General features: G+C 71.7%; 66 protein-coding genes and 2 pseudogenes (1 of these 68 cut by a window edge). 45 read left to right on the top strand and 23 right to left on the bottom strand.

Annotated features, from left to right (window positions below; genetic code table 11):
* Window positions 1-100 precede the first annotated feature (100 nt).
* From ACLJQM_RS17395 to ACLJQM_RS17375, 5 genes and pseudogenes are all read left to right on the top strand, one after another.
* A complete protein-coding gene (locus ACLJQM_RS17395; RefSeq protein ID WP_086865364.1) occupies window positions 101-466 on the top strand; it encodes a F0F1 ATP synthase subunit epsilon in 366 nt (121 codons plus the stop codon).
* Window positions 467-491: 25 nt separating this feature from the next.
* Window positions 492-926 (top strand): DUF2550 domain-containing protein, encoded by a 435-nt coding sequence (locus tag ACLJQM_RS17390; protein ID WP_125312947.1) that lies wholly within the window; start codon window positions 492-494, stop codon window positions 924-926.
* A gap of 60 nt (window positions 927-986) precedes the next feature.
* Entirely contained in the window at window positions 987-1307 is a 321-nt protein-coding gene (locus tag ACLJQM_RS17385; RefSeq protein ID WP_360765449.1) for a putative quinol monooxygenase, read from the top strand.
* Window positions 1308-1317: 10 nt separating this feature from the next.
* Window positions 1318-2556 (top strand): 3-phosphoshikimate 1-carboxyvinyltransferase, encoded by a 1239-nt coding sequence (gene aroA, locus ACLJQM_RS17380; protein ID WP_410632026.1) that lies wholly within the window; start codon window positions 1318-1320, stop codon window positions 2554-2556.
* A 97-nt stretch (window positions 2557-2653) separates the two neighbouring features.
* Window positions 2654-2743 (top strand): annotated as a pseudogene (locus tag ACLJQM_RS17375) (CPCC family cysteine-rich protein); the annotation flags it as partial.
* Window positions 2744-2917: 174 nt separating this feature from the next.
* On the opposite strand, the gene ACLJQM_RS17370 reads toward ACLJQM_RS17375, so the two are convergent.
* Window positions 2918-3490: a cob(I)yrinic acid a,c-diamide adenosyltransferase gene (locus tag ACLJQM_RS17370; RefSeq protein ID WP_360765453.1), complete on the bottom strand. Its 573-nt coding sequence runs from the start codon at window positions 3488-3490 to the stop codon at window positions 2918-2920.
* 61 nt (window positions 3491-3551) lie between these two features.
* On the opposite strand from ACLJQM_RS17370, the gene murA reads away from it, so the two are divergent.
* Together murA and ACLJQM_RS17360 are read left to right on the top strand one after the other, a co-directional pair.
* Window positions 3552-4826, top strand: coding sequence for a UDP-N-acetylglucosamine 1-carboxyvinyltransferase (gene murA / locus ACLJQM_RS17365; protein WP_247019154.1), 1275 nt, complete (start codon window positions 3552-3554; stop codon window positions 4824-4826).
* A gap of 50 nt (window positions 4827-4876) precedes the next feature.
* Window positions 4877-5452: a Uma2 family endonuclease gene (locus ACLJQM_RS17360; RefSeq protein ID WP_247019155.1), complete on the top strand. Its 576-nt coding sequence runs from the start codon at window positions 4877-4879 to the stop codon at window positions 5450-5452.
* A gap of 1 nt (window position 5453) precedes the next feature.
* On the opposite strand, the gene ACLJQM_RS17355 is transcribed toward ACLJQM_RS17360, so the two are convergent.
* Window positions 5454-6047, bottom strand: a complete 594-nt coding sequence (locus ACLJQM_RS17355; RefSeq protein ID WP_247019156.1) for a TetR/AcrR family transcriptional regulator — start codon at window positions 6045-6047, stop codon at window positions 5454-5456.
* Between the two features lie 91 nt (window positions 6048-6138).
* Here ACLJQM_RS17355 and ACLJQM_RS17350 point away from each other — a divergent pair, with 91 nt between their 5' ends.
* The 3 genes from ACLJQM_RS17350 to ACLJQM_RS17340 are packed head-to-tail and all read left to right on the top strand — an operon-like array spanning window position 6139 to window position 8568.
* Entirely contained in the window at window positions 6139-6570 is a 432-nt protein-coding gene (locus ACLJQM_RS17350) for a nuclear transport factor 2 family protein (RefSeq protein ID WP_410632025.1), read from the top strand.
* Window positions 6563-7381, top strand: coding sequence for an NmrA family NAD(P)-binding protein (locus ACLJQM_RS17345; RefSeq protein WP_360765461.1), 819 nt, complete (start codon window positions 6563-6565; stop codon window positions 7379-7381). Before ACLJQM_RS17350 ends, ACLJQM_RS17345 begins: the two co-directional genes overlap by 8 nt.
* Window positions 7378-8568, top strand: a complete 1191-nt coding sequence (locus ACLJQM_RS17340) for an alpha/beta hydrolase family protein (protein WP_410632024.1) — start codon at window positions 7378-7380, stop codon at window positions 8566-8568. Before ACLJQM_RS17345 ends, ACLJQM_RS17340 begins: the two co-directional genes overlap by 4 nt.
* Window positions 8569-8878: 310 nt before the next feature.
* On the opposite strand, the gene ACLJQM_RS17335 is transcribed toward ACLJQM_RS17340, so the two are convergent.
* Both ACLJQM_RS17335 and ACLJQM_RS17330 read right to left on the bottom strand, forming a co-directional pair.
* The gene (locus ACLJQM_RS17335; RefSeq protein WP_410632023.1) at window positions 8879-9502 is read right to left on the bottom strand and encodes a LysE family translocator; all 624 of its coding nucleotides are present in this window, start codon (window positions 9500-9502) and stop codon (window positions 8879-8881) included.
* Window positions 9502-10127 (bottom strand): annotated as a pseudogene (locus tag ACLJQM_RS17330) (LysE family translocator). Before ACLJQM_RS17330 ends, ACLJQM_RS17335 begins: the two are co-directional and overlap by 1 nt.
* Before the next feature lie 132 nt (window positions 10128-10259).
* Here ACLJQM_RS17330 and ACLJQM_RS17325 point away from each other — a divergent pair.
* Window positions 10260-10781, top strand: a complete 522-nt coding sequence (locus tag ACLJQM_RS17325) for a PH domain-containing protein (RefSeq protein WP_410632022.1) — start codon at window positions 10260-10262, stop codon at window positions 10779-10781.
* A 249-nt stretch (window positions 10782-11030) separates the two neighbouring features.
* Complete coding sequence (locus ACLJQM_RS17320) at window positions 11031-13046, top strand: protein meaA (RefSeq protein ID WP_410632021.1); 2016 nt, start codon at window positions 11031-11033, stop codon at window positions 13044-13046.
* Here the strand turns inward: ACLJQM_RS17320 and ACLJQM_RS17315 are convergent.
* Window positions 13039-13581 (bottom strand): cysteine hydrolase family protein, encoded by a 543-nt coding sequence (locus ACLJQM_RS17315; RefSeq protein ID WP_360765475.1) that lies wholly within the window; start codon window positions 13579-13581, stop codon window positions 13039-13041. The two genes, ACLJQM_RS17320 and ACLJQM_RS17315, sit on opposite strands and share 8 nt — an antisense overlap.
* 71 nt (window positions 13582-13652) lie before the next feature.
* On the opposite strand from ACLJQM_RS17315, the gene ACLJQM_RS17310 reads away from it, so the two are divergent.
* From ACLJQM_RS17310 to ACLJQM_RS17295, 4 genes are all read left to right on the top strand, one after another.
* Window positions 13653-14669 (top strand): GlxA family transcriptional regulator, encoded by a 1017-nt coding sequence (locus tag ACLJQM_RS17310; RefSeq protein ID WP_410632020.1) that lies wholly within the window; start codon window positions 13653-13655, stop codon window positions 14667-14669.
* The gene (locus tag ACLJQM_RS17305) at window positions 14666-15439 is read left to right on the top strand and encodes an enoyl-CoA hydratase-related protein (RefSeq protein ID WP_410632019.1); all 774 of its coding nucleotides are present in this window, start codon (window positions 14666-14668) and stop codon (window positions 15437-15439) included. Before ACLJQM_RS17310 ends, ACLJQM_RS17305 begins: the two co-directional genes overlap by 4 nt.
* Window positions 15440-15514: 75 nt before the next feature.
* Window positions 15515-16015: a TetR/AcrR family transcriptional regulator gene (locus ACLJQM_RS17300; protein ID WP_360765482.1), complete on the top strand. Its 501-nt coding sequence runs from the start codon at window positions 15515-15517 to the stop codon at window positions 16013-16015.
* On the top strand, window positions 16012-16476 hold the full coding sequence (locus ACLJQM_RS17295; protein WP_360765484.1) for a DUF2867 domain-containing protein: 465 nt from the start codon (window positions 16012-16014) through the stop codon (window positions 16474-16476). The genes ACLJQM_RS17300 and ACLJQM_RS17295 overlap by 4 nt, the downstream gene beginning before the upstream one ends.
* Here the strand turns inward: ACLJQM_RS17295 and ACLJQM_RS17290 are convergent.
* Entirely contained in the window at window positions 16448-16993 is a 546-nt protein-coding gene (locus ACLJQM_RS17290; protein WP_410632018.1) for an NUDIX domain-containing protein, read from the bottom strand. The two genes, ACLJQM_RS17295 and ACLJQM_RS17290, sit on opposite strands and share 29 nt — an antisense overlap.
* Window positions 16994-17030: 37 nt before the next feature.
* Between ACLJQM_RS17290 and nucS the strand changes: the two genes are divergently transcribed.
* The gene (gene nucS / locus ACLJQM_RS17285) at window positions 17031-17690 is read left to right on the top strand and encodes an endonuclease NucS (protein WP_247019181.1); all 660 of its coding nucleotides are present in this window, start codon (window positions 17031-17033) and stop codon (window positions 17688-17690) included.
* A 1-nt stretch (window position 17691) separates the two neighbouring features.
* Window positions 17692-17898, top strand: a complete 207-nt coding sequence (locus ACLJQM_RS17280) for a DUF1653 domain-containing protein (RefSeq protein ID WP_410632017.1) — start codon at window positions 17692-17694, stop codon at window positions 17896-17898.
* Window positions 17899-17907: 9 nt separating this feature from the next.
* On the opposite strand, the gene ACLJQM_RS17275 is transcribed toward ACLJQM_RS17280, so the two are convergent.
* Window positions 17908-18600, bottom strand: a complete 693-nt coding sequence (locus ACLJQM_RS17275) for a ribosomal protein L7/L12 (RefSeq protein WP_410632016.1) — start codon at window positions 18598-18600, stop codon at window positions 17908-17910.
* A gap of 412 nt (window positions 18601-19012) precedes the next feature.
* Here ACLJQM_RS17275 and ACLJQM_RS17270 point away from each other — a divergent pair, with 412 nt between their 5' ends.
* The 8 genes from ACLJQM_RS17270 to ACLJQM_RS17235 all read left to right on the top strand — a co-directional run bounded on the left by ACLJQM_RS17270 (window position 19013) and on the right by ACLJQM_RS17235 (window position 27274).
* On the top strand, window positions 19013-19789 hold the full coding sequence (locus ACLJQM_RS17270) for a hypothetical protein (protein WP_410632015.1): 777 nt from the start codon (window positions 19013-19015) through the stop codon (window positions 19787-19789).
* A 189-nt stretch (window positions 19790-19978) separates the two neighbouring features.
* A complete protein-coding gene (locus ACLJQM_RS17265; protein ID WP_360765496.1) occupies window positions 19979-21676 on the top strand; it encodes a sodium:solute symporter family protein in 1698 nt (565 codons plus the stop codon).
* A 10-nt stretch (window positions 21677-21686) separates the two neighbouring features.
* Complete coding sequence (locus ACLJQM_RS17260; protein WP_360765499.1) at window positions 21687-21971, top strand: hypothetical protein; 285 nt, start codon at window positions 21687-21689, stop codon at window positions 21969-21971.
* 47 nt (window positions 21972-22018) lie between these two features.
* Window positions 22019-23023 (top strand): DUF3558 domain-containing protein, encoded by a 1005-nt coding sequence (locus tag ACLJQM_RS17255; protein WP_360765501.1) that lies wholly within the window; start codon window positions 22019-22021, stop codon window positions 23021-23023.
* A 67-nt stretch (window positions 23024-23090) separates the two neighbouring features.
* Window positions 23091-24092 (top strand): dihydroxyacetone kinase subunit DhaK, encoded by a 1002-nt coding sequence (gene dhaK, locus ACLJQM_RS17250; protein ID WP_360765503.1) that lies wholly within the window; start codon window positions 23091-23093, stop codon window positions 24090-24092.
* A complete protein-coding gene (gene dhaL / locus ACLJQM_RS17245) occupies window positions 24092-24721 on the top strand; it encodes a dihydroxyacetone kinase subunit DhaL (protein ID WP_410632014.1) in 630 nt (209 codons plus the stop codon). Before dhaK ends, dhaL begins: the two co-directional genes overlap by 1 nt.
* Complete coding sequence (gene dhaM, locus ACLJQM_RS17240) at window positions 24718-25389, top strand: dihydroxyacetone kinase phosphoryl donor subunit DhaM (RefSeq protein ID WP_360765509.1); 672 nt, start codon at window positions 24718-24720, stop codon at window positions 25387-25389. The genes dhaL and dhaM overlap by 4 nt, the downstream gene beginning before the upstream one ends.
* Before the next feature lie 118 nt (window positions 25390-25507).
* Window positions 25508-27274, top strand: coding sequence for a 3-hydroxyacyl-CoA dehydrogenase family protein (locus ACLJQM_RS17235; protein WP_410632013.1), 1767 nt, complete (start codon window positions 25508-25510; stop codon window positions 27272-27274).
* Here the strand turns inward: ACLJQM_RS17235 and tsaA are convergent, their stop codons facing one another.
* Genes tsaA through ACLJQM_RS17220 form a run of 3 tightly spaced genes read right to left on the bottom strand, consistent with a single transcriptional unit; the run spans window position 27275 to window position 28943 of the window.
* The gene (gene tsaA / locus ACLJQM_RS17230; RefSeq protein WP_410632012.1) at window positions 27275-27685 is read right to left on the bottom strand and encodes a tRNA (N6-threonylcarbamoyladenosine(37)-N6)-methyltransferase TrmO; all 411 of its coding nucleotides are present in this window, start codon (window positions 27683-27685) and stop codon (window positions 27275-27277) included. It lies immediately after the preceding gene.
* A complete protein-coding gene (locus tag ACLJQM_RS17225; protein WP_360765518.1) occupies window positions 27682-28107 on the bottom strand; it encodes a nucleoside deaminase in 426 nt (141 codons plus the stop codon). The genes tsaA and ACLJQM_RS17225 overlap by 4 nt, the downstream gene beginning before the upstream one ends.
* Window positions 28104-28943 carry an LLM class flavin-dependent oxidoreductase gene (locus ACLJQM_RS17220; RefSeq protein WP_360765521.1) on the bottom strand — a complete coding sequence of 280 codons (840 nt, stop codon included), beginning with the start codon at window positions 28941-28943 and terminating at the stop codon, window positions 28104-28106. Before ACLJQM_RS17220 ends, ACLJQM_RS17225 begins: the two co-directional genes overlap by 4 nt.
* Before the next feature lie 93 nt (window positions 28944-29036).
* Between ACLJQM_RS17220 and ACLJQM_RS17215 the strand changes: the two genes are divergently transcribed.
* Together ACLJQM_RS17215 and ACLJQM_RS17210 are read left to right on the top strand one after the other, a co-directional pair.
* Window positions 29037-29501, top strand: a complete 465-nt coding sequence (locus tag ACLJQM_RS17215) for an Lrp/AsnC family transcriptional regulator (protein WP_410632011.1) — start codon at window positions 29037-29039, stop codon at window positions 29499-29501.
* Complete coding sequence (locus tag ACLJQM_RS17210; RefSeq protein ID WP_410632010.1) at window positions 29485-30009, top strand: adenylate kinase; 525 nt, start codon at window positions 29485-29487, stop codon at window positions 30007-30009. The genes ACLJQM_RS17215 and ACLJQM_RS17210 overlap by 17 nt, the downstream gene beginning before the upstream one ends.
* 2 nt (window positions 30010-30011) lie before the next feature.
* Here ACLJQM_RS17210 and ACLJQM_RS17205 read toward each other — a convergent pair whose 3' ends face one another.
* Window positions 30012-30488, bottom strand: coding sequence for an Lrp/AsnC family transcriptional regulator (locus ACLJQM_RS17205; protein WP_247019213.1), 477 nt, complete (start codon window positions 30486-30488; stop codon window positions 30012-30014).
* Window positions 30489-30546: 58 nt separating this feature from the next.
* Between ACLJQM_RS17205 and ACLJQM_RS17200 the strand changes: the two genes are divergently transcribed.
* Window positions 30547-31665, top strand: a complete 1119-nt coding sequence (locus ACLJQM_RS17200; protein WP_410632008.1) for a trans-sulfuration enzyme family protein — start codon at window positions 30547-30549, stop codon at window positions 31663-31665.
* On the opposite strand, the gene ACLJQM_RS17195 is transcribed toward ACLJQM_RS17200, so the two are convergent.
* A complete protein-coding gene (locus ACLJQM_RS17195) occupies window positions 31662-31868 on the bottom strand; it encodes an FmdB family zinc ribbon protein (protein WP_247019217.1) in 207 nt (68 codons plus the stop codon). The two genes, ACLJQM_RS17200 and ACLJQM_RS17195, sit on opposite strands and share 4 nt — an antisense overlap.
* Window positions 31869-32173: 305 nt before the next feature.
* Between ACLJQM_RS17195 and ACLJQM_RS17190 the strand changes: the two genes are divergently transcribed.
* The 3 genes from ACLJQM_RS17190 to ACLJQM_RS17180 all read left to right on the top strand — a co-directional run bounded on the left by ACLJQM_RS17190 (window position 32174) and on the right by ACLJQM_RS17180 (window position 35642).
* A complete protein-coding gene (locus ACLJQM_RS17190) occupies window positions 32174-33298 on the top strand; it encodes an alkaline phosphatase family protein (protein WP_410632007.1) in 1125 nt (374 codons plus the stop codon).
* A gap of 95 nt (window positions 33299-33393) precedes the next feature.
* Complete coding sequence (locus ACLJQM_RS17185; protein ID WP_410632006.1) at window positions 33394-34494, top strand: NAD/NADP octopine/nopaline dehydrogenase family protein; 1101 nt, start codon at window positions 33394-33396, stop codon at window positions 34492-34494.
* Between the two features lie 839 nt (window positions 34495-35333).
* On the top strand, window positions 35334-35642 hold the full coding sequence (locus ACLJQM_RS17180; RefSeq protein WP_360765538.1) for a hypothetical protein: 309 nt from the start codon (window positions 35334-35336) through the stop codon (window positions 35640-35642).
* 36 nt (window positions 35643-35678) lie between these two features.
* Here ACLJQM_RS17180 and ACLJQM_RS17175 read toward each other — a convergent pair whose 3' ends face one another.
* On the bottom strand, window positions 35679-36218 hold the full coding sequence (locus ACLJQM_RS17175) for a GNAT family N-acetyltransferase (protein ID WP_410632005.1): 540 nt from the start codon (window positions 36216-36218) through the stop codon (window positions 35679-35681).
* Here ACLJQM_RS17175 and ACLJQM_RS17170 point away from each other — a divergent pair.
* Window positions 36217-37002 (top strand): alpha/beta fold hydrolase, encoded by a 786-nt coding sequence (locus ACLJQM_RS17170; protein ID WP_410632004.1) that lies wholly within the window; start codon window positions 36217-36219, stop codon window positions 37000-37002. The genes ACLJQM_RS17175 and ACLJQM_RS17170 overlap by 2 nt on opposite strands.
* Here the strand turns inward: ACLJQM_RS17170 and ACLJQM_RS17165 are convergent.
* Complete coding sequence (locus ACLJQM_RS17165) at window positions 36990-37820, bottom strand: phosphotransferase (protein ID WP_410632003.1); 831 nt, start codon at window positions 37818-37820, stop codon at window positions 36990-36992. The genes ACLJQM_RS17170 and ACLJQM_RS17165 overlap by 13 nt on opposite strands.
* 135 nt (window positions 37821-37955) lie before the next feature.
* Between ACLJQM_RS17165 and ctaD the strand changes: the two genes are divergently transcribed.
* The 4 genes from ctaD (at window position 37956) to ACLJQM_RS17145 (ending at window position 42283) form a co-directional block, all read left to right on the top strand.
* Window positions 37956-39743 (top strand): cytochrome c oxidase subunit I, encoded by a 1788-nt coding sequence (gene ctaD, locus ACLJQM_RS17160; protein ID WP_247019225.1) that lies wholly within the window; start codon window positions 37956-37958, stop codon window positions 39741-39743.
* A gap of 116 nt (window positions 39744-39859) precedes the next feature.
* Complete coding sequence (gene serB / locus ACLJQM_RS17155) at window positions 39860-41089, top strand: phosphoserine phosphatase SerB (protein WP_247019227.1); 1230 nt, start codon at window positions 39860-39862, stop codon at window positions 41087-41089.
* On the top strand, window positions 41086-41865 hold the full coding sequence (locus ACLJQM_RS17150) for a peptidyl-tRNA hydrolase (protein ID WP_410632002.1): 780 nt from the start codon (window positions 41086-41088) through the stop codon (window positions 41863-41865). The genes serB and ACLJQM_RS17150 overlap by 4 nt, the downstream gene beginning before the upstream one ends.
* 16 nt (window positions 41866-41881) lie before the next feature.
* On the top strand, window positions 41882-42283 hold the full coding sequence (locus ACLJQM_RS17145) for an OsmC family protein (protein ID WP_247019230.1): 402 nt from the start codon (window positions 41882-41884) through the stop codon (window positions 42281-42283).
* Between the two features lie 3 nt (window positions 42284-42286).
* Here the strand turns inward: ACLJQM_RS17145 and ACLJQM_RS17140 are convergent, their stop codons facing one another.
* A complete protein-coding gene (locus ACLJQM_RS17140; protein WP_410632001.1) occupies window positions 42287-42472 on the bottom strand; it encodes a hypothetical protein in 186 nt (61 codons plus the stop codon).
* Window positions 42473-42871 (bottom strand): hypothetical protein, encoded by a 399-nt coding sequence (locus ACLJQM_RS17135; protein WP_410632000.1) that lies wholly within the window; start codon window positions 42869-42871, stop codon window positions 42473-42475.
* 182 nt (window positions 42872-43053) lie between these two features.
* On the opposite strand from ACLJQM_RS17135, the gene ACLJQM_RS17130 reads away from it, so the two are divergent.
* Complete coding sequence (locus ACLJQM_RS17130; RefSeq protein WP_410631999.1) at window positions 43054-43188, top strand: hypothetical protein; 135 nt, start codon at window positions 43054-43056, stop codon at window positions 43186-43188.
* A gap of 50 nt (window positions 43189-43238) precedes the next feature.
* Here the strand turns inward: ACLJQM_RS17130 and ACLJQM_RS17125 are convergent, their stop codons facing one another.
* From ACLJQM_RS17125 to ACLJQM_RS17115, 3 genes are all read right to left on the bottom strand, one after another.
* A complete protein-coding gene (locus ACLJQM_RS17125; protein WP_247019234.1) occupies window positions 43239-43580 on the bottom strand; it encodes a hypothetical protein in 342 nt (113 codons plus the stop codon).
* A 161-nt stretch (window positions 43581-43741) separates the two neighbouring features.
* The gene (locus tag ACLJQM_RS17120) at window positions 43742-45793 is read right to left on the bottom strand and encodes an ATP-dependent DNA helicase (RefSeq protein WP_410631998.1); all 2052 of its coding nucleotides are present in this window, start codon (window positions 45791-45793) and stop codon (window positions 43742-43744) included.
* Between the two features lie 81 nt (window positions 45794-45874).
* Window positions 45875-46462 carry a biotin transporter BioY gene (locus tag ACLJQM_RS17115; RefSeq protein ID WP_247019239.1) on the bottom strand — a complete coding sequence of 196 codons (588 nt, stop codon included), beginning with the start codon at window positions 46460-46462 and terminating at the stop codon, window positions 45875-45877.
* Between the two features lie 207 nt (window positions 46463-46669).
* On the opposite strand from ACLJQM_RS17115, the gene ACLJQM_RS17110 reads away from it, so the two are divergent.
* On the top strand, window positions 46670-47287 hold the full coding sequence (locus tag ACLJQM_RS17110; protein ID WP_410632185.1) for a choice-of-anchor P family protein: 618 nt from the start codon (window positions 46670-46672) through the stop codon (window positions 47285-47287).
* A 66-nt stretch (window positions 47288-47353) separates the two neighbouring features.
* Here the strand turns inward: ACLJQM_RS17110 and ACLJQM_RS17105 are convergent, their stop codons facing one another.
* Genes ACLJQM_RS17105 through ACLJQM_RS17095 form a run of 3 tightly spaced genes read right to left on the bottom strand, consistent with a single transcriptional unit; the run spans window position 47354 to window position 49904 of the window.
* Window positions 47354-47998, bottom strand: coding sequence for a bifunctional 4-hydroxy-2-oxoglutarate aldolase/2-dehydro-3-deoxy-phosphogluconate aldolase (locus tag ACLJQM_RS17105; RefSeq protein WP_410631997.1), 645 nt, complete (start codon window positions 47996-47998; stop codon window positions 47354-47356).
* Window positions 47995-48573 carry an isochorismatase family protein gene (locus tag ACLJQM_RS17100; protein ID WP_247019244.1) on the bottom strand — a complete coding sequence of 193 codons (579 nt, stop codon included), beginning with the start codon at window positions 48571-48573 and terminating at the stop codon, window positions 47995-47997. Before ACLJQM_RS17100 ends, ACLJQM_RS17105 begins: the two co-directional genes overlap by 4 nt.
* A 29-nt stretch (window positions 48574-48602) precedes the next feature.
* On the bottom strand, window positions 48603-49904 hold the full coding sequence (locus tag ACLJQM_RS17095; RefSeq protein WP_410631996.1) for a nicotinate phosphoribosyltransferase: 1302 nt from the start codon (window positions 49902-49904) through the stop codon (window positions 48603-48605).
* 74 nt (window positions 49905-49978) lie between these two features.
* Here ACLJQM_RS17095 and clpS point away from each other — a divergent pair, with 74 nt between their 5' ends.
* From clpS to ACLJQM_RS17080, 3 genes are read left to right on the top strand one after another with little or no spacing between them, the layout of a single operon-like run.
* On the top strand, window positions 49979-50278 hold the full coding sequence (gene clpS, locus ACLJQM_RS17090; protein ID WP_360765569.1) for an ATP-dependent Clp protease adapter ClpS: 300 nt from the start codon (window positions 49979-49981) through the stop codon (window positions 50276-50278).
* On the top strand, window positions 50275-50832 hold the full coding sequence (locus tag ACLJQM_RS17085; protein ID WP_360765571.1) for a DUF2017 domain-containing protein: 558 nt from the start codon (window positions 50275-50277) through the stop codon (window positions 50830-50832). Before clpS ends, ACLJQM_RS17085 begins: the two co-directional genes overlap by 4 nt.
* The gene (locus ACLJQM_RS17080; protein WP_360765574.1) at window positions 50829-51809 is read left to right on the top strand and encodes a P1 family peptidase; all 981 of its coding nucleotides are present in this window, start codon (window positions 50829-50831) and stop codon (window positions 51807-51809) included. Before ACLJQM_RS17085 ends, ACLJQM_RS17080 begins: the two co-directional genes overlap by 4 nt.
* 1 nt (window position 51810) lies before the next feature.
* Here ACLJQM_RS17080 and ACLJQM_RS17075 read toward each other — a convergent pair whose 3' ends face one another.
* Window positions 51811-51954 (bottom strand): hypothetical protein, encoded by a 144-nt coding sequence (locus ACLJQM_RS17075; RefSeq protein ID WP_410631995.1) that lies wholly within the window; start codon window positions 51952-51954, stop codon window positions 51811-51813.
* Between the two features lie 304 nt (window positions 51955-52258).
* On the opposite strand from ACLJQM_RS17075, the gene ACLJQM_RS17070 reads away from it, so the two are divergent.
* From ACLJQM_RS17070 to ACLJQM_RS17060, 3 genes are all read left to right on the top strand, one after another.
* A complete protein-coding gene (locus ACLJQM_RS17070; RefSeq protein ID WP_247019256.1) occupies window positions 52259-52666 on the top strand; it encodes a Mov34/MPN/PAD-1 family protein in 408 nt (135 codons plus the stop codon).
* 65 nt (window positions 52667-52731) lie between these two features.
* A complete protein-coding gene (locus ACLJQM_RS17065) occupies window positions 52732-53004 on the top strand; it encodes a MoaD/ThiS family protein (protein WP_020640924.1) in 273 nt (90 codons plus the stop codon).
* 3 nt (window positions 53005-53007) lie between these two features.
* Window positions 53008-53330, top strand: the start of a protein-coding gene (locus tag ACLJQM_RS17060; protein WP_360765580.1) for a PLP-dependent cysteine synthase family protein. The gene runs 628 nt beyond the window's last position; only the first 323 of its 951 coding nucleotides appear in the window; the start codon lies at window positions 53008-53010; its stop codon lies off the right edge, out of view.

The following is a 53330-nucleotide window of genomic DNA, read 5'->3' as shown; positions in this document are numbered from 1 at the left end:
CGGGGGCTGTGTCCACTGTGGACACGGGCCCCCGCCGTTCTCGTAACTCAGGACCGACCTATTACACTCGGTGGTAACACCCCGAGCGAAGGAGTGCTACGTGGCTGAGATGTCCGTGGAGCTGGTGGCCGTCGAGCGCCGTCTCTGGTCGGGTACCGCCACTTTCGTGGTGGCCCAGACCACCGAGGGCGAGATCGGCATCATGGCCGGCCACGAACCCGTGCTCGGGCAGCTCGTCGAAGGTGGCGTCGTCAAGGTGACGACGACCGACGGCGAGACGGTCTGCGCGGCCGTGCACGGCGGGTTCCTGTCGGTCACCGCCACCGGGGTGAGCATCCTCGCCGAGAGCGCCGAACTGTCCGACGAGATCGACGTCGACGCGGCGAAGGCGGCCTTGAACGCCGACGACGAGACCGAGCGGACGAGGGCCACGGCCCAGCTCCGCGCGGCAGGTCAGTCGGCCTGAGCGCGAGACGGGCAGGAGCCGGGCCGTGAAGATCACCGTGGTGGTAGTCGGGCTCCTGATCGTGCTCGCCGTGCTGGCCGCCTGGTACGGCCAGCGGTGGATCCGGATGCGCCGCGGCGGGGGCGTGAGCGTCGCGCTGCGGTGGCGTCCGGACGCCGCGCGGTCCAGCTGGCACCTGGGGCTCGGCCGCTACGAGGGCGACGAGTTCGTCTGGTACCGCGTGTGGAGCCTGCGGACCGGTCCGGACCGCGTCTTCCAGCGCGAAAGCATGCAGATCGCCGACCGGCGCGACCCGTCCGGGAGCGAGGCCTACGCCGTTCCCGAGGGCTCGACGGTGCTGCGCTGCGAGTCGGAGACCCAGGAAGCGATCGAGATCGCCATGGGCCCGGGCGCGCTCACCGGGTTCCTCTCCTGGCTGGAATCCGCCCCGCCCGGGCGACGTCTTCCCCGGGCTTCCTGACGCTGTCCTTGTCTCAAACTGGGACAGTCACGGCCGCCGTTTTGGCTTACGGTTGAGGCCATGATCTTCATCGTGGTCAAGTTCCCGGTCAAGCCGGAGCACGCCGAAAACTGGCCGGAAATCGTCGCCGACTATACCCGGAATACCCGCGCCGAAGACGGCAACCGGTTCTTCGAGTGGTCCCGCAGCCTCGAGGACCCGAACACGTACGTGCTGGTCGAGGGCTTCGAAGGCCAGGACGCCGCCGTCGCGCACGTCGGCTCCGACCACTTCAAGTGGGCGGTCGCGAACCTGGGTGCCTACATCAGCGACAACCCGCGGATCATCAACGTCCAGGACGCCTCCGACTGGGGCCCGATGGCCGAGATCCAGCCCCACTAAACTGGGGTTCGTGACCCTCGTCGAGATCCCCGGCTCCAAATCCGTCACCGCCCGCGGCTTGTTCCTGGCCGCTGCCGCGCACGGCACCACGACCCTCGGCCGTCCGCTGCACTCGGACGACACCGAGGGCTTCGCCGAGGGGCTCGTCAAGCTCGGTTACCGCGTCGACCGGCAGCCCGGCGCGTGGACCATCGAGGGCCGGCCCGCGGGCCCGGGCGTCGCTTCCGCCGACGTCTTCTGCCGCGACGGCGCCACGACGGCCCGGTTCCTGCCCGCCCTGGCCGCGGCCGGCGCCGGGACGTTCCACTTCGACGCGTCCGACCAGATGCGCCGCCGCCCGCTCGGGCCGCTGACCGACGCGCTGCAGGAGCTCGGCGTCGACCTCACCTTCGAGGGCGAGCCCGGCCACCACCCGCTGACGGTCCGCGCGAACGGCGTCAAGGGCGGTTCGCTGACCCTCGACGCGGGGCTGTCCTCGCAGTTCCTGACGGCTTTGCTGCTGCTCGGGCCGCTGACCGCGGAGGGCCTGCGGATCACGGTGACCGACCTGGTGTCGGTGCCCTACGTCGAGATCACGCTTTCGATGATGCGGCAATTCGGTGTGGACGTCCGACGCGAAGGCCAGACGTTCGTCGTTCCGCCGACGCCGTACCAGGCGTGCGACTACCCGGTGGAGCCCGATGCGTCGACGTCGAGCTACTTCCTGGCCGCGGCGGCGGTCACCGGCCGCACGGTGACCATCCCGGGCCTCGGCTCGTCCGCGCTGCAGGGCGACCTGAGTTTCGTGGACGTCCTGGAGCAGATGGGCGCGCACGTCGAGCTGACTCCCGATTCGGTCACGGTGGCCGGCCCGTCGGACGGCCTGCGCGGCGTCACGGTGAACATGCGCGACATCTCGGACACCGTCCCGACCCTGGCGGCGATCGCCCCGTTCGCGTCCGGGCCGGTGCGCATCGAGGACGTCTACAACACGCGCATCAAGGAGTGCGACCGCCTGGACGCGTGCGAGGAGAACCTGCGCGCGCTGGGCATCGAGGTGGAGACGGGCCGCGACTGGATCGAGATCCAGCCGGGCACACCGGTCGGCGCGCAGATCAAGTGCCGCCGCGACCACCGGATCGCGATGGCGTTCAGCATCACGGGCCTGCACACGGACGGCATCACCCTGGACGACCCGGACTGCGTGAAGAAGACCTTCCCGGGCTTCCACCAGGCGCTGGCGACGCTGCGGGAGGGCTGGGGGATCTGATGGGCGAGTTCGACGAGCTGCCGGAGCTCGAGCGCTTTCGGGCGGCGCGCGAGCACGGCTGACGCTCGTGGTTGCCTAAGCGGGCTATCCGTGCCCCTGCTGCGGGCACCTGGTGTTCGGGGAGCCCCCGGGCTCCTACGAGATCTGCGGCGTGTGCTTCTGGGAGGACGATCCGGTTCAGCTGCGGTGCGATCGAGCCCAGGGTCCTCGGTCTCGTGCGCGTGGCCGGCCCGTCCGAACCCAGGGAGGCGGGGTGGCGTCGCGTCGACCTCGCCGTCGACGACTTCGAGCTTCGAGGCGCCGCGGAAACCCCCTGGCCCAGCGACTCCACGACGCTGTACCGGTGGCGGCCGACCCTGAGCTAAGGCTGCCCGCCCGGCTGCCACAGCACGTCGCCGTCCGGGTTCGCCAGCCGGGAGAGGATGAACAGCAGGTCCGAGAGCCGGTTCAGGTACTTGAGCGCGATCGGGTTCGTCGTCTCCGGCTCGGCCTCGTACAGCGCCCACGCCGAACGCTCCGCCCGGCGGGACACCGTGCGCGCCTGGTGCAGGAACGCCGCTCCCGGCGTCCCGCCCGGCAGGATGAACGACGTCAGCTTCGGCAGGCGCTCGTTGAACTCGTCGCACCAGCCCTCGAGCCGCTCGACGTACTTCTCGGTGATCCGCAGCGGCGGGTACGGCGGGTCGTCGGAGATCGGCAGGCACAGGTCGGCGCCGACGTCGAAGAGATCGTTCTGCACCGTACGCAGCACGTCCGCCACTTCGTCCGGCAAACCACCCATCGCGATCGCCAGGCCCAGCACCGAGTTCGTCTCGTCGGTGTCCGCGTACGCGCCCAGCCGGGCGGACGTCTTGGGCACGCGGGACCCGTCGCCGAGCGCGGTCGTGCCGTTGTCGCCGACCTTCGTGTAGACGCGGTTGATGCGAACGACCATGAACCCACCATAGCGGCCCCCGCCCGGGCCGAATCCGGGCGAGAGGGCATGATTGGCGGCCATGAGCGAGCACTTCGACGTGCATGGCGGAGCCCGGCTGGTCGGCGAGGTCGACGTGGTCGGCGCCAAGAACAGCGTGCTGAAGCTGATGGCCGCGGCCCTCCTCGCGGAAGGCACCACGACCATCACGAACTGCCCGCAGATCCTGGACGTCCCGTTGATGGGCGACGTGCTGCGGAGCGTCGGCTGCGAGGTCGTCATCGAGGGCGACACCGCCACCATCACGACGCCGGCCGAGCTGTCGCACCGCGCGGACTCGGCGGCGATGGGCAAGCTGCGCGCGTCCGTCTGCGTGCTGGGGCCGCTGGTCGGCCGGCTGAAGCAGGCCGTCGTGGCCCTGCCGGGCGGCGACGCGATCGGCTCGCGCCCGCTGGACATGCACCAGAACGGCCTGCGCAAGCTGGGCGCGACGAGCACGATCGAGCACGGCTGCGTCGTCGCGAAGGCCGAGACGCTGGTCGGCGCGCAGATCTGGCTCGACTTCCCGAGCGTCGGCGCGACCGAGAACATCCTGATGGCGGCCGTGCTGGCCGAGGGCACCACGGTCATCGACAACTGTGCGCGCGAGCCCGAAATCGCCGACATCTGCACGATGCTCGTCGAGATGGGCGCGAAGATCGAAGGCGCGGGCACGTCGACGCTCACGGTCCACGGCGTCGAGAAGCTGCACCCGACCGAGCACCGCGTGATCGGCGACCGGATCGTCGGCGCGACCTGGGCGTTCGCCGCCTCGATGACCCGCGGAGACATCACTGTCCGCGGCGTCAACCCGCACCACCTCGACCTGGTGCTGAACAAGCTGGAGCTCGCCGGCGCCGAGGTCGAGACGTTCGACGACAAAGGCTTCCGGGTGATCCAGCCGGAGCGCCCGAAGGCGGTCGACTGGGTGACGCTGCCGTACCCCGGCTTCGCGACCGACCTGCAGCCCTTCGCGGTAGCACTGTCGGCGGTGTCCGAGGGCACGTCGATGATCACGGAGAACGTCTACGAGGCGCGCTTCCGGTTCATCGAGGAGATGGTCCGCCTGTCCGGCGACGCCCGCACGGACGGCCACCACGCGGTGGTCCGCGGCGTCCCGCAGCTCTCGAGTGCCCCGGTCTGGGCCTCCGACATCCGCGCGGGCGCCGGCCTGGTGCTGGCGGGCTTGTGCGCGGACGGCGTCACGGAGGTCTGGGACGTCTTCCACATCGACCGCGGCTACCCGCACTTCGTGGAGAACCTGAACCGGCTGGGCGCGAACATCGAGCGGGTGAGCGGCGAGCCCGGGCGGGCCTGAGCATGCGACAGGTATCGTAAACTTCTGTAAACCGCGGACAGGGGGTTGCGATGACGGCGCTGCCCGACTGGATGGTGCTCCCCCCCGAAGGCCTTTCGGTCGAAGGTTACGAAGCGCTGCCCGAGGAAGTCTGCCGTGTCATCGAGATCGTCGATGGAGCGATTGTCGTGAACCCGGCCCCGCGCCGCCCGCACCAGAAGATCATCCGGCGGATGTCTTACGCGCTCGAGGAGGCGTGCGGAGCCGAACTGGCGGTGGAGTTCGACGTCGATCTCCGCCTGCGGGACGTGCCGCTGCTCAACCGCCGTCCCGACCTGGTGGTCTACGACGCGTCGCTCGACACCGACGAGGTATTGCGGCCGGAGCACTGCTCGCTGGTGATCGAAGTGATGTCACCCGGCTCGATCACCGCGGACCAGACGGACAAGCCCGCGGAGTACGCCGCCGCCGGGATCCCGCACTTCTGGCGCGTGGAGAACGAGACCGACGACGTCCGCGGGCTCACGGTCTTCTGCTACCGGCTCGACCCGACGACCCGGGTGTACACGTCGTCCGGCGCGCACAAGCGCAAGCTGGCGGTCTCGGATCCGTTCGACTTCGCGATGGATCTGGCCGACCTGCTCTGACTCACACCTCCCGGGCCCCCAGCGCGCGCAGGGCGTACGCCACCAGGCGGTCCACGTAGTCCGGCTCCGCCTCGGCCAGCCGGACCACCAGCCGCCAGTAGATCGGTGCCGCGAGGGCGTCCAGCGCCATTTCCATGTCCAGGTTCGCGGGCAGCTCGCCGCGGGTGATCGCGCGGCGCAGCATCGCTTCGCCGACCTCGCGGCGCGGACCGCCGATGGCTTCGCGCAAGCCGCGGCCGTGCTCCGGGGTGCGGGCGTCCTCCGCGACCAGGTCCGGCAGGATCCGCGAGAACAGCGGGTGCGTGAGCCAGTCGATCAGCGCCTGCATCGTCTCGCGCAGGTCTCCGCGCAGGGAGCCGGTGTCGACCTCCGCCGCGCGGGTCACGCTGAACTCCGTCACCACGGAGGCGATCATGTGCTCCTTCGACGCCCACCGCCGGTACAGCGCGCTCTTGCTGACACCGGCGCGTTTCGCGACGGCCTCCATCGACAGCCGCCCGTAGCCCTGCTCGGCGAGTTCCCACATGACGGCTTCGCTGATGGCCTGCGTGACCTCGGGCTGGAGGACCGCGGCGCCGGTCGGGGTGCGTGCCATGGTGGCAGTGTAGCGGGTGGACGGGACGGTACCGTCCCGTCTAGTCTTACGTCGGGACGGTACCGTATCGTCCGAACGTAAGGAGGCTGCGATGCGCGACTTCGTAGACCACGCGCTCGAGCTGCTGCTGAAGCACGACATGGCCGGGTTCGCCGGGCTCTGGGCCGAGGACGGCGTCCTCGAATTCCCGTTCGCCGCTCCGGGCTACCCGGCGCGCGTCGAGGGCCGCGAGGCCATCCGCGAGTACCTGCGCGACTACCCGAACCTCCTGGACATCCGGGAGGTCACGGCGAAGACCGTGCACGAGACCACCGACCCGGCCGTGGTCGTCGCCGAGTTCACCGTCGCCGGCGTCGTCGTCGCGACGCAGCGGCCGTACGAGCTGTCCTACATCGCCGTGATCACCGTCGAGAACGGCGAGATCCGCCGCTACCGCGACTACTGGAGCCCGCAGGCGGCGGCGGAGCTGCTCGGCGGCACCGACGCGCTGACCGAGGCCTTCGCCGGCGGCGACCGTGGCTGACGTCCTGGTCGTCGGCGGCACCGGCACCACCGGCCGGCGGGTCGTCGCGGGCCTGCGCGCGAACGGCGCCGAGGCGCGCGCGGCGACCCGCAAGCCCGGCGAGCCCGGTCAGGTCCGGTTCGACTGGGCCGACCGCGCCACCCACGCCGAGGCCCTGCGCGGCGCCTCCGCCGTCTACCTCGTCGCGCCGATCGGCGAAGCCGCTCCCGCGGGCCTGGTGGCGCCGTTCGTGGCGGACGCGCTCGACGCCGGGGTCCGCCGGATCGTGCTGCTGAGCTCGTCCGCCGTCACCGACGACACGCCCGGCCTCGGCGAGCTGCCGCGGCTGGTGCGGACGGTGCCGGAGTGGGCCGTGCTGCGCCCGTCGTGGTTCATGCAGAACTTCACCGGCGAGCACCTGGTCGCGCAGGGCGTGCGGGACGGCGAGATCGTGACCGCCACCGGTGACGGCCGGGTCGCGTTCGTCGACGCCGGGGACATCGCGGCGGTCGCCGTCCGCGCGCTGACCGACGCCGAACCGCACAACACCGAACACGTGCTGACCGGTCCTGGTGCTTTGAGCTATTCCGAAGCCGCATCGATCATCGCCGCGCGGACCGGCCGCGCGGTGCGCCACCGCCCGGTCGGCACGGCCGAGTACGCGGCTCGCCTGACCGCGTCCGGCATCCCCGCCGAGTTCGCGCGCGTGCTCGCCGCGCTCGACGAAGACATCCGGCGCGGCGCCGAAGACCGCGTCACGCCCGTCGTCGAGCAGGTCACCGGGCGGGCCGCCCGGTCGTTCGAAACCTTCGTGGAGGAAGAGATCCGATGAAGCAGCTCATGTTCGAAGAAGACGTCCAGTTCTGGTTCGAGACCCTCCGCCTGTTCGGCCACGCGGCCTACGGCGGCTCGGACTTCGGCGAGGTCCTCGCGGCGGCGTCGACGGTGAAGCCGGGCGACTACGACAGCTGGCACGACGCCTACCGCGGCCTGGCCGACCGCCTGTACGCCGAAGCGGCCGACGCGAGCCCGGTGACCGCGCGCGACCTGCTGCTGCGCGCGTCGACGTACTACTTCTCGGCGGAGTTCTTCCTGCACGGCGACCCGGCGGACCCGCGCATCGCGGCGGCCTACGACCGCAGCGTCGAGTGCTTCCGGCGGGCCGCCGTCGCCGAGCCGGTCGAAATCCCGTACGAGGGCACGGTTTTGCGCGGCTACTTCTACCGCGCGCCGGGCGCCGGGCCGAAGCCGGTGCTGCTGATCCACAGCGGGTTCGACGGCAGCGCCGAGGAATGCCACTACCTGGGCGCGGCGGGCGGCGCCGAGCGCGGCTACCACGTGCTGACGTTCGACGGTCCGGGCCAGCCGAGCGCGATCCGGCACGACGACCTGGTGTTCCGGCCGGACTGGGAGCACGTCGTCACGCCGGTGGTGGACTTCGTCCTCGGCATCGAGGGCGTCGACCCGGACCGCGTCGCGCTGCTCGGCATCAGCCTCGGCGGCATGCTGGCCCCGCGCGCGGCGGCGTTCGAAAGCCGGTTGGCGGCGCTCGTCGCGGTGGACGGCGTGTACGACGCGGGCGCGGCGGTGGCCGGGTTCCTGCCGTGGGACCGCGCGGAGATCGTCCGCCGGGCGAACGCGGAGGAGGACCCGGAGTTCGACGCGCTGCTGGCAGCGGGCCGCGAGGCGAGCCCGACCCTGCGCTGGGCATGCGACCACGGCCGCTACGTCCTGGGCGCGGCGACCGACCGCGAGTTCGTCGCGAAGTACCTGGAGTACACGCTGGAGGACGGCATCGCGGAGCAGATCACGTGCCCGACGCTGGTCTGCGAAGCAGCGGACGACCTGTTCTTCGGCGGCGAGCAGGAGACCGAACCCCGGCGGCTGTACGCGCACCTGAACGCGCCGAAGACGCTGCTGACGTTCACGGCGGAGGAGGGCGCGGACGCACATTGCCACGTCGGTGCCCAGCGCCTCGCGACCGGCCGCGTCTACGACTGGCTGGACCGGACGCTTTAATCGCCGCTCCGAAACCGACGAGTGCGGTGCCGGTGACGCCGTCGAGGGTGCGAGCAGGGCCGCGCAAGCAGATCTCGACCGGGCTTTTGCGGCCCACCCCGGCCGCCACCGCCCCGACAGCAGCCCCCGCCCTCCTCCGGGGGGCGTGCCCTGGTCCAGTTTACCGGCGGCGGCGGACAAAACCGGCCGGAAGGCCGTGGGGTGGCCTGCTTGTCCACAGCGGTCTCCGGTTGTGGACTACTCAGCGATCGGCACGTCCGGCCACCGGAACCCGGCCGCGCACGAACCGCCGGGGGGCGCGAAAGGCAGGTCAGGACTCCAGGGCGAGCGCCGCGCCGAAGCCCAAAAGGGCCGTGCCCGTCACGCCGTCCATCACGCGGCGGACGCGGCGGCGTTGCAGCCAGCCGCGCACCCGGTGCACGAAGAACAGCAGCAGCACCTGCCACACCAGTCCCAGCGCCGCCACCGTGTACGCCAGCAGCAGGGAATCGCCGAACGTCGACGTCGGGGTCAGGAACTGCGGGAGTACCGACAGGTACAGCACGATCACCTTGGGGTTGGTGATGTTGGAAAGGAAACCCTCCCGGAAGCGGCGGCCGCGGGAGGCGCGGGCGCGGCGGATGTCGTCCAGGGCCGCGTAGTCGCCGCGCCAGGCGCCGCGCAGGGCCTGGACTCCCAGGAAGACCAGGTAGGCCGCGCCCAGCCACTTCACCGTTTCGAACACCGGCTGGGAGCGCGTCAGCACCGCGCCCAGGCCGAGGGCCGCCGCCGTGCCCTGGAGGAAGTTCGCGGCTGTGATGCCCGCGCACGCCCACGCGCCGCCGCGGGCGCCGCCCGTCAGTGCGTTCTTCAGCACGACCATCGTGTCCGGGCCGGGCATCATCGCCAGGAACGCCATCATCGCGGCGAACCCCGCGTACGTGCTCACGGACATCAGGACTCCAGTGCGAGAGCGGCGCCGAAGCCGAGCAGCGCGGTGCCGGTGACGCCGTCCAGCGTACGGCGACCCGGCGGCGTTCGAGCCACGCGCGCACGCGGTGCACGAACACCAGCAGCACCAGCAGCCACGCCGCACCGAGCACGGCGACGGTGTAGGCCAGCGCCAGCGCGTCCCATGTCGTCGTGCGGCCGGGGTCGAGGAACTGCGGGAGCACCGACAGGTACAGCACCAGCACCTTCGGGTTGGTGATGTTGGAGAGGAACCCTTCGCGGAACCGCCGGAAGCCGCCGCCCTTGCGGCGCTGCGCCTGCGCGACGACTTCGTAGTTGCCGCGCCAGGCCCCGCGCAGCGCCTGGACGCCGAGGAAGACGAGGTAGGCCGCGCCGACCCACTTCAGTGCGAGGAACACCGGTTGCGAACGCGCGATGAGGACGCCGAGCCCGAGCGCCGCGGCACTGCCCTGTACGGCGTTGCCGGCGAAGATGCCGAGCGACGCGAGCAGCCCGCCGCGGAACCCGCCGGACAGCGCGTTCTTCAGCATCACCATCGTGTCGGGCCCCGGTGCGAGCACGATCAGGACCACGATGACCAGGTAAGACCCGTACACGCTCCACGTCACGGCCGCCACGCTAACCGACGGGAACGCCCCTGGTCTCGCGGATTTCGGTCACACCGTTCGCCGCGCAGCGACCGGCCGGGCACGGAGCGTGCGAGCTCGGCGGGAGGGGCCCGCGCAGAGTAGTGTTCTGCCATGTCAGCAGGGGAAATCGAGCTTCTGCCCGGTGAGCGCGTGCTCTGGGCGGGAGAACCGGTCCAGCGCCCGCTCTACGTCGCCGCGGACGGGGTGATCGCCCCTGCCGGGCTCGTCGTCACCGCCGCCGCGCTGTGGTTCCTGCTCGCGCAGCAGCCGGCCGGTGCCACCGCGGTCGCGGCCGTGGTCGTCCTCGCCATCGGTCTGTACGGCGCGATCGGCCGTTCGCTCGTCCGCTACCTCGCGCTCGGGCGCACGACGTACGCGGTGACCGACAGCCGGATCATCGCGCGCTCGGGCCTGTTCCGGCAGAAGGAACGCGCCAGCGAACTGGCCGGCCTGGCGGCGCCGGTCCTCAAGCCCGGACCGTCGCGCACGGGCACGCTCACGTTCGGCACGCCCGGCGCGGTGACGCTGATCGGCGTCGGCGAGCCGAAGCGCGTGCGCGACCTGCTGGCCAAGGCCATCGACGAGGCCAAGGCCCGCCAGGCACCGCCGGAGCCGGACACCTCGGCCGCCTGAGGCAACCGGCCGCGTTCACCGCCATCTTCCCCCACGCCGACGGCGGGCCGCCCAAGCTCGCCGTGGTCGTCGACCGGGAAAGGCGGGGTCGGCACGGTGACCTTCGGGGTGCCGGACGCCGAGCGCGTCCGCGACCTGATCGCGCGGGCGCAGGCCGCGCACTGAGTCACCCGGACGTGTCGGATTCCACTGCCACCAAAAGTTACCGGTCGGTACACTCGACGAAACGTCCACCGCCGGAGGTGCCCAGTGCCGTACCCAACGGACCACGAGCGAGACCGACCGTGGGTGATGCGCACGTACGCGGGGCACTCGTCCGCGGCGGCGTCGAACGAGCTCTACCGGCGCAACCTCGCGAAGGGGCAGACCGGGCTCTCGGTGGCGTTCGACCTGCCGACCCAGACCGGCTACGACCCGGACCACCAGCTCTCCCGCGGCGAGGTCGGCAAGGTCGGCGTGCCGGTCTCGCACATCGGTGACATGCGGCGGCTCTTCGACGGCATCCCGCTCGCCGAGGCGAACACGTCGATGACGATCAACGCGCCGGCCATGTGGCTGCTCGCGTTGTACGTCTCCGTGGCGCGCGAGCAGGCCGAAGCCGAGGGGCGCGACGTCGACGAAGTCCTCGCGAAGCTCACCGGCACCACGCAGAACGACATCATCAAGGAATACCTCTCCCGCGGGACCTACATCTTCCCGCCGGGGCCGAGCCTGCGGCTGATCACCGACATGATCGCGTGGACCGTGCACCACGTGCCGAAGTGGAACCCGATCAACATCTGCAGCTACCACCTGCAGGAAGCCGGCGCGACGCCGACGCAGGAGGTCGCGTACGCGCTGTGCACCGCGATCGCCGTGCTCGACGCGGTCCGCGACTCCGGGCAGGTCGAGCAGGCCGACATGGCCAAGGTGGTCGCGCGGATCTCGTTCTTCGTCAACGCCGGCGTCCGGTTCGTCGAGGAGATGTCCAAGATGCGCGCGTTCACCGCGCTCTGGGACGAGATCACGCGGGACCGTTACGGCGTAACGGATCCGAAGGCGCGCCGCCTGCGCTACGGCGTCCAGGTCAACTCGCTCGGGCTCACCGAAGCCCAGCCGGAGAACAACGTCCAGCGGATCGTGCTGGAGATGCTCGCGGTGTCGCTGTCCCGCGGCGCGCGCGCCCGCGCGATCCAGCTGCCCGCCTGGAACGAGGCGCTCGGCCTGCCCCGCCCGTGGGATCAGCAGTGGGCGCTGCGGATGCAGCAGGTGCTCGCGTTCGAGACGGACCTGCTGGAGTACGAGGACATCTTCGACGGCTCGCACGTCATCCAGGCCAAGGTCGACGAGATCATGGCCGGCGCGCGCGAGGAGATCGCCCGCGTGCAGGACCTCGGGGGTGCGGTCGCCGCGGTCGAGAGCGGTTACATGAAGTCGCAGCTGGTCACCTCCCTCGCCGAATACCGGCGCGGGATGGAGAACGGCGAGCGGATCCTGGTCGGGGTCAACAAGTTCGAAACGACCGAGCCGTCGCCGCTGCAGGCTGAGGGCGCCAAGGCGATCGAGACGATCGACCCCGCCGTCGAAAAGGCCGCCGTCACCGCGATCGAAGAGTGGCGCACCGGGCGGGACAACGACGCCGTCGAGCGCTCGCTGGCCGCGCTGAAGGAACGCGCGCAGACGACGGAAAACCTCTTCGAGGCCACTGTGGACTGTGCGCGGGCCGGCGTGACCACCGGCGAGTGGTCCGGCGCGCTGCGCGAGGTGTTCGGCGAATACCGAGCGCCCACCGGCGTTTCCGCGGCGGCCGCGGGCAACGGCGACCCGGGGATCGAGCGGGTGCGCGAACGCGTCCGCGCCACCGAAGCCGAACTGGGCGAGCGGCTGCGGATCCTGGTCGGCAAGCCGGGCCTCGACGGGCACTCCAACGGCGCCGAGCAGGTCGCCGTCCGGGCGCGCGACGTCGGTTTCGAGGTCGTCTACCAGGGCATCCGGCTGACGCCCGAGCAGATCGTCGCGGCGGCGGTGCAGGAGGGCGTGCACGTCGTCGGGTTGTCCGTGCTGTCCGGCTCGCACCTGGAAGTCGTCCCGAACGTCGTCGACGGCCTGCGCGCCGCGGGTGCCGGCGACGTGCCGGTGATCGTCGGCGGGATCATCCCGCCGGACGACGCCGCGCTGCTCACCGAACGCGGCATCGCCCGGGTGTTCACGTCCAAGGACTACGAACTGACCGACATCATGGCGGGCATCGTCGACCTCGTGCGGGAGCGCAACGGGCTCAGCTGAGCGCCGCCAGGATGTCCTTTGTGGACTTGACGGTGGCGAACTGGTTCGCCAGGTTCGCCGCCGTCACGCGGTACAGCTCGTCGGCCGTCACCTCCGGGAGGTCGAAGGTGAACGTCGCGTCGAGCGCGAAAGTCACGTCGTAGCCGAGGTTCCCGCCCATCCGCGCGGTGGTTTCGCAGCAGAAGTTCGTCTGGATCCCGGCCAGGACGAAGCTCGTGATGCCGCGCTTGCGCAGCCACGCGTCGAGGTCGACGTCGCCGATGAAGGCCGAGTTGACCTTCTTGCCGAACACCAGGTCCGGCCGCGCGCCGTCGAGTTCGGGCTTGAAGTCGTTGCCCGGCTGGCCGGGCCGCAGCGGCGAGTCCGGTTTCGCCGAGTCGTGGTGCACGAGCACGACAGGCAGCCGCCGCTCCTGCCACGCGTCGAGCAGCGCCTTCATGTTCGCTTCGGCGCCGGGGTTGTTGCGCGGGCCCCAGAACGCCGCGTCGTCGAACCCGCGCTGGACGTCGATCAGGATGAGTGCCGTTTCGGTCATGGCGTCGAGTTTCGCGGGCTTCGCCGAGCCGGGGGAGTGGCAGAAGACGCGCGATGCGGTACTTTCCTGCCATGCGCACGATCGGCGTTCTGCTGTTGCCCGGCACGCGGATGTTCGACCTCGCGGTGATCGGCGAGGTCTGGGGCCAGGACCGGACCGACAGCGGGATCGGCCCGTTCACCCTGCGGTTGTGCAGCCCGGGGCGGGTGCGCACGGCCGTTTCGCCGTTCGGTGACGTCGCGGCCACGCACGGGCTCGCCGGGCTCGACGGCTGCGACCTCGTGCTGGCCCCGGGCCGCGACGACCCGCTCGCCGCGGTGCCTCCGGCGGCGGCGAGCGCGTTGCGGCGCGCGCACCGGGACGGGCGGACGGTCGCCGGGCTGTGCTCCGGCGCGTTCACCCTGGCCGCCGCCGGACTGCTCGACGGCCGCCCGGCGACCACGCACTGGCGTGACCTCGACGCGCTGGCCCGCGCCGCGCCGCGGGCGGACCTCCAGCGGGACGTGCTCTACACCGACGACGGCGGTGTCCTGACGTCCGCGGGTGTCGTCGGCGGCCTCGACCTCTGCCTGTACCTGGTCCGGCGCGACCACGGCGCGGAGGTCGCCGCCGCGCTCGCCCGCCGCCTGGTGATGCCGCCGGCGCGGGAAGGCGGGCAGCGGCAGTACGTCGACAACCCGTTGCCCCCGAAGGCCGCCCAGCCCGGCATGGCGTCCACAATGGACTGGGCGCTGGCGCGGCTCGGGTCCGGGATCGGCGTCGACGACCTCGTCGGGCACGCGCGGATGAGCGAGCGGACGTTCCACCGCGAGTTCGCGGCGGCCACCGGCGTGACGCCCGGGCGCTGGCTGCGGGTCCAGCGCGTCCGGCTGGCGCAGCGGTTGCTGGAGACGACGCAGCTGCCGGTCGAGCGGGTCGCGGAGCGCTCCGGGCTGGGTACGGCGGCGAACCTGCGACGGCGGATGCACGCCGAAGTCGGCGTCGGCCCGGACAGCTACCGGCGCACGTTTCGACGGGTTACCTCCGCCTTCCTCCCCACCGCCACCCTCAACGGAGGCGCTTCGCGCCGCGGTACCTTCAAAGCATGACCGAGTACCACCACATCCTGGTCAAGCGCGACGGCGACACCGTCACGATCACGATGAACCGCGCGGCGCGGCGCAACTCGCTGTCCGCCGACCACCTGGCGGAGCTGCTCGCCGCGTTCCGCGAGGCGGGCACGTCCGACGCGACCGGCATCGTGCTGGCCGGCGCCGGCCCGGTGTTTTCCGCCGGCCACGACTTCGGCGACGTCGCCGCGCGCGACCTGATGGGCGTGCGCGAACTGCTCACGCTGTGCACGGACCTGATGAAGACGATGGAGTCCGTGCCGCAGGTGGTCATCGCGCGGGTGCACGGCCTGGCCACGGCGGCCGGCTGTCAGCTCGTGGCGTCCTGCGACCTCGCGATCGCCGCCGAATCGGCGGGCTTCGCGCTGCCCGGCGGCAAGGGCGGCTGGTTCTGCCACACGCCGGCGGTGCCGGTGGCGCGCTCGATCGGCCGCAAGCGCCTGATGGAGCTGGCGCTGACCGGTGACGTCATCGACGCGCCCACGGCGTTGGAGTGGGGCCTGGTCAACCGCGTCGTTCCCGACGAGCAGCTCGACGACGCCGTCGCGGAGCTGCTGGCGCGGGCGACGCGCGGTAGCCGGGCCAGCAAGGCGATGGGCAAGGTCACGCTCTACGCCCAGCTCGACCGGCCCGAGGCCGACGCGTACGCGATCGCGCTGGAGGTCATGGCCTCGGCGTCGCAACTGCCCGGCGCGCGCGAAGGCATGGCCGCGTTCCTGGAGAAGCGCAAGCCCTCCTGGCCCGACTGAGCCCGAAACCGCACTTTCATAGGGAAAGTGCGGTTTCTGGCACCCGCGATCCGTACCATACGGTATGGTATGGCCATGGCGGGCAAACGGGACTGGCTGGACGCGGGGCTGGTGCTGCTGGCGGAGCAGGGCGCGCCATCGGTGACGATCGAGCGGCTGACCGAGCGCCTCGGCCTGTCGAAGGGCTCGTTCTACCACCACTTCAAGGGCATGGGCGGCTTCCGCACGGCCCTGCTGGAGCACTTCGAAGCCGAACGCACGACCCGGTTCGTCGAGCAGGCCGAAGCGGCCGACGGCGATCGGCTGGGCGCGCTGCTGAAGCTCGTCCTCGCGCCGGGACCCGGGCCGGAGCTGGAGATCGCCGTCCGGGCGTGGGCCCTGCAGGACGCTGAAGCGCGGGCGGTTCAGGAGCGCGTCGACCGCACCCGCGTGACCTACCTGACCGAGATCAGCGGCGACGCCGACCTCGCGCAGGCGCTGTACCTGGTCGTCGTCGGCGCGGGGCAGATCGTGCCTCCGCTGTCCGGCCGCCAGCTCAAGAGTGCGCTGGAACTCGTTCTGGGGAGACGGAAATGACCGAGCCTTACGTCGATGGCGCCGACTACGTCGAATTCAAGGAGATCGCGAGCGAGAACAGCCTGCGCGAGTTCGTCGCGGGCGTGTTCGGCTGGTCGCCGTGGTGGGTGAAGGGGCTCTTCGGCGTCCGCTACCTGCTCGCCAAGGCCCTGCGGCTGGACACCGCCTCGGTGCCGCGGACCGGCCGGCTCCGGCCCGAAGACGTCGGGTTCGCGCCCGGCGACCGGGTGGCGTTCTTCACCGTCCGGTCCGGCGATCCGGAGCGCTACCTGGTCGCGGGCGTGGACGACAGTCACCTGAGCGGGTACCTCACGGTCGAGGCGGTGCCGCGCGGGTTCCGGCTCGGCACGATCGTGCACTTCCACAACCGCGTCGGGCCCGCCTACTTCGCGGTGATCAAGCCGTTCCACCACCTGGTGATCCGCGGGATGCTCAAGGCTGGAGCCGCTCGTACAGCATGAGCTGGGCCCACGCGGCGATCGTCTGCGCGTCGGTGATCTCGCCGGCGAGGATCATCTTCTCGACGTCCGCCCGCGAGAACCACGCGCTGCGCATGTCCTGCTCTTCGTGCTCGCGCTCGGGTTCGCCCTCGGTGACGTCCGTGGCGAGGAACACCCAGCCGCGCTGGCTGCTCATGCCGGGGGCGACGTCGAGCTTGCCGAGCGAGACCATCGAACCGGCCCGCAGCCCGGTTTCCTCGCGCAGCTCGCGCGCGGCGAGCTCGGCGGCCGGCACCTCGGCCCGGTCGGGCGCGGTGCCCTGGGGGAACTCCCAGCGGCGCTCGCCGACCGGGTAGCGGAACTGCTCGACCAGCTGGAACCGGTCGCCGTCCTGCGGGATGACGAGCGCGTACGCGGGTTTGTCGATCACGCCGTAGATGCCCGGCGAGCCGTCCGGGCGGCGGATTTCGTCCTCCCGCACGGTCATCCAGTTGTTCCGGTACACCTCACGGGACGCGACACGCTGAATGGGGTCCACCCGACCAGTATCACCGACTCTGTCCTACCCTCCTCGGGTGCGTCTCGTGATCGCGCGGTGCCAGGTCGACTACGCCGGCCGGCTCACCGCCCACCTGCCGATGGCCACCCGCCTGCTGCTCGTGAAGTCCGACGGCTCGGTGTCGGTCCACTCCGACGACCGCGCGTACAAGCCGTTGAACTGGATGAGCCCACCCTGCTGGCTGATCGAGGACGGCAAGATCTGGATCGTCGAGAACAAGCAGGGCGAAAAACTGGTGATCTCCATCGAGGAGGTCTTCCACGACTACACCCAGGCCCTGGGCGCGGAACCCGGCCTGCAGAAGGACGGCGTCGAGGCGCACCTGCAGGAGCTGCTGGCCGAGCACATCAAGACCCTCGGCGACGGCTACACCCTGGTCCGCCGCGAATTCCCGACGGCGATCGGCCCGGTCGACATCATGGCCCGCGACGCCGACGGCGGCTCGGTGGCGGTGGAGATCAAGCGCCGCGGTGAGATCGACGGCGTCGAGCAGCTGACGCGGTACCTGGAGCTGCTCAACCGCGACCCGCTGCTGGCCCCGGTGCAGGGCGTGTTCGCGGCCCAGATCATCAAGCCACAGGCCCGCACGCTGGCGGAGGACCGCGGCATCCGGTGCCTGACCCTGGACTACGACGAGCTGCGCGGCATCGAGTCCGACGAGTTCAGGCTGTTCTGAGGTGCTGCCCGGCCGGTACGTCCACTACAAGGGCGGCGAGTACGAGGTGCTGGGCGTGGCCCGGCACAGCGAGACCGAGGAAGAGCTCGTGGTGTACCGCGCGCTGTACGGCGAGAGGGGGCTGTGGGTGCGCCCGAAGGCGATGTTCACCGAGACGGTGGAGACGGCCGGCGGCGTCGTGCCGCGGTTCCGGCACGTGGAGAGCTGACCCCGGGGTTCACAGCAGTTCGACGGCGGCCCCGGCTTTCTCGAGCTCTTCGCGGGCCGCTTCGGCTTCGGGCTCCGGCACCTGTTCCAGCAGGATCGACGGGGCCCCGGTCACCAATTCCTTGGCGTCGATCAAGCCGATTCCCCGCACGAGACGGCGGACCGCCCGGACGACCTCGAGCTGGTGCGCGCCGGCGTCGAGCAGCGCGACGTCGAATCGTTCCCGGCCGTGCGGCGAACGGGATCGCGTGCGGTGACCGGAGCCGGGGTGCTCGCCGAGCTCGTTCAACGCCGCGGCGAACTCCTCGGCCGCCGCGGCGCCGCCCGGGTGCTGCCGGAGGCTGACCGCCCGTTCGATCGTCCGCCCGGGGCCTTCGACGACGAGGTGGGCTTCGCTCTCGTAACCCCTCTTCTTGACGGCCAGCGCCAGGAGGCCGAGCAGCAGCGCCCGCGGCACGGTGACCCGGCTGTGTTCGGCGCTCCGGATCTCCACTCGCGCGGACAAGCCCGCCACCGGGTGGTGCAGCGCCCGGTCGCCGCTGCCCTCGACGACGGCGGTGCGGGTCAGCCGCAGGCCCGCAAAGGCCGCGATGACTCCCTCGTCGAGGTCCGCGCCCGCCGCCGTCGCGGAACGCATCACCTTCACGCCGACCGCTCCGGCGAAGATCGCGAGGAGGAGTACGACGACGGCCCACGGTGACATCCGGGCTCCCTTCGGCTGCGGTATGGCAACCGGGTCGTCGCGGGGCGCTCCGGCGTTACGGCGGGCGCGGTAATCGTTCTCCGCGCCGATACCGGATCGATGCCGGATTCCGGTATCTGATTCCGGCTCGATTGCTCCGCAAGGAAATCATTGACGTGGTCGGCCGCAGCGCTGTGACCAGGTCTTATTTCGGTCGATTCCTGCGCTGTTCGGGTGAGCTGCGGATCCTTTCCCGCGTGCCGGTGGGACACTCGTTTCGAGGGGTTCCGCCGGTGCGTTCCGGCGTGGCCGGAGGGTGGTGTGCTCGGCCGTCTTTCTTTGCCGTGCCTGCGTTTCAGTCCGCCTTCGAGCTCGTGTGCGCATGCCAGCCGGCCGGTGTGCGCGCGTTTTCGCCTGCACGGAGGAGGAAGTCATGCGTTATCGCCCACTCGGTTCCGATCCGGCCGACCCGCGGCTCGGGCGGTTCATTCCGGACGACTGGCGGCACGTGGAAAGGTATCCGTTGTCCGCGCTCGCCGAAGACGACCGGCCCACCCGGGCGCCCGTCGTGATCGGGGTCAACTGGTACTCCGCGTTCGACGAGCCGGAACAGGACGAGACCTCCGGCGAGTTCTTCATCGCGCGGGCCGGTGCCGAGAAGCTCGGCCGGGTCCGCGGCGGGCACTGCGTGTGCCTCGAGCCGGGCGGGACGCCGGACACCGACGCCTGGTACGCGTTCTACGACCAGGGCCGCGAAGGCGCCTGCGTCGGGTTCGGCTGGTCGCGGTGCATGTCGATCTTCAACGGCAGCGAGTACACCGCCCGCTGGCTGTGGGACTCGGCCAAGAAGCGCGACGAGTGGCCCGAGACCAACCCCGGCGACGACAACGGTACATCCGTCCGCGCCGCGGCCGAGGTGCTCGCCGAAGCGGGGCACGTCCTCTGGGACGACTCCTACGCCAGCGACGACTGGCAAAAGCGCGAGCAGTACGTGCCGGAAGCCAAGCAGGGCATCAAAGCGTTCCGCTGGGCCAAGTCGGTCGACGACGTGCACGCCGTGCTCGGCAACCCGCGGGCCGACGAGCTCGGCGCCGTGCCGATCCTCAACTCCTGGGGCCCGGGCTACCCGCACCGGACCTACCTGCCCGACGCCGTCCTGGCCCGGCTGATCGAAGAGGAAGGCGAAATCGCCGTGCCGACCGACCGGTGATCGGCTGCCGCTCCCGCGGCGCGTGAAAACGAGGGCGCGTTTCCCCAGGTGAATGCCAGGGGGGACGCGCCCTCCGGCCACTTCGGACACGTCAGCGTGCCGACCCTGAATCCATGCAGTACTGTCCCGATCCGACAGGGTAGTGGGGATTCCTGTGGGTTGTTGTCCAGTTTGAAAGAGGTGGGTCGGGTGCTCGTCCTAGCCGATGCGAACCTGCGACTCGACGCGAGCGCGATCGACTACATCGAGTTGGCGTTCTATTTCGTGCTCGTACTCGGCATCGGGTACTTGGCACGGCGTCAGGTGTCCAGCAGCCTCGACTTCTTCCTGTCCGGCCGGTCGCTGCCCGCCTGGGTCACCGGCCTGGCGTTCATTTCGGCGAACCTCGGCGCGGTCGAAGTGATGGGCATGTCGGCCAACGGCGCCAAGTACGGCCTGCCGACGGTGCACTACTTCTGGATCGGCGCCATCCCGGCGATGCTGTTCCTCGGCATCGTGATGATGCCGTTCTACTACGGCTCCAAGGTCCGCAGCGTCCCCGAGTTCATGCGCCGCCGCTTCGGCAAGCCGGCTCATCTGCTCAACGGCGTCAGCTTCGCCACCGCGCAGATCCTCATCGCGGGCGCGAACCTGTTCCTGCTGGCCAGCGTCGTGAACCTGCTGCTCGGCTGGCCGCTGTGGGTGTCGATCATCATCGCCGCCGCGATCGTGTTGTCCTACACCGCGCTCGGCGGCCTTTCCGCCGCGATCTACAACGAGGTCCTGCAGTTCTTCGTGATCGTCATCGCGCTGGTGCCGCTGACCATCATCGGCCTGGTCAAGGTCGGCGGCTGGCAGGGCCTGGTCGACAAGGTGACCAACAGCCCGGGCGGTACCGCGCAGCTGCACTCGTGGCCCGGTGACAACCTGACCGGATTCGGCAACAACATCCTGTCGATCCTCGGCATCGTGTTCGGTCTCGGTTTCGTGCTGTCGTTCGGCTACTGGACGACGAACTTCGTCGAGGTCCAGCGCGCGATGGCGTCGAAGAGCATGTCCGCCGCGCGGCGCACGCCGATCATCGGCGCGTTCCCGAAGATGCTGGTCCCGTTCATCGTGATCATCCCCGGCATGGTCGCCGCGGTCGCGGTCCCCGAGTTCATGCGGGACAAGCAGGTGCTGCTGGACGGCGGCACGGCCGAAAGCGGCGTCACCTTCAACAACGCGCTTCTCCTGCTGATGCGCGACCTGCTGCCGAACGGCATGCTCGGCATCGCGATCGCGGGTCTGCTGGCCTCCTTCATGGCCGGCATGGCGGCGAACCTCAGCTCGTTCAACACCGTCTTCACGTACGACATCTGGCAGACGTACGTGAAGAAGGACAAACCGGACGGCTACTACCTCCGCCTCGGGCGCGTGGTGACCTCGGGCGGCACGATCCTCGCGATCGGCACCGCGTTCATCGCGTCGAACTCCGGCAACATCCTGGACTACCTGCAGGACCTGTTCTCGTTCTTCAACGCGCCGCTGTTCGCGACCTTCATCCTGGGCATGTTCTGGAAGCGGATGACCCCGCACGCCGGCTGGAGCGGCCTGCTCTTCGGCACCGCGTCGGCGGTCACCGTCTGGGGCCTCTCCCAGGCCGGGGTGCTGGGCCTGACCGGCCAGGGGATCAGCTTCGTCGCCGCCGGGACCGCGTTCGTCGTCGACATCGTGGTGAGCGTCGCGGTGTCGCTGGCGACCAAGCCGAAGCCGGACGAAGAGCTGGTGGGGCTGGTCTACTCGCTGACCCCGAAGGAAACGCGCAAGCACGACGACACCGGCGAGAACGCGGGCTGGTACCGCAAGCCGGGCCTGCTCGCGGGCATCGTGCTCATCCTGACCATCGCCCTCAACGCCATCTTCTAGGAGGTCCGTCATGGCTACCGAGTCCGGCGCGCGGCCCCGCAAGGCGGGCGCTTTCGACATCCGGCTGATCATCGCCCTGCTGATCGGCGTCTACGGCGTGATCCTGACGGTGATGGGCATCGGCTTCACCTCCGACGCGGACCTCGAGAAGGCCGCCGGCGTCAACATCAACCTGTGGGCCGGGATCGGCATGCTGGTCGTCTCCGCGCTCTTCATCATCTGGGCGAAGGTGCGGCCGCTCGTCGTCCCGGCCGCGACCGAGACGGAAGACACGGCGCCCGCCGCGGGCGAATAGCCGGGTTGTCCGGACAGCGGCGCGGGGTTGCGGCTACCGTGCACCGCGTGCTCCTTCACGCCCGGCGCCGCCGTCTCCCGAAGCTGTTCCTGCTGGTCACCGCCCTCGCGCTGCCGCTGACCGCGTGCGGGCAGGACCTCGGCCGGTCCAACTTCGCGCGGACGACGGTGCCCGCCGCGGCCGGCACCGGCCAGGTCGCCGACGGCCCGATCACCGACGCCGCCGTGGCGACGAACGTGCTGCGCGCGATCAAGCCGTGCCAGTTCCTGACCAAGGACGCCCTCGGCGCGCTCGGCCTCGGCACGGTCGAGGACGACCCGTCGCAGTCGTCGATCGCCTTCGACACCTGCAGCAACAAGGTGAAGGACCCCGGCGGCAAGGAGATGCGGCTCGAGGTCGAGCTCGGGAACACCCTGCTGCCCCGGGCCGACAAGACGACCGGCCAGGTCGGCGGGCTGCCGCTGCGCGTCAACAAGACCGGCGACACCGACTGCATGCTCGCGGCGATGACGGCGCTGAACCCGGACCTGGGGCTCACCGTGTCGGTCACCTACCCCGGCGACCCGTGCCGTCCCGGGCAGGCGGTGCTGGAAGCGGCCGTCCAGAAGGTGCACAACTCGCCGGAGAAGTACTCGACGCCGCCGGGCACCACGCTGACCGCCGACCCGTGCGCGATGGCCGACACTTCGGCGGTGAGCGCCGCCGTGCCGTCGGCGAAGTCCGTGCCCTCGGGGCTGCACTCGTGCGACTGGAAGAGCAACGGAACGGACCCGACGGTCACCGTCAAGTTCCGGCCGGGCCTGCCCCCGATCGTCGGCGACGGTTACTCCAAGGTGGACATCGGCGACGGGGTGACCGCGTTCCGGAAGCAGACGAGCACGAGTTCGTCGCGGTGCACGGTGGAGTGGCAGCACCGGCCGTGGCAGGGCGACGACGTCGAACTGGCCCAAGTGGACTACGGCAGCTACGCCGCCGAACCGGCCGACGACGACCCGTGCGGCAAAGCGGTGACCGTCGCGAAAAACGTCGTCACGAAGCTCCCCAAACCCTGATCTGGCGGTCGGCCGCGCGGCGAGGTAGGAAGGGGGCACCCCACCCGCCGATGTGCCGGAGGTTGCCGTGAAGAAGATCATCAACGATCCGGCGAACGTGGTCGCGGAGTCGCTGCGGGGCCTCGCCGCCGCGCACTCCGACGTCCTGCGCGTCCAGTACGACCCCGATGTCGTCGTCCGGGCCGACGCGCCGGTCGCGGGCAAGGTCGCCGTGATCTCCGGGGGCGGGTCCGGGCACGAACCGCTGCACGGGGGCTTCGTCGGCCAGGGCATGCTCGCCGCCGCCGTACCCGGCGCCGTGTTCACCTCGCCGACGCCGGACGCCGTGCAGGCCGCCGTCACCGCGACCACCGGCGACGCGGGCGCGCTGCTCATCGTCAAGAACTACACCGGGGACGTGCTGAACTTCGAGACGGCCGCCGAGCTGGCCGCCGCCGAGGGCCTCGAGGTGCGCAGCGTCGTGATCGACGACGACGTCGCGGTCAAGGACTCGACCTACACCGCCGGCCGCCGCGGGGTCGGCGGGACGGTGCTGCTGGAGAAGATCACCGGCGCCGCCGCCGAGCGCGGGGACTCGCTCGACGCCGTGACCGCGCTGGCGGAGAAGGTGATCGGCCGGGTCCGGTCGATCGGTGTCGCGCTGACCGCGCCGACCGTGCCGCACGCCGGCACCCCGAGCTTCGACCTCGACGACGGCGAGGTCGAGTTCGGCATCGGCATCCACGGCGAGCCCGGCCGCGAACGGATCCCGCTCGAACCGGCCGACGCGCTGGTGGCGCGGCTGGTCGAGGCCGTCGTCTCGGACCTGCCCTTCGCATCCGGCGACCGCGTCCTGCTCTTCACCAACTCCATGGGCGGCACCCCGCTCGTCGAGCTGTACCTGGCCCACGGCATCGCCGAGCGGCTGCTGGCCGAGCGTGGGATCGTGGTCGAACGCCGGCTGGTCGGCCCGTACATCACCAGCCTCGAGATGCAGGGGATGAGTCTGACGTTGCTCAAACTGGACGACGAGCTGACCGAGCTCTGGGACGCGCCGGTCAACACCGCGGCGCTGCGGTGGGGGCTCTGATGACCTGCAAGGCCGAGGGAGTCGCGGCGGCCGTGCGCGCCGCCGCTGCGGTGGTCGCCGAGCACCGCGCGGAACTGATCGAACTCGACCGCGCGATCGGCGACGGCGACCACGGCGAGAACATGAACCGCGGGTTCACAGCCGTCGTCGCGGCGCTCGACGCCGGTGCGCCGGACACACCGGGCGGGGTGCTGAAGCTCGTCGCGACGACGTTGATCTCCAAGGTGGGCGGGGCCGCGGGCCCGTTGTACGGCACGGCTTTCCTGCGTGCCTCGGCCAAGCTGGGCGCGGCCGCCGACCTCGACGTCCCGGCGTTGCTGGACGCGCTGCGCGCCGGCCTCGAAGGCGTCCAGGCCCGCGGGAAGGCCGTCGGTGGCGACGCGACCATGGTCGACGCCCTGATCCCCGCGGTCTCGGCCGCGGAGAAGGCGGCGGAGGACGGCGGTGACGTCGCCGCGGTGCTGACCGCCGCGGCCGACGCGGCCGACCGCGGCGCGGAGTCCACAGTGGACTTGGTGCCGCGCAAGGGCCGGGCGTCCTACCTCGGCGAGCGCGCGGTGGGGCACCTGGACCCCGGCGCCCGGTCGTCGGCGCTGCTGCTGCGCGCGTTCGCGGAGGCGGCCCGGTGAGCGTGGGGATCGTGCTCGTTTCGCACAGCGCCAAACTCGCCGAGGGCCTGGCCGAGCTGGCCGCCCAGATGGCGCCCGACGTCACCATCGTGCCGGCCGGCGGCCTCTCCGACGGCTCGATCGGCACGGACTACGACGAGGTCGTCGCCGCCACCCAGCGCGCCGACCGCGGCGACGGCGTCGTGCTGCTCTACGACCTCGGCAGCGCGCAGATGACCGCCGAGCTGGCCGTCGAATCGCTGGCCGACCCGTCGGCGGCCATCGTCGCGGACGGCCCGCTGGTGGAGGGCGCGATCGCGGCGGCCGTCGCGGCGCAGGCGGGGCAGGACCGCAAGGCGGTGGCCGAGGCCGCCGCCGCGGCCGGGATCCCCGAGGACCTCGAGCCGGCCGAGGCCACGGCGGGCGGCGCCGAAGTCGAGCTGGAGCTGCGCAACGACGTCGGGCTGCACGCCCGGCCCGCGGCGGTGCTGGTACGCACGCTCAGCGAGTTCGACGCCGAGGTCACCGTCCGGCTCGGTGACCAGGAGGCCGACGGCCGCAGCGTGCTGGCCCTGATGTCGCTCGGTGCCCGGCAGGGTGACCGGATTCTTTTGCGGGCCCGCGGCCCGCAGGCCGCTGCGGCGCTGGAGAAGGCAAAGGAGCTGGTGGACGGCAATTTCGGCGAGTGAGCCGCGTTCGCCGACCGGGTGACTTGAGCCGTACTGACTCGATTCCGTCTGGGCTTCGCGCGGTTCCGCGTGGCAGTATCGGGGCAATTACCAGCGAGTAACATCTCTGGAGGCCTCGATGACGCGGGACATTTCGACGGTCGGAGTGATCGGCCTGGGCACGATGGGGGCCGGGATCGCCGAAGTGCTCGCGCGCAGCGGGCTCGACGTCGTCACGGTCGAGCTCGACGAAGCGGGGGTCGCGCGAGGTCGCGGGCACCTGCGGCACTCGACCGAACGGGCGCTCTCCGGCGGCAAGCTGGATTCTGCCGGTCGTGACGCGCTGCTGGGTCGGATCCGTTACGGCACTTCGCTTTCCGATCTGTCCGATGTGGACCTCGTGATCGAGGCGATCCCGGAGAGCCTCGAACTGAAGGCCGACGTCTTCACCGAGCTCGACAAGATCACCCGGCCCGAAGTCGTGTTCGCGTCCAACACGTCTTCGCTGTCGATCACCGAGATCGGCGTGCACACCACGCGTCCCGGCAAGGTCGTCGGCATGCACTTCTTCAACCCGGCGCCGGTGCAGAAGCTCGTCGAGATCGTGAAGACGGTGGTGACCGAGCCGGAGGTGGTCACCGAGGTGGTCGAGTTCGCCGAGCGGCTCGGCAAGGTGCCGGTGGTGATCGGCGATCGGGCCGGGTTCATCGCGAACGCGCTGCTGTTCGGCTACCTCAACCACGCGGTGCGGATGTACGAGCAGCGCTACGCCACGCGCGAAGACCTCGACGCCGCGATGCGCTTCGGCTGTGGCTACCCGATGGGCCCGCTCGCGCTGCTCGACCTGATCGGGCTGGACACCGCGAACGAAATCCTCGACACGATGTACCACCAGTCCCGCAACCGCCTGCACGCCCCGGCGCCGCTGCTCAAGCAGATGATCACGGCCGGCCTGCTCGGCCGCAAGACCGGCCGCGGCTTCTACACCTACGACGCCCCGGACTCGCCGAACGTGGTCGCTTCCGATGTCGCGTCCACTGTGGACTCGGTGCCGCCGAGGCTGGTCACGCGGGTCGGCGTGGTCGGCACCGGGACGATGGCCACCGGCATCGCGGAGGTGTTCGCCAAGCGCGGCCTCGACGTCGTGCTGCGCGCCCGGAGCCTGGAGAAGGCCGAAGCGTCGGTGGCGAAGGTGAAGAAGTCGCTCGACAAGGCCGTGGTCCGCGGCAAACTGTCCGAAAAGGACGCCGCGGCGGCACTAGCCCGGATCACCCCGGTGACGGACTTCGAGGCACTGGCCGACGTCGACCTGGTTGTCGAGGCGGTGGCCGAGGAACTGTCGGTGAAGCAGGCGGTGTTCGCGGCTTTGGACGAGGTGGTCCGCCCCGGCGCGGTGCTCGCCACGACGACGTCCTCGCTGCCGGTGATCGAGTGCGCGGCGGCGACGTCCCGGCCGTCCGATGTGGTCGGTCTCCACTTCTTCAACCCGGCCCCGGTGATGAAGCTCGTCGAGGTGGTGTCGACGATCGCAACCGCCCCGGACGTGGTGTCGACGGCGAGCGCGGTCTGCGCGGCGGTCGGCAAGCACGCCGTCCACTGCGGCGACCGCGCGGGCTTCATCGTCAACGCGCTGCTGTTCCCGTACCTCAACGACGCGGTGAAGATGCTGGAAGCCCACTACGCGGAGGCGGACGACATCGACACGGCCATGAAGGTCGGCTGCGGCTTGCCGATGGGCCCGTTCGAGCTGCTGGACGTCGTCGGCTTGGACGTCTCGCTGGCGATCCAGCGGACGTTGTACCTCGAGTTCCGCGAGGAGGGCTTCGCCCCGGCGCCGCTGCTGGAGCACCTCGTGACCGCCGGGCGGCTGGGGCGGAAGACCGGAAAGGGCTTCAAGACCTACTGATCAGCGCCCGGCCACCTCGCGCAGGACCGGCTTGACGTCCAGGATCGGCGTGCCGTCGATGGCTTCCAGCCCGGTCACCGTGAGCGTGCCGCCTTCCGCCGCGGTCACGGTGACCGGGTGCAGGCCGATCGGGTTCGGGCGGTCCGGGGAGCGCGTCGAGAACACGCCCGTCGTGGGGCGGGCCGGGTCGCCGCGGGGGCGGACCGCCTGGACTTCGCGGTCGGCTTCGTGCAGCCAGGTGAGGAGGACCAGGCGGTCGCCCGGTTTCAGGTCGGCCGCCGCCGCGTGGAACTCCGGGGTGAAGACCACCCGGGCCGGTGGGGCGCCCTCGTCGCCTTGTTTCGGCGCTGCGCTCCGGTGGGTCAGGGGCGATTCCACGTGGGCCACCGGGCGGACCTCGTAGCCCGTCACGTGTAGTAGCCCTCGACTGGCACGCGGGCCTCGTCGAACAGGGCGGGGCCGTCGAGTTCGTAGCCCCACTCGACCGGCGGGCGGAGGGTGAGGAACTGCTCGGTCGAGAGCGCGTACACGACGCGGCCCAGCCCGGACCGCTCGATCGCGCCGGTGCACATCCCGCACGGCTGGGTGCTGGTGTACATCGTCGTCGCCGCGGCGGTTTCCGGGTCCAGGTTCTGAGCGGCCCAGCGCGCCAGCTTCAGCTCCGGGTGCGACGTGATGTCGTTGTCGGTGATCGACGTGTTGCGGTCTTCGGCGATCACCTTGCCGTCGGCGTCGGCCAGCAGCGAGCCGAACGGCGGGTTGCCGTGCTCCTCGCGCGCTTCGCGGGCCAGCTCGATCGCCCGCCGCAGCAGGGTTTCTTCGGTTTCCTTCACCGGTTCTCCTTCCAGGACGCGGCGATCGCCGCGAGGTCACGCCACGCCACCTCCGGGTGGAGGGTTTCGGCCGGGTCCGTGTCGAACGGGTCGAGCACGACGGTCTCCGCGCCCAGCTCGCGCAGCTGCGTCAGGTCGTCGAGGACCTGTTCGAGGGTGCCTTCGCCGGCGCGCCGGCCCGGCCCGGTCACCGGTGCCCCGGTCAGCCGCAGGAGGATCCGCGGCGCGAAGGCAGGTACCGGCCGGTCACCGGCCAGCTTTTCCAGCCGTGCCAAGCCTTCCCGGAAGCCGGCCATCGTCAGCCGCAGCGGGTGCCACGCGTCGCCGAGCTCGATCGCGCGGCGCAGTCCGGCGTCGCTGTGGCCGCCCAGCCAGAGCGGGATCGGGCCCGCGCGGTAGTCGTCGTGGTCGGCCCAGGCCGCGCGGATCGTCCGGAGGTACTCGGTGGTGAGCTTCCCGCGTTGCCCGAACGGCACGCCCAGCGCGTCGAACTCCTGCTTCGCCCAGCCGATGCCGGCGCCGAGCACCAGCCGGCCGCCGCTCAGCGCGTCGAGGTTCGCCGCCATCCGGGCCACCAGCAGGGGGTGCCGGTACGGCACGACCAGCACGGTGGTCCCGAGCCGCACCCGCTCGGTGACCCCGGCCAGCCACGACAGCGTCGTGAACGGCTCGTAGAACGGCGCCGGGTACTGCCCGGCGACGTCCGGCGTGATGGCGACGTGGTCGGACACCATGAGCAGGTCGTAGCCGAGGCCTTCCACCGTCCGCGCCCACGCGCGCAGCACGCCCGGATCCGTGCCGGGACCGAAGTTGGGGACGTTCACGCCGATCTTCACCGGAAAAGGCTATCGGCGCCGCGGCCCTGGCAGGAAGGGAACAATCACGGCGTTGGCCGGCTCGGGCCGTGGATCTCGCGGTACATTCGGCGAATGACCGAGAGTCTCGATCAGACGGACTGGGCGATCCTCGTCGAGCTCCAGCGCGACGCCCGGCTGCCGCTCACCGAGCTGGGCCGCCGGGTCAACCTCAGCGCGTCCGCGACGACCGAACGGCTCCGCCGGCTCGAAGCCACCGGCGTGATCACCGGTTACCGCGCGCAGATCGACCTCGGCAAGGTCGGCTACGCGGTGCTCGCCGTCGTCCGGCTGAAGTACCCCGGCAGCCGGCACGAGGCCCTGCACAAGCTGCTCGCCGACCGCCTCGAGATCCTCGAATGCCTGCGCACCACCGGCGACGACTGCTACACGCTCAAGATCGCCGCCGCCTCGATGGCCCACCTCGAGCACACGATGGACGAGCTCGCCCGGTTCGGCAGCACCACCACGAACGTCGTGTACAGCCAGACCCTGCCCTACCGCGGTCCGCAGGAGCCCGCCCGTGACCCCGGTGCCTGAGCGCATCGTCGTCTACGGCGTGACCGGCTCGGGCAAGTCGACGCTCGCCGCCCGCATCGCCGAACGGACCGGCCTGCCCTACGTTTCGGCGGACGACCTGAGCTGGCAGCCGGGCTGGGTGCCGGTGCCGGACGAGGAGCAGCGCCGCCGGATCGCCGAGGTCTGCGCGGGGGAGCGGTGGGTCCTCGACGCCGCGTACGGGAAGTGGCGGGACGTCGTGCTGGCGCGCACCCAGCTCGTGGTGGGGCTCGACTACCCGCGCTGGCTGTCGCTGGGCCGGTTGGTGCGCCGGACGGTGCTGCGCTCGGTGACCCGCGAGCGGATCTGCAACGGCAACGTCGAGTCGGTCCGCCAGGTGTTCTCGGCGGACTCGATCATCCGCTGGCACTTCGCGTCGTTCGCGACGAAGCGCGCGCGGATCCGGGCGTGGGCCGCCGAGTCGCCGGGCCCGGTCGTCGTCCGGCACACCTCCCCGCGCGAGACGCGCCGCTGGCTCGAGAACCTCTGACGTCAGGCGCCGGGAGGTAGCAGCGGGCCGCCGCTCCAGTGCTGGAACACCAGGTTCGTGTGGACGCGGGCCACCTCGTCCCGCGCGGTCAGCTCGTCGAGCACCAGGCGTTGCAGCTCGCCGGCCGAGCTGGTGGCCACGTGGGCGAGGAAGTCGTCCGGGCCGGTCAGGTGGTAGACCGCGCGGACCTCCGGCAGGGACAGCAGGTGCTCGATGAACGGGTCGACCAGCGGGCGCCGGTGGGGGCGGACCTGGACGAACAGGAAGGCCTCCAGCGGACGGCCCAGCTTGGCCGCGTCGACCGAGGCGTGCTGGCCGGTGATCACGCCCGTGTCGCGCAGCCGGGCCACGCGGTCGAGGCACGTCGACGGGGCGATCCCGACGGCGGCCGCCAGGTCCTTGTTCGTGATCCGGGCATCGTTCTGGACGAGACGCAAAATCTCGAGGTCCACCGGACTCAGTTCGACAGAATCGGACATCGGCGAATCATATCCGAGGCTGTTGCCTTGAATCCGGGGAAAGATCGAGCATGCTGCCATGACTTCCTCGCTGCGAACCCGAGCTGTCCACGCCGGCCGTGACGATCTCACGGACCTCGGTGTGCACGCCGCTCCGCTCGACCTGTCCACGACCTACCCGTCCCGCGACAGCGCAGCCGAAGCCGCCCGGATCGACGACTTCGCCGCCGGTGGCGAGCTCGACGGCCCGCCGATCTACGGCCGGGTGGGCAACCCGACGGTGGAGAGGTTCGAGCGGGCCCTCGCCGAACTCGAGGGCTTCGACCACGGCGTGGCGTTCGCCAGCGGGATGGCCGCGGTCTCGGCCTGCCTGCTTTCCGCGGTGGCGCAGGGGAAGCGGCACGTCGTCGCCGTGCGTCCGCTGTACGGCTGCAGCGACCACCTGCTCGAGTCCGGGCTGCTCGGCACGGAGGTGACGTGGGCCGCGCCCGACGCCGTCGCGGCCGCGCTCCGGCCGGACACCGGGCTGGTGTTCGTCGAGACGCCCGCGAACCCGACGCTGGCCGAGGTCGACCTCGCCTCGCTGGCGGCCGCCTGCGGGGACGTGCCTCTGTTGGTGGACAACACTTTCGCGACCCCGGTGCTCCAGCGCCCGGGCCGCCACGGGGCGCGGATCGTGCTGCACAGCGCGACGAAGTTCCTCGGCGGCCACGGCGACGTGATGGGCGGGATCGTCGCGTGTGACGCTTCGGACGCCGCCCGGCTGCGGCAGATCCGCTTCGCCACCGGCGGTGTGCTGCACCCGCTGGCCGGATACCTGTTGCTACGCGGGCTTTCCACGCTGCCGCTGCGCGTCAACGCGGCGTCGGCCACCGCGGCGACGCTGGCCGCACGGCTCGGCGAGCACCCGGCCGTGACGGCCGTCCACTACCCGCGGATCGGCGGGCCGCTGGTGGCGTTCGAGGTCGACGGGGACCCGCACGCCCTGATCGGAGCGGTCCGGCTGATCACGCCGGCGGTGAGTCTCGGCAGCGTCGACACGCTGATCCAGCACCCCGGCTCGATCAGCCACCGGATCGTCGAGGAGGGCGACCGCCACGGAGCCGGGGTGTCGGACCGGCTGATCCGGATGTCCGTCGGGCTGGAGGACGTCGAGGATCTGTGGGCCGACTTGGAGCAGGCGCTGAAGGCGGTCTAGCCGCAGCAGCCGCCACCGCAGCAGCCCCCGCCGGCCGGGGCCGCGGGACCACTCGCGGCTCCGGTGAGGGCGACGGTGGTGAGCAGCTTGACGGTGTCGGAGTGCCCCTCCGGGCAGGGCGCCGGCGCACCGGATTCGCTCATCGGGCGCAGGAGCTCGAAGGTCTCGGTGCACTCGCGGCAGCGGTAGGCGTAGGTCGGCATGGAGCGATTATCGCCGGAGTGCCCGCAGGAAGGGAAGCTGGGCGCCGGAGGGGTTCGGGCCGCGCGGCGGTCGGAAGCTGGGCGCTCCGGCGGGGCTGAGACCGCGCGGCGGTTGGAGCTGGGCGCCGGGGTGGGGCCGGGTCGCGCGGGCAGTGGAGGAGCTGGTGTGGGGCCGGGCCGCGCGGGCGGTTGAGGAGCTGGGCGCCGGAGCAGGACCGGGCCGCGCGGTGGTTGGGGAGCTGGGCGTCGGCCGGGGATTTGGCGCTCGGGCCGCCGGGAGTGGCCGGCGGTGGGAAGCTGGGCGCGTGCAGCCGCCTTCGCTTGCCGATGTTCCTCATCTCGGCCAGGTCGTTCCGTCCCTGCTTGCCGCGCTCGGGGTGCCTGGGTGCGGGAACACCCTTGCCCTACCGGAGGCGCGTAGTGCCGGGGTGCTGCTCGTCGATGGGCTCGGCCGGGAGCTGCTCGCCGAGCACGCCGCCGATGCCCCCGTGCTGACCGAACTCGCCCGCGAGTCGCTGCGGGTGGGGTTTCCGTCGACCACCGCCGCCGGGGTGGCTGCGATCGGTACCGGGCTCGCGTCGGGTGAGCACGGGATGGTCGGCTACACCTTCGAAATGCCCGGCGTGGGCGTGCTCAACGCGTTGCGCTGGTGCAGCCACGAGGACGGCAGTGACCTGCGCGGCGCCCTCCCGCCGCGCGATGTCCAGCCGTTGCCGACGACGTTCGAGCGGGCCGCCGCGGCCGGGATCGATGCCGCGGTGGTGTCCGCCGGGAAGTTCGCCGACACCGCGCTGACCCGGGCCACCCAGAGCGGGGCGCGCTACGCCGGGGTGCACGCGCTGGGCGACCTCGCCGCGCGGACGTTGTCCGTGCTCGACGGGCGCGCGTTCTGCTACTCCTACCACAGCGAACTCGACCTGCTCGGCCACGTCTACGGACCCGGCTCGGCGGCCTGGCGGATGCAGTTGCGGCAGGTCGACCGGCTCGTCGAGTCCATTGTGGACGATCTGCCGGCCGGTGCGCTGCTCGCCGTCGTGGCCGACCACGGGATGGTGACCGTCGACGACAAGCTCGACCTCGAGGACGAGCCGGAGCTGCTGGGAGGCGTCCGGACGTTCGGGGGCGAGGTGCGGGCCCGGCACGTCTACACCGAGCCGGGCGCGGCCGCGGACGTCCTCGCCACCTGGCGGGCCGTGCTCGGCGAGCGGGCCTGGGTGCGCTCGCGGGAGGAAGCCGTCGCCGAGGGGTGGTTCGGGCACACCGTCAGCGACCGGGTGCTGCCGCGCATCGGGGACGTCGTCGCCGCGGCCCGGGACCGGTTCGGGATGGTGCGCGGGCTCGCGGAGGCCGTCGAGTCGTCGCTGGTCGGTCAGCACGGGTCGCTGACCACCGCCGAACAGCTGGTCCCGCTCGCGCTCGCCCAGGGCTGACGGATCCCGGTTTCCGGGAACGTGCCCCGGCGGGAACTTTCCCCCGGCGGGTGCCGACCTGTCCACTGCGTACCGGACTGACGGGAGTGGGCGGAATGAGCGTGCTGAACGGGATCGGGGTCGTCGGGGCCGGCGGCGAGGGACGGGCCGTGGCCGCACACCTCGCCGCGCGGGGGCTGCCCGTGCACCTCTACACGCGGGACCTCGGTGCCGTGGCGGGGATCGCGCGCCGCCGGGAGATCGTCGCGCGTGGTGCGCTGGAGGGCCGGTTCCCGCTGCGGGAGGTGACTTCGGACCCCGCGGGGCTGGGTGGGCGGGCCGTCGTGCTGATCGCCACCGTGACGACCGTCTACCCGGAGGTCGCCGCCCGGCTCGCGCCGCACCTGAGCGCGGGGCAGGTCGTGGTGCTGTTCTCCAGCAAGCTCTGCGGGAGCGTCGAGTTCGCGCACGCGCTCGCCGCCGCCGGGGCACCGGACGTCGACGTCGTCGAGACCGACGCGCTCTTCGCCGCCCGGCCGGCCGGGACCGACGGCGTGACCGTGCTGGGCGCCAAGCAGTGGAACCTCATCTCCGGCAGCACCCCGGCCGCGGTCGGCAGGCGGGCCGGACTGCTGCGCGAGTGGTTCCCGGTGCTGGAGGTCGCGCGCAACCCGGTGGAACGCGGGCTGCACGACTTCGGCGCGGTCGCGCACGTGCCGATCGCGCTCGCCAACCTCGGGACCATCGACCGCGCGGAGGAGCTGCTCTTCTACGTCGACGGCGTCTCGGCGCGCACGATCGCGTTGCTGGAGCGGACCGAGGCCGAGTTCGCGCTGGTCGCGCGGGCTTACGGGGCTCGGCTGATGCCGATGACCGAGGTGCTCGACCGGTACTACGGCTGCCCGGCCACGACGCTGCTGGACGCGCTGCGGACGGTGGAGCCGTACCGGACGATCGCCGCGCCGACCAGCCTCGACCACCGGTTCCTGACCGAGGACATCCGGTCGACTTTGGTGCCGCTGCAGGCGCTCGCGCGGTGCGCCGGAGTGGCGACGCCGGTGGTGGACGCCGCGATCACGATCATGTCGGTGCTCGGCGGGGAGGACTTCCGGCGGACCGGGCGCACCCTGGGGCGGCTCGGGTGGGAGGGGCTCGGCCACGAGGAGATCGTGCGCCGGCTGGGGGTTGGGCGCGGGGTGGCGGACCGGGTGGCTTGAGACCTCGCGGGGCGGGCGGTTGCGGCCACGAGGGGTGCCGGACGGCCGCGGGTAGCGGACCTCGTGGGGTCGGGGTGGCCTTGGCGCGCGGGGACCGAGTGACCTGGGACGCGCGGTGGTAGCGCCGGGTTGCCTGGGAACGCGGCGGGTCGGAGACCCGGGCGGGGTGGGCCGACGGGGCTGGGTTCACAGGGAGGCATGAGGTCGGGTGGGCCGGGTACAGCTCGGAATCTCGCGGGGCTGGGCGGGGGCGGGCCAGGTTGCCGATCGGCGCCGGGTGGAGGTGCCCACGAAGGCGGGAGATGGGCCGGCGGGGCCACCTTGCAGGGCCGGGCAGGCGAGGCGGCACCTGGACCTCGCCGGGTCGGGCGGGCCGGGCCGAGCTGCCGGGCCAGGGGGTGCCGGGGCCTGGCCGGGCCGACAGGTACCGGGCGAGGGGCTGCTGGGCGAGAGGCTGCTGGGCCCCAGAGGGTGCCGGGGTCGGGTCGGCAGGTGCCGAGCCAAGGCTGCCGGGCGAGGGGCTGCCAGGCCAGGGGCGCAGGGGTCGACCGGGCCAGGGGGCGCCGGGGTCGGGCCGGGTCGGCAGGCGCTGGGCCAGGGGGCTGCAGGGCCAGGGGCGACGAGGTCGGGTGGGGCCGGGCCGACAGGTGCCGGGCCCGCCACCGACCCGGAGCCGTCCGACCCGGAGCCGTCCGAACCGGTGGCGGTCGGCCGTGGGCTGCCAGGCCAGGGGCGCGAGGTCGGGTGGGGCCGGGCCGACAGGTGCCGGGCTCGCCGCCGACCCGGAGGCGTCCGGACCGGTGGCGGTCGGCCTGAGCGGTGGCCGTTAACGTGGGTTCGTGCCTCGACGCAACCGTCCCGGCCGCCGCTCGGACGGTGGGCCGTCGCCTGAGCGGGAGCTTGGTGCCGCTACCGGGTGGGCTCGGGCCGAGGCCGGGGCGGATGGTGACTGGCTCGTGCGGACCGTGCCCGGGGCGCAGGCCACCAAGTTCTACCGCTGCCCCGGCTGCGACCACGAGATCCGGCCCGGGACGCCGCACCTCGTCGTCTGGCCCGCCGACGAGACCGGGTCCGTCGCCGACCGGCGGCACTGGCACCGGGCCTGCTGGGACGCGCGGGCCCGGCGGCGGCCGACCCGGCGCCGGTGATCCTTCGCTCTGGAGTTGTCAAACAACGAGCCCGGCTCAGAGCCGGTAGTGCCGCGACATCGCGCCGTCGTACATCTCCTCCGTGTACTCCGTGAAGCCGAGGCGCTCGGCCACCCGCAGCGACGGCTTGTTCGCGATGCTCACGCTCGCCAGCACCGGCACGGACGGGAGGTCGCGGGCGCACCACTCGAGGACCGCCTGCCCGGCCTCGACCGCGTACCCCTTCCCCCACGCCGACGGCCGGAAGCGGTAGCCGAGGTTCAGCACCTTCTCGCCGTGGAACTCCCGCAGCCGGACGCCGCACATGCCGATCACCTCGGTGCCGCCGCGTTCGAGGACCGCGGGGTAGCCGAAGCCGTGGTCGGCCCAGTGCGCCAGCCAGTCCGAGAACATCGCCGAGGCGCGCGGGACGTCGGGCGGGTCGGGGTGGAACCGGTTGGTGCGGGGATCGGTGTGGATGTCGACCATCGCCTGCCGGTCCGCCTCGTGGAGCGGACGCAGCAGCAGCCGGTCGGTTTCGATGTCGGTGAACACATCGGCGAAGCTAGCCCGGGGGTCCGACAAAATGGCCCGCATGACCGAACTGCCGCTGGTCCTCCTCCACGCCTTTCCCCTGGACGCCCGCATGTGGGACGCGGTGCGCGAGCCCCTCGCTTCACACCTTCGGGTGATCACACCGGACCAGCGCGGGCTCGGCCGCTCGCCGCTGCCGGAGTCCGACCGGGAACCGAGTCTCGAAGACGCCGCCCGGGACGTCGTCGCCCTGCTCGACCGGCTGGACCTGGACCGCGTCGTGCTCGGCGGCTGCTCGATGGGCGGCTACCTCGCGATGGCCGTGCTGCGGCTGGCGCCGGAGCGGGTCGGCGGCCTCGTGCTGATCGACACCAAGGCCACGCCCGACACGCCCGAGGCCGCGCAGAGCAGGCTGGACGTCGCCGAGCGCGTCGACCGGGAAGGCATCAAGCCCTGGCTGGCCGAGGTCAACCTGCCGAACCTGCTGGCGGAACCGACCCGGACGGGACGGCCCGAGCTCGTCGAGACCGTCCGCGCGATCATCGAATCCCAGCCGCCCGCCGGCATCTCGTGGACGGCGCTCGCGCTGCGCACCCGGCCCGACTCCCTCGGGCTGCTGCGGGAAGCGGGCGTTCCGACGCTGGTCGTCGTGGGCGAGGCGGACCCGATCACCCCGGTCGCGGCGGCGAGCGAGATGGCCGAAGCCGCCGGCGGCGCCACGCTCGTGGTGCTCCCGGACGTCGGGCACCTGACGCCGCTCGAAGACCCCGCGGGCGTCGTCGAGGCGATCCTGTCCTGGTACCCGGCGACCCACGAAAAGACCCACGAAAAGACTCACGAGAAGTAGGCGGCCAGCGCGGAGCGGGCTTCGGGCAGCCGGTGCGGGAACCGCTTCGCGATGACGTAGCGCCACGCGACGGCGAACAGTTCCCGCAACCGCGTGCACGCGGCGAGGTCCTCGGCGGGCGCCGAGCCGGGGTAGGCGGCCAGGTACTCGGGTCCGCCCTGCCGGGCCAGGATGGCCAGGTCCCAGGCGAGCGGCCCGTGCCAGGTGTCCTCGAAGTCGAGCCAGCACGGGCCGCCGGGCGTCGCGATCAGGTTGCCGGGGTGCGCGTCGCCGTGCAGCGGGCGGCCGGCGGCGTCCGGCAGCCCGGCTTCGACGCGCGCGGCCTCGGCCGCCAGCCGGGGTGCCGCGCCGTCCATCGCGTCGCCGTGGAGCGCGAGGATGCGTTCGAGGTCGTCGAGCGGGCCGCGGCGGGGCAGTTCGCCCGGGTACCCGCGCAACGCCGAGTGCACTTCCGCGAGGGACCGCGCGACGGTGTCCGGTGCGTACCGGTGGCCCGGATCGTGCGGGGTGTGGTGCCAGAGCGTGACCGGCAGCCCGGCCGCGAAATGGGGTCCGGCCGGGGGATCCGTGGTGGGTGAGACGACGCGCACACCACGGTCCGTGAGGAACCTCGAGACGGCGACGTCGCGGGCCAGCCAGGCCGACGGCTCCGGCCGGGCGAGCGCCGTCGTCGCCGGCACCCTCGCCACGAGCGGACCCAGTCTCACCAGCACGTTCGAGCGCTCGTGGAGCACTTCGGGATCGTGCTCGGGCAGGCCGAGCCGGGTGGTCACGGCCAGTGCCGCGCGGACCGCTCCCCGCGTGTGTTCGTCGGTCACGGCCCGATCTTGCCAGCCGGTGCGCGCGACTGTCGGTAGCGAGGGCTACGATCCCCCTAAGCCGCCGGACCGGGTGTTCCCGGGCCCCGGAGGCCGGACGATGACCACCACAAGGTTTCAGTGTTGGAGGCAGGAGTGACGGCCGTAGCCCCCAAGCCGATCGCGACGCGCCCGTACCCCGCGCGCGAGTCGGTCAAGGGTTCGTACCTGCTGCGGTTGTTCCGCACGACGGACCACAAGCAGATCGGGATCATGTACCTGGTCACGTCGTTCGCCTTCTTCATGGCGGGCGGCGCGATGGCCATGCTGATCCGCACCGAGCTGGCGCGGCCCGGGCAGCAGTTCCTCTCGCAGGAGCAGTACAACCAGCTGTTCACCATGCACGGCACGGTGATGCTGCTGCTGTACGCGACCCCGATCCTCTTCGGCTTCGCGAACTTCGTGCTCCCGCTGCAGATCGGCTCGCCGGACGTCGCGTTCCCGCGGCTGAACGCGTTCTCGTACTGGCTTTACCTCTTCGGCGGCCTGATCGTGCTGTCGGGCTTCCTGACGCCGGGTGGCGCCGCCGACTTCGGCTGGTTCGCCTACACCCCGCTGTCGGACGCGATCCACTCGCCGGGCGTCGGCGCGGACCTGTGGATCTCCGGCCTGGTGGTCTCCGGTCTCGGCACCATCCTCGGCGCGGTCAACATGGTCACCACCGTGGTCTGCCTGCGCGCGCCCGGCATGACGATGTACCGGATGCCGATCTTCACCTGGAACATCCTGGTGACGTCGATCCTGATCCTGCTCGCCTTCCCGATCCTGACCGCGGCCCTGATGGGCCTGCTGGCGGACCGGCACCTCGGGGCGCACGTGTTCGACCCCGAAAACGGCGGCGTGATCCTCTGGCAGCACCTGTTCTGGTTCTTCGGCCATCCCGAGGTCTACATCGTCGCGCTACCGTTCTTCGGGATCGTGTCGGAGATCTTCCCGGTGTTCAGCCGCAAGCCGCTGTTCGGCTACAAGAGCCTGGTCTGGGCGACGCTGGCCATCGCCGCGCTGTCCGTCGCGGTGTGGGCGCACCACATGTACGCCACCGGCGCCGTGCTCCTGCCGTTCTTCTCCTTCATGACGTTCCTGATCGCCGTCCCGACCGGCATCAAGTTCTTCAACTGGATCGGCACGATGTGGAAGGGCCAGCTGTCCTTCGAGACGCCGATGATCTTCTCGATGGGCTTCATCGTCACGTTCCTCTTCGGCGGCCTGACCGGCATCCTGCTGGCCGCGCCGGCGATCGACTTCCACGTGTCGGACAGCTACTTCGTCGTCGCGCACTTCCACTACGTGCTCTACGGCACGATCGTGTTCGCCACGTTCGCCGGCATCTACTTCTGGTTCCCGAAGATCACCGGCCGGATGATGGACGAGAAGCTCGGCAAGTGGCACTTCTGGACCACGTTCATCGGCTTCCACGGCACGTTCCTCGTCCAGCACTGGCTGGGCGCGGAAGGCATGCCGCGGCGGTACGCGGACTACCTGACCAGTGACGGCTTCACGACGCTGAACACGATCTCCACGATCGGCGCGTACATCCTCGGTGCCTCGACGCTGCCGTTCATCTGGAACGTCTTCAAGAGCTACCGGTACGGCGAGATCGTCACGGTGGACGACCCGTGGGGCTACGGCAACTCGCTCGAGTGGGCGACCTCCTGCCCGCCGCCGCGGCACAACTTCACCGAGCTGCCCCGGATCCGTTCCGAGCGGCCGGCGTTCGAGCTGCACTACCCGCACATGATCGAGCGCCTCCACAGCGAGGGCGAGATCGGCTTCTTCGGCAAGCAGAAGGTCAACAGCCACGCGGCGCCGTCGCAGGTGCTCACCGAAGCGGTGATCCCGGGCGACCACTCGAACGACAACGCCAGTGAGCAGGGCGACAAGTAAGTACCTGATCGAGTGAGCGCGTGCCCGGCTTTTGTGAAGCCGGGCACGCGCTCTACTTATGTCCGACCCCGGACCGGCAGACTGACCGTGCAGCGTTGCCGAACGAGGGATGACCAGTGACCCAGACCCCCGTCCTGATCACGACGACCGGTCCCGACAAGCCGGGCGTCTCGTCCGTGCTGTTCGCCGTGCTGACCCGGCACGACGTCGACGTGCTCGACGTCGAGCAGGTCGTCATCCGCGGGCAGCTGGTGCTCGGTGTGCTCGCCGGGGTCTACCGCGACCCGGAGGGCCTGCAGGAGTACGTCGAGCAGGCGATGGCGTCGGTCGGCATGACGGTCGACGTCAAGATCGGGTCGGCGATCGGGGACGACCCGTTCGCGCTCGGCCGCCGCGACTCCACCCACGTGCTGGTCGTGCTGGGCCGTCCGGTCACCGCGCGGGGCTTCTCCGAGGTCGCCCGCCGGCTGGCGTCGCTCGGCGCCAACATCGACGCGATCCGCAGCGTCGCCGACTACCCCGTGACCGGGCTGGAGCTGTACGTCTCGGTCGACCGCGACACCCCCGAAGCCGACACCGCGCTGCGCTCGGAGCTCGCCGATGCCGCCGTCGAGGCGGGCGTCGACATCGCCGTGGAGCGGGCAGGCATCACGCGCCGGGCGAAGCGGCTGGTCGTCTTCGACGTCGACTCGACGCTCATCCAGGGCGAGGTCATCGAGATGCTGGGCGCGCACGCCGGGGTCGAGCCGGAGATCCGCGAGATCACCGAAGCGGCCATGCGCGGCGAGCTCAACTTCAGCGAGTCGCTGGAACGGCGGGTCGCGCTGCTGGCGGGCCTGCCGGCGACGGCCATCGACGAGGTCGCCGCGTCGATCGAGCTGACCCCGGGCGCCCGCACCACGATCCGCACGCTCAAGCGGATGGGGTTCAAGACCGGAGTGGTGTCCGGCGGGTTCACGCAGGTCATCGGCGGTCTGGTGGCGGAGCTCGGCCTCGACTTCGCGGCGGCCAACGACCTCGAGATCGTGGACGGCAAGCTCACCGGGAAGGTCGTCGGCGAGGTCGTCGACCGCGCCGGCAAGGCGAAGGTGCTTCGCCGCGTCGCCGGTGAGTACGACATCCCGCTGGAGCAGTGCGTCGCGGTCGGGGACGGCGCCAACGACATCGACATGCTTTCGGCCGCCGGCATGGGCGTCGCGTTCAACGCCAAGCCCGCGTTGCGCGAGGTGGCCGACACCGCGCTGTCGCACCCGTACCTCGATGCCGTGCTGTTCGTCCTGGGGCTGACCCGCGGCGAGGTCGAAGCGGCCGACGCCGCCGACGGGCTCGAGCTGATGCGTCCGTGAGCAGCGTTCTCGACCCGCTGGGCGCCCGCTACGCCTTCTGGCTGGGGCTGCCGGCCGAAGACACGTCAGACACCTCCGACGAGCTCCCGGAGGAAGTCCGCGCGATGCCGGTCATCCTGCGCATCGAACGGGCCGAGCCGCCGGGCCGCACGCCGCTGCTGGAGGCCGCGGCGGCGGCCGCGCTGGCCGTGTGCCTGGACGAGCGGGCCGAGCCCGGCGGCGAGTGGGCCGAGCCGATGCACGCGTGGCTCGACAACCGGATCCGGAAGGTCGCGCGGCGGGCCCGGGGTGCGCACTGGGCGGCGGTGCAGGAGCTGCCGGGCGTCACCGTCGAGGTCGACGGCGCCGAGGCGCGGGCCCTCGTCCCCGGTCTCGTCACCGAGACGCCCAAGGAAGTCGCGCGGCTGCAGATCTCGGGCAGCGAGCTGCCGCCGGACGAGCCGGGCCCGATCCCGGACGGCGTCCCGCTGCTGCTGCTCAACCCGCACGTGCCGATGACCGTCGGCAAGGCCTCGGCGCAGGTCGGCCACGCGACGATGATCCTCGCCGCGCTGCTGGACGACGCCGCGCAGGCCGGCTGGGCCGCGCGCGGCTACCGGACCGCGGTGCGCACGGCGAGCCCCGTGCAGTGGAAGGAACTGCACCCGGGCGACGACCCGGAAGGCGCGTGGCGGCGCGACCGCGTCATCGCCGTGCGGGACGCCGGGTTCACCGAGGTCGACCCGGGCACGATCACGGTTCTCGCTCAGTGGGCGCCGGAACAAGCGCGTCCCTGAGCCGGTTGGAGCGGGCATGGGACTCGAGGTTCAGCGCGACGGCAAGCACGCGTTCGTGGGGCGCAACGACCGGGGCGCGGAGGTCCGGCTGGGCCGGGCGGGCGCCGAAGGGGCGTTCTCGCCCGCGGAGCTGCTGCAGATCGCGGCGGCGGGCTGCAGTGCGGTGACCGCGGAAGAGCTGATCACGCGGCGGATCGGCGAGGACTCGAAGTTCCGCGTCAGCGTGACCGCCGACCGGCGTGAGGGCGCCTCGGAGCTGGACGCCGTGCACGTCGCGTTCGACGTCGACGTGTCGACATTGGCGGCGGACCAGCGCGAGGCGCTGGCGGGCGCCGTGGATCGCGCGATCGAGCGGCTGTGCACGGTGAGCCGGACGCTGAAGAAGGGGATCCCGGTGACGGAGGAGTTCCCGGTCTGACCGTCAGCCGGCGAGGCTCAGGACCTGCGCGCCCTGGTCGATCCAACCGCCCGCGCCGAGGTGGTCCTTGGCGTAGACGGCGCCGCACGGGGTGACGATGGCGATGCGGGTCTGCCCGACGGCCACGTCCGTCGCCTGCGCCGCCTGGTTCAGCCAGCCGCCGGCGCCGAGCGTGTCCTTGGCGTACACCTAGTTGTCCGGCGTGAGGATGGCCAGCTGGCCGGTGAGACCGACGACGACCTTGACGGCCGCCGTTCCTTGATCGAGCCAGCCGTCGGCGCCGAGATCGTCCTTGGCGTACACCTGGTGATCGGAGTTGAGCAGCGCCTGACGTGGGCCGCCGTCGGACACGGCGATCGCCCGGGTGCCCTGGCCGAGCCAGCCGCCGCTGAGCCCGTCCTTCGCGTAGACCTCGCTGTCGGGGGCCAGGACGGAGACGCGGTTCTGCCCCGCGGATGCGAGGTCTTTGAAGTGGATGAAGTGGCTGGGCCACTGCGCGTCGCCGGCGGTGATGGCCCGCCAGCGGAACGGTCCGGTGGCGTAGTTGTCTTCGGAGATGACCAGGTTGGTGCCGTCCCAGGCCTCCACCTAGGCCACGTGCCCGTCCGGCGAGGCGCCACCCGAACTCGCGTCCCACTGGGCGATCGCGCCGACGGCCGGGGAGCCGTTGACCGGCGGCGGCGTTCGCGGCCCACTGCCAAGCGTTGCCCAGCTGGTAGGCGGGGGTGGGCGCGCCGTTGACGGCCGACAGCACGTAGGCCGCGTAGTTCGTGCAGTTGTGGCCGCCGGCGATGCAGGTGGCGTACGAACTGCCGGAACACAGCACCGTCACGCTGGCCGAAGCCGATCCCGCACCGGTGATCGCGGCCACCAGAGCCACCGCGAAAGCCGTGCCGAAGAGCTGATCGCCTTCGCAGTCGACGGGGGTGGTGGATCTGTTACGCGGGGGGTCGCGTCAGTTCTGGGTGGATTCCCAGACGACGTAGGCCTGGTCGGCGTCCGTCGTCATGGCCTCGATGAACTTCTCGTTGTCGAAGCCCGGCAAGGCCTGGAGGCGCTCGATCAGGGCGTCGGCCGCCGGGTCGCCGCTCGGGACCGCGGTGCCCTTGCCTTCGGTGTCGACCAGCATGAAGAACACGTCTTCGTTCCACGGGCCGTCGGGGATCACGCGGACCATCACCGACGACAGGCCGGCCCACGTGACAGCTTCTTCGCTGCCGTCCGCGAGACGCCGCCGCACGCCGGTGTCGTCGACACTGACGGTCCGGGACTGTGCGCTGGACGAATCCTGGGTCAACCGGTGCTCCCTTGTTGCTGTGCCGCTGGTACCAATCCGACCACAGCCACGGCCGCATGACTTCCGTAGCGGCGGTTACGTCCCCCGTGGGGGGGCGGCCTGCTTTTGGCCGGATTGGTACCGGGGTTGCTTCACCGTACCGGTCGGTCCTGTGGACCGCGTCACGCGGGCGCGGCTGCGTCGAGCCGGCGCAGGGCCTCGCGCACCACCTTCGGGTCCATCGTCGGCCAGAACGGCGGCAGCGACGCACGGAGGAATCCGCCGTAGCGGGCGTTCGCCAGCCGCGAATCCAGCACCGCGACCACCCCGCGGTCGGTGACCGAGCGGTGCAGGCGGCCGGTGCCCTGCGCCAGCAGCAGCGCCGCGTGCGTGGCCGCCACGGTGAGGAACCCGTTGCCGCCGCGGGCTTCCACCGCGCGCTGGCGGGCCGAGGACACCGGGTCGTCCGGGCGCGGGAACGGGATCCGGTCGACGACCACGAGCTGCAGCGACGGCCCCGGCACGTCGACGCCCTGCCACAGGGACAGCGTGCCGAACAGGCACGTGCGGACGTCCTCGGAGAACTTCTGGACCAGCAGCGACGTCGAATCCTCGCCCTGGCAGAGGATCGGGAAGTCGAGCCGCCCGCGCATCTCCTCGGTGGCCTGCTTGGCGGCGCGCATCGAGGAGAACAGGCCCAGCGTGCGCCCGCCCGCGGCCTCGATCAGCTCCGCCAGTTCGTCCATTGTGGACGACGCGAGGCCGTCACGGCCCGGCGGCGGGAGGTGCTTGGCCAGGTAGAGGATGCCGTTGCGCTTGTGGTCGAACGGCGAGCCGACGTCCAGCCCGGTCCACTTGGGGCCCTTGTCGGCGTCCGACGGCACTTCCTTCTCCGTCGCGGCCCCCGGCGCCTGCTCGACGCGGGCCGCGGCCGGCGGGAGACCCCACTGGCGCGCCATGGTGTCGAACGTGCCGCCGAGGGTGAGCGTCGCCGACGTCAGGATCGTCGTGTGCTGGTTGAACACGCGCTCGCGCAGCAGGCCGGCGACGCCGAGCGGCGCCACCTTCAGCGCCGGCGGCCGCGGGTTGGAGGAGAACTTGTCGCCGGACAGCCAGACGACGTCGCGCTGGTGCGCCTGGTCGTCGTCGAACGCCTCCAGGAGCCGGACCGCGGTGTCGTGCACTTCGTCGAGCAGCGAGCGCGCCAGCTTGCGCGCCGTCGCCCCCTCGACGTCCTCCTTGCGGTCGGAGCCGAGCGCGGTGATGCACGCGTGCGCGGCGTCGCGGATCGCCGGGATCGCGCCTTGGAGCGGCCGCGGCAGCTCGTCCAGCCGGCCCGCGGGCAGGTCGTCCACGATCAGCGCCAGCCCGTCACCCGCCTCCAGCAGGCCGTCGGCGACGTCGGCGTCGATCAGCTTGCCGCAGCGGCGCGCGGCCGACGCGCACATCGCGCTGGTCAGCTCGCCGGTGGCGACCGAGGTGACCCGGTCGACCAGGTCGTGGGCTTCGTCGATGATCACCACGTCGTGGTCCGGCAGCACCTGGTAGCCCTGCAGGGCGTCGATCGCCAGCAGCGCGTGGTTGGTCACGATGACGTCGGCGCGGCCGGCCTCGGCGCGGGCCTTCTCGGCGAAGCAGTCCGTGCCGATCGGGCAGCGCGAAGCGCCGAGACATTCCTTCGCCGTCACGGAAACCTGGCGCCACGCCTGGTCGGTGACGCCGGGGACGAGCTCGTCGCGGTCGCCGGTTTCGGTGTCCGACGCCCATTCCCGCAGCCGCGTGACCTCCTTGCCGAGGCGCGACACCGCGAACGGGTCGAAGAGCTGGGCGTCCTCCGGCTCGTCCGGCGCGCCGGAATCCAGCCGGTGCAGGCACATGTAGTTGCGGCGGCCCTTGAGGATCGCGAAGGTCGGTTCGCGGCCCAGCGGCTTCTTCAGCGCCTTCGCCAGGCGCGGGAGGTCGCGGTCGACCAGCTGGCGCTGCAGCGCGATCGTCGCCGTCGAGACCACGACCGTGGCCTCCTTCTGGACGGCGTGGCGGATCGCGGGGACGAGGTACGCCAGCGACTTGCCGGTGCCGGTGCCCGCCTGCACGGCCAGGTGCTCGCCGGTGCGGATGGCACGCCCGACGGCGTCGGCCATTTCGACCTGCCCTGGGCGTTCGGCACCACCGACGGACTCCACCGCGTGGGTGAGGAGTTCGAGGACGCCGGGGAAATCAGTTCGGGCGGGCACAGCGACACACATTAGCCGCCGGGACCGACAGGATCGGTGATCCGTCGCGAACGGGCCGCTCGCGCCGGATCACCGAGAGCGTCAGTCCTGCTTGCGGCCCGAGACGAGCTTCCAGGTGAGCGGCAGCAGACCCGCCGCCACGACGATCTTGATCGCGTCCCCGACGAGGAACGGCGTGACGCCCTTGGCGAACGCCGTCGACAGGTCGAACCCGGTCGACGCCATCAGCCACGGCACGCCGAACGCGTAGATCACGAGGTTGCCGAGCACCATCGTGCCCGCGGTGCGCACCGGCGTCCGGTCGCCGCCGCGGCCGGCGAGGGCGCCGACCAGCGCGCCGGCGAAGACGAACCCGACGATGTAGCCGGCGCTCGCGCCGGACAGGCCCGCGGTGCCGTGCTGGAACCACGGCACGCCGACGGCGCCGACCAGCAGGTAAACCAGCATCGACGCGGCACCGCGCGACATGCCGAGCGACGCGCCGACGAGCAGCGCGGCGAACGTCTGGCCGGTCATCGGCACCGGGCTGCCCGGCACCGGGATGGTCAGCTGCGCGGCGGCGCCGGTGAGCACGGCACCGCCGGCGACCAGCGCGATGTCCCGGACGAGCGAGCCGGGGACGAGGTCGGCCAGCACGGGCCGCTTGCCGGCGAAGGACAGCGAAGACACGAAACCTCCCTGGGTGAGCAAGTCGATCGAGGTTAACGCTCGTTACCGCCGCAAAACCCGCGAAGTTGCGTTCCTCACCGGCCACCCGTCCGGGTGGACCCGATCAGGTGCGCCACCGGGCCTGCCGATGACGAGAGGGGTAACTACGAACTGTCACGTGACCGAGGAGGCCGGTGCATGCGAAACGCCAGGAAGAGGACAGTCCGGTTGCTGGCGGTGACGACGCTGACCGCGCCGCTCCTGGCCGCCGCGGCACCCGGGACCTCCACCGGATGGGCGTCTTCGGGCTCGCTGGACGTGACCATCGACAACGAGCACGTCGTCACCGGTGAGCTGGCGAAGTGCACCGTGGACGGGCCGTACAGCGCGCGAACGCAGGGTGGCGCGACGGGCGACGTCGCCGCGTTCGGGATGGGCGAGTCCGGCTGCGGGCGCTCGGGGGCCGTCTCGGTCGCGCAGGCGTCCGGGCACCGGTTCGAGGCCACCGTGCTCAAGCGCTACGGCGGCCCGGTGATCACCGTGCGCACCTTCTCCGCGAAGTGCGCGACGAGCGAGACCGGCAGCGGCGGTGAGGTGTCCATCGGCGCCGTTCAGGGGATTAATGTGCCCGCGCAGATCCCGCCGAACCACCGGATCGTCATCCCCGGCGGGGCCGCGGGCACCGCGCTGGCGACGGTGGTCCTCAACGAGACCGTGACGCCCCAGCCGCCGGACGGCAGCCTGGTGACGCACGCGGTGCACATCGAGCTGTTCCCGCAGGGCGGCCCGGCCAGCGGCGACATCTACCTGGGCACGGCGGCCTGCGACCCGTACGGGAAGAAGTAGCGCGGCACTTTCACGTGAAAGTGCCGCTTTGTGGCGCAAAGCGTAGCTTTCACGTGAAAGTGCGGCTCACACCGTGGTGAAGCGGGAGGCCGCTGCGACGAACTCGCCCGCGCGGGTGGCCAGGTCCGGGAGGCTGCCGCCCGGGCTGAGCGCGTCGCCCAGCAGTGGCGTCGCGGCCGCGACCGCGATCGCGCCCGAGCGCAGGTAGGACTCGACGTCGGCCAGGTGGACGCCGCCGGTCGGGACCAGCGGGACGTCCGGCAGCGGCGCCCGGACCGCGCGCAGGTACGCGACGCCGCCGGCGGCCGCGATCGGGAACACCTTCACCGCGGCCGCGCCGAGGCGCCACGCCTGGTCGATCTCGGTCGGCGTGAGCGCGCCGCAGACCACCGGGGTGGCCAGTTCGGCGGCGCGTTCCAGCACCGCCGGGTTGACCGTCGGGGTGATCAGGTACGCCGCGCCCGCGTCGACCGCGGTGTCCACATCGGACGGTTCGCGGACGCTGCCCGCGCCGATCAGCGCGTCTTCGCCGAGGGCCAGGCGCAGCGCGGTGATCGCCGCGGGCGCGCCCGGCGTCGTCAGCGTCGCTTCGAGCAGGCGGACGCCCGCCGCGTGCAGCACCATCGCCGCGTCGGCGAACCGCGACGCGTCCGAAGCGCGCAGGATCGCGACGAGCCGGTGTTCCGCCAGCGCGACCCGCAGGTCCTTCACGAGGCCGGCGGCACCGCGGCGGTGCCCGTGTAGGAGACGCCCGCCTCGTCGAAGTCCTTCAGCGTCGCGTCGACGGTCGGCTGCGAGCCGCCGACCGTCAGGTCCAGCAGCACCCGCACGCCGAAGCCCGCCTTCGCCGCGTCGAGCGCCGTCGCGCGGACGCAGAAGTCCGTCGCGATGCCGACGACGTCGACATCGGTGACGTCGTGCTCGCGCAGCCACGCCTCCAGGGACTTCCCGTCGCGGGCCGCGCCCTCGAAACCGGAGTAGGCGGCGCTGTACTCGCCCTTCGAGAACACCTCGCCGATCGGGACGACGTCGAGCGCGGCGTGGAACGACGCACCCGGCGTGCCGGCGACGCAGTGCACCGGCCAGCTGTCCTTGAAGTCGGGCGTCTCGCTGAAGTGGTCGCCCGGGTCGATGTGGTTGTCCCGGGTGGCCACCACGTGGCTGTACCCGCCCTCGGCGGCCTGCTTCGAGATGCCGGCGGCCGCGGCGGCCCCGCCCGGCAGGCCGAGCGAACCCCCTTCGCAGAAGTCGTTCTGCACGTCCACCACGATCAGCGCGGTCCCCATGGTCGGACTCCGTTTCAGAGACAGTGTCTTCACAAAAACTGTGTCGGGATGGCGGGCTCGCCGTGCGAGAGCTTGAGGCCCTCCCACGGCAGGCTGACCAGGCCGCGGCGCAGCCGTTGCCTGGCATCGTCGAGCGTAGGCAGGTCGGCCTCCGTGCGGCCAGCGCGGATCAGCGGGATCTGCAGCGGCCGGTCGTTGGCCTCGGGGGCCGGCGCAGTCGCCGCCGTGGTCCAGACGACCTCCTCGACCGCCGTGCCGGTGCCGCGGTGGCGCCGCAGCGCGGACTTGCGGCCGCCGCGGGACTCCTTGTGCGCGCTGCGCTTGGCGACCGGCTTGCCGTCCACCTCGACCAGCTTGTAGACCATGCCGGCGGTCGGCGCGCCGGACCCGGTGACCACCGAGGTGCCGACGCCGTACGCGTCCACCGGCTCCGCGCGCAGCGCCGCGATGGCGTGCTCGTCGAGGTCGCCGGAGACGACGATCCGGGTGTCCTTCGCGCCGAGGGCGTCCAGCTGCTCGCGGGCGCGGCGGGCGAGCGGGCCGACGTCGCCGGAGTCGATCCGGATCGCGCCGAGCTCCGGGCCGGCGACGCGGACCGCCGTCTCGATGCCGGCGGTGATGTCGTAGGTGTCGACCAGCAGCGTCGTGTCCGCGCCCATCTTCCCGACCTGGGCGCGGAAGGCCGCTTCCTCGCTGTCGTGCAGCAGCATGAAGGCGTGCGCGACGGTGCCGCGCGTCGGGATGCCGTAGCGGCGGCCTGCCTCGAGGTTGGACGTCGTCGCGAAGCCCGCCAGGTACGCGGCGCGCGCGGCCGCGACCGCCGCGTACTCGTGCGTCCGGCGCCCGCCCATCTCGATGATCGGGCGGCCGTGCGCGGCGCCGGACATCCGGGCCGCCGCCGACGCGATCGCGCTGTCGTGGTTGAGGATCGACAGGACCAGCGTCTCCAGCAGCACGCACTCGGCGAACGAGCCGGTGACGGTCAGGATCGGCGAGCCCGGGAAGTACAGTTCGCCCTCGGCGTAACCGTCGAGGTCACCCGAGAACTCGTAGCCGGCGAGCCAGGACAGCGTCGCGTCGTCGACGACCGCGGTCGCTTCCAGCTGCGCCAGTTCGGCGTCGGTGAAGCGGAAGTCCGCGATCGCGTCGAGCACGCGCGCGGTGCCCGCGACGACGCCGTAGCGCCGCCCGGCCGGCAGCCTCCTCGCGAAGACCTCGAACACGCAGGGCCGCTCGGCCGTCCCGTCGGCGAGCGCGCTGCCCAGCATGGTCAGCTCGTAGTGGTCGGTGAGCAGCGCAGTGCTGGCCGTGACCGGCTCCGGTGAACCCATGGGGTCAGCCTATTCACCCACATGGCCGGACCTGGCGCGGCGTACCCCGTGACCCCCGTGACACCATGGGGTGCATGTCCACGCCTGTCGCATCCGAACAGACGCAGGTCGAGCCGGCCGGCGCCGAAGTCGCCGAGCCGGACACCCCCTGGCGGACCGTGGTCTGGAACGACCCGGTGAACCTGATGTCGTACGTGACGTACGTCTTCCAGAAGCTGTTCGGCTACAGCCGCGACCACGCCACCAAGCTGATGCTCGACGTGCACCAGAAGGGCAAGGCGATCGTGTCGTCCGGCAGCAAGGAGAAGGTGGAGACGGACGTGGCGAAACTCCACGCCGCCGGCCTGTGGGCCACCATGGAGCAGACCTCGTGAACGGCTGGCGGCGCAAGGGCGCGGTCATCCACGCCGGGTTCGAGCAGCAGGAAGCGGCCGTCCTGCGCGGGCTCGTCAGCCAGCTCGAGGACATGCTCACCGCGCGCGCCGAGGAGGCGCCGCAGGACGAGCTCGCCGAGCTGACCGGCATCCGGACCGGGCCCAGCGAGTCCCCGGACGACCCGGTGCTCTCGCGGCTGCTCCCGGACTTCCACAAGCTCGACCCGGACAACCCGACCCGCGAAGACCTCGACTCGGCGTCGGCGATGCGCTCGCTGCACGAACCGGAGCTGCTGGACATCAAGGTCGGTGTGGCGAAGATCGTGCTCGACACGCTGCCCCGCGACGGTGGCCACGTCCGGCTCACCGAAGAGCAGGCCGACGCCTGGCTGGGCGCGCTCAACGACGTCCGGCTGGCGCTGGGCACGGCGCTCGACGTCACCGAAGACATGCCCGACGAGCTGCCCGAGGACGACCCGCGGGCGCCGCACCTGGGCGTCTACCACTGGCTGACCTGGGTGCAGGAGACGCTGATCCAGGCGCTGACGGGATGATCACCGACGTCCCCGGCGTGCTGGTCGGGCACCACGAGCGGGTCGGCGACGGCTGGGCCACCGGGACGACGGTGGTGCTGGTCCCCGGCGGCGCGGTCGGGGCCGTCGACCAGCGCGGGGGCGCGCCCGGCACGCGGGAGACGAACCTGCTGGAGCCGGAGAACCTGGTGCAGCGGGTCAACGCGGTGTGCCTGTCGGGCGGGTCGGCGTACGGCCTGGCCGCGGCGGACGGCGTGATGCGGTGGCTCGCGGAGCGGAACCTGGGTTTCCCGGTCGGTGCGCAGCCGCACGAGGTGGTGCCGATCGTGCCCGCGGCGGTGCTGTTCGACCTGCCGCGCAGCGAGTGGGGCAACCGGCCGGACGCGTCCTTCGGGTACGAAGCCTGCTCGGCTGCCGCTCCTTCGTTCGCGGAGGGGACGGTCGGTGCGGGTGCGGGGGCCGCCGTGGGGTCGTTGAAGGGCGGGATCGGCTCGGCGAGCGAGGTCGTCGGCGAATTCACCGTCGGGGCGCTGGCGGCGGTCAACGCGGCGGGCGAGGCGGTGGACCTCTCGACGGGCCGGGCCTACGCGGCCGACCACGGGGACTTCGGCGTGACGTGGCCTTCGCGGGCCGCTTCGCTGCCATCTCGCCGGACCGACCTGAACACGACGATCGGCGTGGTCGCGGTGGACGCGGCGCTGGCGAAGGCCGAGGCCCGGCGGATCGCGGTCGCGGCCCAGGACGGGCTGGCGCGGGCCGTGCGCCCGGCGCACACGATGTTCGACGGCGACACGGTGTTCGCGCTGGCCACGGGCGAGCACGAGCTCCCGGACGCGAGCGGCCCGTTCGGCGCGGCGGCCCGCCCGGCGGCGTTGGACGCGCTGTGCTCGGCGGCGGCGCGGGTGTTCGCGCGGGCGATGGTGCGCGGCCTGCTGGCGGCCACGACCGCGGGCGGGGTGCCGGCCTACCGGGACGTGTGGCCGGAAGCGTTCGGCTGAGTCACAGGTCGGGCAGCGGGTCCGGGGGCAGGTCGCGGGCGCCTTCGAGGTTGGCCGCGCGGACGGCGCTGACGTACTCCTCGTCGATCTCCAGGTGCAGTTCCGCCACGGTGAGGACCGGGCCGAGGGACGGGTGAACCTCCACCGGGCCGATCTCGGTGCGGCGGGGAGCCGGTCGTAGACCGCCTTGGGCCGGTAGCGCCGGAAGCGGCCGCCGTAGAGGACGGTGATGCCGCGGTCGGTGACCACGACGAAGAAGGCGGCGCGGGTCCGGACGCCGTTGACGTAGAGCGAGATCCCCGGGATGAGGTACTGGATCCGCTCGCCGTCCCGGAGGAACTCGCGGCCGCGTTCGCGGGCGATCGACGGCATCGGCATGCCTCGAGTGTGCTCCTGAGCACAGCATCTCAAGATATGGATCGCTCGTGTCCACGACCTAAGATGTCGATGTGCTCCGGATTCGCCGTGAACTCGTCGACGAGATCGTCGCCCACGCCCGCCGTGACCACCCCGACGAGGCGTGCGGGGTGATCGCCGGGCCGGAGGGGTCCGATTCGCCCGAGCGGCTCATCCCCATGCTGAACGCGGCCCGCTCGCCGACGTTCTACGAATTCGACTCCGCCGACCTGCTGAAGCTCTACCGCGAGCTGGACGCGAACGACGAGGTCCCGGTGGTCATCTACCACTCGCACACCGCGACCGAGGCGTACCCGTCGCGGACCGACGCGAACATCGCGGCCGAGCCCGACGCGCACTACGTGCTCGTCTCCACCCGCGACCCCGAAGTGCACGAGTTCCGGTCGTACCGGATCGTGGACGCCGAGATCACCGAGGAGCCGGTCGAGATCGTCGACTGACGTCCCGGAATAAAGCGCCGCGCCGAGTGCGTCAGCGTCTAGGAAACCACCGGAGGTAAGAACCCATGGCCGTGACCGTCTCCATCCCGACGATCCTGCGCACCCACACCGGCGGCGAGAAGTCCGTCGAGGCGAAGGGCGCGACCGTGCTCGAGATCATCGACGACGTCGAGTCCCGGCACGCCGGCATCAAGGCGCGCCTGGTCAAGGAGGAGAAGCTGCACCGCTTCATCAACGTCTACGTCAACGACGAGGACGTGCGCTTCTCCGGTGGCCTCGAGGCCGAGGTCAAGGACGGCGACACCCTGACCATCCTGCCCGCCGTGGCCGGTGGCTGATCGATGGCTCGCTTCGAGTCCCTGCTCGACGCGCTCGGCGGCACCCCACTGGTCGGGCTGCCCCGGCTCTCGCCCACGCACGACGTGCGCCTGTGGGCGAAGCTGGAGGACCGCAACCCGACCGGCTCGATCAAGGACCGCCCCGCGCTGGCCATGATCCAAGCCGCCGAGCGCGAGGGCAAGCTCCGGCGCGGCTCCACGATCCTGGAGCCGACGTCGGGCAACACCGGCATCGCGCTGGCCATGGCCGCCAAGCTCAAGGGTTACGGGCTGGTCTGCGTCATGCCGGAGAACACCTCGACCGAGCGCAAGCAGCTGCTGCAGGC

This window comes from Amycolatopsis sp. cmx-4-83, from assembly GCF_046548815.1.
Taxonomy (GTDB): Bacteria; Actinomycetota; Actinomycetes; order Mycobacteriales; family Pseudonocardiaceae; genus Amycolatopsis; species Amycolatopsis pretoriensis_A.
Note: the sequence above shows the minus strand (reverse complement) of the source record. Positions and strands in the feature narration are given on the sequence as shown.

Bases quoted from the DNA above. Each gene is read 5' to 3' on its own strand.
- ACLJQM_RS17385 (WP_360765449.1), top strand. From the start codon at position 987: ATGATCTTCATCGTGGTCAAGTTCCCGGTCAAGCCGGAGCACGCCGAA.
- ACLJQM_RS17370 (WP_360765453.1), bottom strand. From the start codon at position 3,490: ATGGTCGTTCGCATCAACCGCGTCTACACGAAGGTCGGCGACAACGGC.
- murA (WP_247019154.1), top strand. From the start codon at position 3,552: ATGAGCGAGCACTTCGACGTGCATGGCGGAGCCCGGCTGGTCGGCGAG.
- ACLJQM_RS17360 (WP_247019155.1), top strand. From the start codon at position 4,877: ATGACGGCGCTGCCCGACTGGATGGTGCTCCCCCCCGAAGGCCTTTCG.
- ACLJQM_RS17355 (WP_247019156.1), bottom strand. From the start codon at position 6,047: ATGGCACGCACCCCGACCGGCGCCGCGGTCCTCCAGCCCGAGGTCACG.
- ACLJQM_RS17350 (WP_410632025.1), top strand. From the start codon at position 6,139: ATGCGCGACTTCGTAGACCACGCGCTCGAGCTGCTGCTGAAGCACGAC.
- ACLJQM_RS17340 (WP_410632024.1), top strand. From the start codon at position 7,378: ATGAAGCAGCTCATGTTCGAAGAAGACGTCCAGTTCTGGTTCGAGACC.
- ACLJQM_RS17335 (WP_410632023.1), bottom strand. From the start codon at position 9,502: ATGTCCGTGAGCACGTACGCGGGGTTCGCCGCGATGATGGCGTTCCTG.
- ACLJQM_RS17325 (WP_410632022.1), top strand. From the start codon at position 10,260: ATGTCAGCAGGGGAAATCGAGCTTCTGCCCGGTGAGCGCGTGCTCTGG.
- ACLJQM_RS17315 (WP_360765475.1), bottom strand. From the start codon at position 13,581: ATGACCGAAACGGCACTCATCCTGATCGACGTCCAGCGCGGGTTCGAC.
- ACLJQM_RS17310 (WP_410632020.1), top strand. From the start codon at position 13,653: ATGCGCACGATCGGCGTTCTGCTGTTGCCCGGCACGCGGATGTTCGAC.
- ACLJQM_RS17305 (WP_410632019.1), top strand. From the start codon at position 14,666: ATGACCGAGTACCACCACATCCTGGTCAAGCGCGACGGCGACACCGTC.
- ACLJQM_RS17300 (WP_360765482.1), top strand. From the start codon at position 15,515: ATGGCGGGCAAACGGGACTGGCTGGACGCGGGGCTGGTGCTGCTGGCG.
- ACLJQM_RS17295 (WP_360765484.1), top strand. From the start codon at position 16,012: ATGACCGAGCCTTACGTCGATGGCGCCGACTACGTCGAATTCAAGGAG.
- ACLJQM_RS17275 (WP_410632016.1), bottom strand. From the start codon at position 18,600: ATGTCACCGTGGGCCGTCGTCGTACTCCTCCTCGCGATCTTCGCCGGA.
- ACLJQM_RS17270 (WP_410632015.1), top strand. From the start codon at position 19,013: ATGCGTTATCGCCCACTCGGTTCCGATCCGGCCGACCCGCGGCTCGGG.
- ACLJQM_RS17260 (WP_360765499.1), top strand. From the start codon at position 21,687: ATGGCTACCGAGTCCGGCGCGCGGCCCCGCAAGGCGGGCGCTTTCGAC.
- dhaL (WP_410632014.1), top strand. From the start codon at position 24,092: ATGACCTGCAAGGCCGAGGGAGTCGCGGCGGCCGTGCGCGCCGCCGCT.
- ACLJQM_RS17235 (WP_410632013.1), top strand. From the start codon at position 25,508: ATGACGCGGGACATTTCGACGGTCGGAGTGATCGGCCTGGGCACGATG.
- ACLJQM_RS17215 (WP_410632011.1), top strand. From the start codon at position 29,037: ATGACCGAGAGTCTCGATCAGACGGACTGGGCGATCCTCGTCGAGCTC.
- ACLJQM_RS17205 (WP_247019213.1), bottom strand. From the start codon at position 30,488: ATGTCCGATTCTGTCGAACTGAGTCCGGTGGACCTCGAGATTTTGCGT.
- ACLJQM_RS17200 (WP_410632008.1), top strand. From the start codon at position 30,547: ATGACTTCCTCGCTGCGAACCCGAGCTGTCCACGCCGGCCGTGACGAT.
- ACLJQM_RS17195 (WP_247019217.1), bottom strand. From the start codon at position 31,868: ATGCCGACCTACGCCTACCGCTGCCGCGAGTGCACCGAGACCTTCGAG.
- ACLJQM_RS17185 (WP_410632006.1), top strand. From the start codon at position 33,394: ATGAGCGTGCTGAACGGGATCGGGGTCGTCGGGGCCGGCGGCGAGGGA.
- ACLJQM_RS17170 (WP_410632004.1), top strand. From the start codon at position 36,217: ATGACCGAACTGCCGCTGGTCCTCCTCCACGCCTTTCCCCTGGACGCC.
- ACLJQM_RS17175 (WP_410632005.1), bottom strand. From the start codon at position 36,218: ATGCGGGCCATTTTGTCGGACCCCCGGGCTAGCTTCGCCGATGTGTTC.
- ACLJQM_RS17145 (WP_247019230.1), top strand. From the start codon at position 41,882: ATGGGACTCGAGGTTCAGCGCGACGGCAAGCACGCGTTCGTGGGGCGC.
- ACLJQM_RS17100 (WP_247019244.1), bottom strand. From the start codon at position 48,573: ATGGGGACCGCGCTGATCGTGGTGGACGTGCAGAACGACTTCTGCGAA.
- ACLJQM_RS17095 (WP_410631996.1), bottom strand. From the start codon at position 49,904: ATGGGTTCACCGGAGCCGGTCACGGCCAGCACTGCGCTGCTCACCGAC.
- clpS (WP_360765569.1), top strand. From the start codon at position 49,979: ATGTCCACGCCTGTCGCATCCGAACAGACGCAGGTCGAGCCGGCCGGC.
- ACLJQM_RS17080 (WP_360765574.1), top strand. From the start codon at position 50,829: ATGATCACCGACGTCCCCGGCGTGCTGGTCGGGCACCACGAGCGGGTC.
- ACLJQM_RS17065 (WP_020640924.1), top strand. From the start codon at position 52,732: ATGGCCGTGACCGTCTCCATCCCGACGATCCTGCGCACCCACACCGGC.